This window comes from Amycolatopsis sp. NPDC114484 (genome assembly GCF_055633755.1).
This window is the reverse complement of sequence record NZ_JBVKDQ010000012.1, coordinates 155,292-209,899: the sequence shown is the minus strand read 5'-3', so window position 1 is coordinate 209,899 and position 54,608 is coordinate 155,292. Positions and strand designations below refer to the sequence as shown.

Here is a 54,608-nt window from a genome sequence, read left to right as displayed (position 1 = left end):
TCGGGCTCGTCGAGGCCGTCACGAGCGCCGGGCCGCTCGAACAGTCAGGTGCGCTTCCCCAGCCCCGGGTGTCCGCCGCTGACGATCCTCACCTGGCGTACCGGGTGCATCGGTCCGCTGATCCGGTTCTTCGTCCTGCCCCTGTCCGGGGCGAATGGTGTCGGCTTCGTGCCGCGCAGGCGGTGGATTGTTGCCCAGGCGCGAGCGCGGACGCCATTTTGCCGGACGGAATGGGACGGGTTCCGTTCGAAAACGCGGATGACGGCCTGAAGGGCCGCTTCGAGATCGCGTTCGTGGTGCCGAGCCTCGGCCGCGGGCTGCGTTGATCGCCTTTCCCGCCATTTGGCCCAGCCGTATCAGATAAATCGGATGGAACACCGAGGCTGTTGCAACAGCGGCTGCCTGTTCCTGGTCGGCCGTTAACCGTCCGCTGGGGTCGCTCGATCAGGACGCGGGCTTGTGCTGCCGATCATGCCGCCTCTGCGCCTTCACCACATCCACCGTCCGCACGCGGACCCAATCCAGCAGCCCCTGCAGCGGTGTCGTCAACTCCTGCCCAAGCTCGGTCAGCGAGTACGTCACCTTGGGTGGCGTAGCGGGCTCCACCTCGCGGCTGATCAAGCCGTCCCGCGTCAGGGTGCGGAGGTTTTGCGAGAGCATCTTCTCGCTGATTCCGCCGATCGTGTCGCGCAGTTCGTAGAAGCGCGCCGGTCGTTCGCGCAGCGAGAGCAGGATCAGCGTGCCCCAGCGGCTGCACACGTGGTTGAGCACGCCCCGGCCGGGGCAGTCGCTGTCGAACGCGTCACCCGGGTCCGCGGCGGCACGGCGTCCTGCCTCGATGCCTACTCCCATGTCGGGAGCTTACCTCGCGGTTCGTACTTACGAAAGGAAAGCTCAAAACCTACGGTGAGCCTCACTGCCACACAAGGAGGTAATCCCCGTGACCATGAGTCTGGTGCTCGGCGCCACCGGCAACGTCGGCCGTCAGGTGGTTGTTCAGCTGACCGAACGCGGCCTTCCGGTGCGCGCGCTGGCTCGGCGGCCCGGACAGGCCGACCTGCCCGGCGGGGTCGAAGTCGTCCCTGGCGATCTGTCTGATTTGGACAGTCTGCGTGCCGCGTTGCGTGGCGTGGACTCGGTTTTCTTGATGTGGCCGTTGATTTCCGGCGATCCGGCTCAGGGAATCGCGGAGACGATCGCTGGCAGTGCCCGTCGGCTGGTTCTTCTCTCTTCGGCCGCGGCGCGCAGTGAGTCGGACGACGCGATCAGCCAGGTCCATCGCGCGGTGGAGAAGGCGATCGAGCGCACGAGTCTGGAGTGGACGTTCCTGCAACCGCACGGCTTCGCGACCAACACGCTCGGCTGGGCGTCGCAGATTCGCGAGGACGGCGTCGTTCGAGGGGCTTACGGCTCGGTGTGCTCGACGCGCATCCACGAGGCCGACATGGCGGCGGTCGCGGTGGCTGCGCTGACCTCCGACGGGCACGTCGGCGCGAAGTACGACCTGACCGGTGCTGCCGCGCTCACGCAGGTCGAGCAGGTCCGGGTGATCGGGGAGGTGATCGGCCGCGAGACCCGCTGGGAGGAGGTGTCCCGGGAGGCCGCGCGCGAACTCCTCCTCGAGCGGATCCCGGCGAAGTACGCGGACGCCATGCTCGACGCGTTCGCCCGCTTGGCCGACCGCGAACCTGACCGGCCGACGACGACGGTGGAAGACGTCACCGGGGTTCCGGCGCGGACTTTCGCCCAGTGGGTGGCCGATCACGCGGGCGAGTTCAGGCCGGTGGAGCGCTGAGGAGGTCTCTCGCCTAACCTCTTCAGCAATTGCTAATATTCGCAATTGCCGAACCCTTAGGGCGCAGAGGGCAGGAACCGGAGGCGGCACCGTGAGCAGACCGCTCTACCAGCTGAAAGCCGAGTTCTTCAAGACGCTCGGCCATCCGGCCCGGATCCGGGTGCTGGAGCTGCTGTCGCAGCGCGAGCACGCCGTCGCGGAGATGCTGCCGGAGGTCGGGATCGAGCCGGCGAACCTGTCGCAGCAGCTCGCGGTGCTGCGGCGGATGGGGCTGGTCACCACGCGCAAGGAAGGGTCGAGCGTCTACTACTCGCTGACCAGCCCGCAGGTCGCGGAGCTGCTGGCGGTCGCGCGCGAGATCCTGACCGGCGTGCTGTCGGGCCAGGTCGAACTGCTCGACGACCTGCGCACCGCGCACGCGGGCGGCCCGCGTTCCCCGGAGAGCTGAGACGAACGATCCGACCGGAGGCGATGTGACGAGTGAATTCGTGCGGGAACTGAAGCGGGGCATCGCGGCGGCGCAGCGGGCGCTGGAGCACGCCGGCGAGGACGAGGCGGAAGGCCATCGCGAGCGGCTGGCCGAATTGCGGGAAATCGCGCAGCAGAACGGTATTGACCTCGGCGAGTCAGGCCGATGAGCTGGGCGCGCCCTGAGCTGGCGATAGTCGGGGACGGCGCGTCGGCCAGGGCGTCGCGGGTACCGGAGGACGCGCGGGCGATCCGGGAGCACACCGGCGTGCCGACGTCGGCGTTCACAGTGCGGTCGAGGGACGCGGCGGAGCTGGCAGCTGCCTTGCGCTCGCTGCCGGACGAGGTCGCGGCGGTGTACCTGACCGGGGCGGAACCGGCGAAAGCCCGTGCGGTGCAACGAGAACTCGCCGGGAGTGTTCCGGTGATCACCGAAGAGGAAACCGCCGGGATCGTGCTGACCGCAGCGGTGCTGATCCGGTCGCGACGGCTGCACGTCGCGCCGTTCGACGCGAAAGTGGTGGTAGCCGGTTCGGACACGATGCCGTTGCTGGTACCGCTGCTGGTGGCGTCCGGGGTGGGCGAGGTGGTGGCCTGGCGCCGCGACGACGCGGCCGGGTTCCCGCTGCCGGAGATCGCCCGGAACGCGACTGTGGTGGTCGATGCGGTGGGGGAGTTCGGGGGCGCCGCGCTGGTGCCGCCCGAGCGGAGCGCGGGATTGCTGCCGCTGCCGGGCCTGTTCGCGGCGCTGCCGCGGGGGTTGGTCGGGCGGGCGGTGTCTGATCCGTTGGCGAAACTGGAGGTGCACCGCGCCTGCGCGCACGCGCTGACGACGCTCGCGCCGGTGGATCGGCCGTTGCCGGAGTTGTCGGATCCGGATGTGGCCACCCGGGTGCTGGACGCGATCACAGAGGCGGTGCAGCCGCCTCGGAGGCGTTAGACGGTGTCCTCGAGACTCAGCCGATCGGACTGTAGTTGCGGGGTCGGTAGGGAGCGCCGTTGAGGGTGGTGCCTTCGAAACCGATGTGGCCTCCGAAGGCGGCGTTGTCGAAGTTTGCACTCTGCGTAGTGGCCTCGTGTTCGAAGACCGGGGCGGCCTCGAAGTCTGCGTCGCTGAATTTCGTGTTCCGCTTGAATTCTGTGCGGCTGAAGTAGACCACGCCGCGGAGGACGACTCGGTTGAACGATGCGTCGTTCTCGAAGACAGCGTCGTCGAAGCGAGTCGTGCCGGTGAACGTCACCTCGTGAAACCACGCGTCGCCGATGAACCGGGCACCGGTGAAGCGGGCGTTGTGCAGCGCGGCGCTGTTCAAAGTGAAGTCGAACAGCACCGCGCCCGAAAGGTCGAGTTCCACCCCGCTCCAGAACAGTTCCCGCGGGGTATCGGGAATGAGGTGCTGGAGCAGCAGCCGTTGCGCGGTGAGCCGGACTTCGCGTTCCTGCCGCGGTTCCCGGTCGGAGCTGCTGGCGGGAAGGTCGTACGGCATGCGGAGGCAGGCACTCAGCACATTGGCGATCGTCGGGCGCAACCGCGGGTTTTCCTGGGCAAGGCGGTCGAGCGCGTACAGACCGGCCAGCCGCACCGGAGCCTGTCCGGCTCCGAGTTGCTCGACGGCCTTGAGGTAGAGCTCGTTGATCCGCCGTTCGGTCGCGTCGTGGCGGGCGTCGTCGTTCGCCCGCTCGCGCAAGCGCAATTCCGCGCGTTTCGTCGCGAGATCCCGTTCGGCGGTTTGCTGGCGGCGAGCGGCCAGCAGGAGCGCCAGCGCGCCGCCGGTGCCCACCACGATCGCGCCCACTGTCCGGATGCCCTCCAGCCGGACGCGGTCCGCTTCGATGCCGTGCCCGTACCAGGCGAAGAGAATCCAGCACGCGCCTGACGCGAGCGCGGCCACCGCTACCGCACAGACGAGGATCGTCCGGCTGGAAAGGACACCGTCGGTCCGGGAATCGTCCCGGTCGTTCAGGGCGGGCCCGGCCATTCCTCCATGATCAGCCTTCCGCCAAGGGAAGAAAGCGGCAATCGGGGTGGAACCCGCTCCGCCATCCGGATGGTTCGCAAAAACCCGGAACGGTTCAGCGGTCGTAATACGTGGTCGGCCCCTCCGGCCATTGCCGCGTAGGCGGAGGAGGCGGCGGCTGCTCCGCCCGGCTGCTCCGCTTCCTCCGATGCAACGTCCGCGCGCTGGCCGCCATGCTGCTCACCAGCGAAGCGATCACCAGCCCGATCACCAGGTTGATCGCCGCCGTCGCGATCTTCGCCTCCCAGCCCACCGTGAGGGTGAGCGGCAGGACCACCGCGATGGCCGTGACCAGCACCATGATCCACCCGAAGAACTGGCCCGGCGCGGGCGTGGCCACGCTCAGCAGGTGCATCAAGCCGGTCGCCAGCAGGGCGACAGCCGCGGCGGAGATCGCGTACGTCGGCGTGCTCGCCTTGCCCCACAGTCCGTCGCCTTTAGGGGCGAGGACTGGCACGTCGAAGATGCCTCGCGCGATCAGCAGGCCCACCACCGCCACGAGCGCCGCGACTACCGCGGTGGCCACACCGCCCGCCCACAGCCTCCCCGCGTCGATGCCCGGCCGGGTGTCTTCCCCGTAATCGCCGGGGTAGTGCTGCGCCATCGGCTGTCCCTCCGTCGCAAACCGGTCGCTTCGATTGTCGCGCTAGTTCGGCTGCTCCGCCGGGTCGGCGGTTTTCGCCAGCGAACGCAGCCGGAACGACAAGACGACCAGGGTCACCCCGTAAATCACCGCGTAGATCCCGATCAGCAGCGCGACGCCGAACGCGCCCGCGATCGGGTGGAACAGCACGAGCACCCCGGCGATCACCGAAAGCGCGCCCGCGACGATGAGGAACGCCTCGCCGGTGATCTGCTTGCGCAGCCGGATCGCGGCGACGATTTCCATGATCCCGGTGACCACCGCCCACGCCCCGACGAGCGTCGCCAGCACCAGCACGGTCGCCCCGGGCCACACCAGCGTCAGCACCCCGGCGACGAGCCCCAGCACGCCGAGCAGCGCGTACGAGACCCGGAGCGCGCCGTCGCCCGGCCGGAACGCCTGCATGATCGCGCCGACCGCGTCGATCAGCACGTAGATCCCGAACAGGAAAGCCAGCGCCAGCACGGTGATCCCCGGCCACACCAGCGCCAGCACGCCGAACAGGATGCCCAGGATCCCGCGCGTGAGCACGAGCGGCCAGGCGCGGCGCGGATCGAGCACCGCGAAGCCGAGGACGGGCGGAATGGGCGTGGACATGGATTGCCTCCCGGGGGGTGTCGTGCTGACCTGGCGAAACGGTAGCCGGACCGGGACGCCGCCGCCGGGACCTCACCCGATCGAGGGCGCTACCAAACCACCGTCAGCCCGGCGAGCCGCCACGTTCCGGGGTCGGGTACCCGCTTCGCCTCGAGGACACGCATTCCGGGGAACCGGTCGAGCAGCGCGGTCAGCGCCACCTCCGCCTGCACCCGCGCGAACGACGCGCCGAGGCAGAAATGCGGTCCGTGCGCGAATCCGAGGTGCGCGCCGGCCGAGCGGCGGATGTCGAACCGGTCCGGATCGGCGAACACGCGAGGGTCCCGGTTCGCCGCCGCGATCGACACGGTCACCGGCTCGCCCTGGCGGATCTGCACGCCGTGCAATTCCAGGTCCTCGGTGGCCCGCCGGGGAATCGTCAGCAGCTGCGAGCCGCACCAGCGCATCAATTCCTCGACCGCGCCCGGCCACAGTTCCGGTTCCGCGCGCAGCAGTTCGAGCTGATCGGGATGCGCCAGCAGGGTTTCCACGGAATTGGCGATGAAATTCGCCGGAGTCTGCCCGGCCAGCACGAGCTGCCAGACGAGCGCGACGGCTTCCGTTTCCGTCAGGCCCGCATTGGTCAGACGCGCCAGCATCGCGCTGTCCGGATGCGCGACCAGAGTCCGCGAGCTGTCGATGATCCCGGGCACGGCGGTGGCGAACTCGTCGCCGGACACCTGGACGACCGCCGCGCCGTATTCGTGCCAGCGCGGCCGTTCGGCTTCCGGCACGCCGACGAGCGCGCAGACGACCTCCATCGGCAGCGGCTGGGCGAACTCGGCCAGCAGGTCGACCGGGCCTTCCGCGGGCAGCGCGTCCAGGTACCGGGCGACGATTTTCTCGATCTCCGCCCGGAAATCCAGCGCGCGGCGGGCGGCGAACGCGGGCGTGGCGAGACGGCGGAGCCGGGCGTGCTCGGCCCCCTCCATCTCCTGCATGGTCCGCAGATAAGGACGGCAGTGCTCGGGCACCTCCGGCCGCTGGTAGCTGGCCTCGCTCAAGGCGAACCTCCGGTCAGTGAGCATCGCGCGGGCTTCGGCGTGCCGCGTCAGCACCCACATCGGCGGGAAGCCGGTGCCGGTCAGCTTGGCGAGCGGGCCCTGCTCGCGGGCGGCGCCGTAGGTCGTGAACGGGTCGCTCGTGACGGCCGGATCGGCCAGGTCGAGTTCGGGAACGGGGGACAAGGGGGACACCGGGGAACCTCCAGATGGGCAATTCAGATGATCTCATCATATGAATGGTGGCGGTATCTTGGCAAGGAAGCGGACCGGGAGGACTCACGATGGCGCGGCTGACCAGGGCGCAGACGCAGGAGCGCAACCGGGCGAAGGTGCTGGCCGCCGCTCGCGACGAGTTCACCGAGCGTGGGTTCCGCGACGCCAAGATCGACGTGATCGCCGAGCGCGCCGAGCTGACCCGCGGCGCGGTCTACTCCAACTTCCCCGGCAAACGCGCGCTCTACTTCGCCGTGCTCGCCGCGGAAGCGGAGCGCTTCGCCGCCCAGCCGCCCGAGCCGGACCCCGGCCTCACGCCCGCGGAAGCGCTTGGCGCGTTCGCCCGTGCCTGGGTCGCCCGGCTGCCGCTGGCCACTGACCCGGACGCGCGCCTCGGGGTCGACTTGCTGCCGGAAATCCTCGCCGACGAACTCACCCACCGGCCGTACGCGCAGTTGCTGCGCTTCGACGCGATCGTGCTCGGCCTTGCGCTGGAACGGCTTTCGCCGTCGTCCGGACGGTTGGTACGGGTGGCGGAAGCGGCGTTGACGACGTTGCACGGGGCGAGCCAGCTCGCGGCCGCGGCACCCGGTTTCGGCGAGCCGTTCAACGTTGTGCGCGCGTGCGAAGCGTTGCCCGCGCTAGGACTGGTGGACACTTGGCCGGAGCCGCCGATCGTGCCGCAAGCGAGGGTGGCTGGGGAAATCTGGTCTCCGCCAGAGGTTTTCGACGCCCTGCGAGAGCGTCCGGCGCGGATCGACGGCGACGGAGTGGTCGCGGTGATCGGGTTGCACCGACTGTCCGCGGTGGAGGAGGCCCTGCGCGCGGCGGGAGCGGTCACACTCGTCGTAGTGACCGGTCAGCCGGGGGAGCTGGTGCCGTTGACCAATCTGGTTTTGGCGGACCTGCGCGGATTGCTGAAGCGGTCGTGCCCGGAATCGGCGTGGCCGGACGTGCGCGTGATCGTGGACGAGACCGGCGCGGTGGCTTCCGCGGCGGGGGTTTCGGCGGTGAGCGACGCGACCGAGACCGCGATTCGGGTCCACAATGGACACATTCTGCTGCGCGCCGAAGGCTACGGCGCCTGCCACGCCGCCGCGACCGGCACCGTGCCCGCCGAGTCCGGGGAGAAGCGGTAGCTGCGGCTCGGCGGGGCGAACCGGCCGGATTTCACCGGCGCGGAAGCACGCGGCCGGAAAGGAAAACCGGCACGGCCATCAGCGCGACGGCCGCCCAGGGCAACGCGCCGGGCGCGGCGCCGAGCACGATCCCGCCGATCAGCGCGCCGCCGGCGACGGCGCCGTTCCAGCTCGCGATGGTCAGCGACTGCGCGACGTCGGCCCGGCGTCCGGCCAATACCGCGGTGACCGCTTGGAAGGAAGTCGGCGCACCGCCGAAAGCCAAGCCCCACAACGCACTCGCGGCGAGCAGCAGCACCGGCTCGCGGCCGCCGAGGACCAGGATCGCGAAACAGCAGGCGGCGGCGCCGGCGCAGCACGTCAGCACGGCGCGGGGATGCCGGTCGAGGGCGATCCCGACCAGCCACAGCCCGGCCACCGTGGCGACGCCGAACAGCAACAGGCCGGTGCTCAACAGCGCGAGATGGCCGCGACCGGCGTAGAACGGCCCTAGGTAGGTGTAGAACATGTTGTGCGCCAAGGAAAAGGCGATGACCAGAAGCAGCAGCGGGCGCAGCCCCGGCGTGCGCAGCACCGTGCGGAGACTCGTCCGGGTGCCCGGTTCTTCGCCCGGCAGCGGCGGAACCACCGCCACGATCCACCACAGCAGCGGAGCCGCGACGAGCGCCATCCCGGCGAACACCCAGCGCCAGCCGACGAGAACGCCGAGCGCGGAGCCTGCCGGGACGCCGAGCGCGAACCCGATCGGCGTGCCCGCCATCGCGACGGCGAGCGCGCGGCCGGCCTGCGGTGCGGGCACGAGGCGCATGGCGTAGTTCGCCACCAGCGACCACAGAATCCCGGTGAGCGCTCCGGAAACCACCCGTGCCCCGAGCACGAGCGCGAACCACGGGGACAGCGCGACCGCCAGGTTGGCCGCCACGAACCCGGCGACCAGCAGGAGCAGGAGTTTCCGGCGGGGCATCCGGGCCGACGCGGCGGTCAACGGCAGCGCGGTGATCGCGGTGGTGATCGCGTACACCGTCACCAGCTGTCCCGCGGCGGCCGGGGACACCCCGAGGTCGGCGGCGGCGGGGAGCAGGATCCCGGCCGGGACGACCTCGGTCAGGCAGCCGAGGAACACCGAGGTGGCCAGTGCCAGCAGAGCGGACAGGGGCAGGGTGGTGCGGCCGGGCGGCGCCGTGATGTCCATGGTGGGGGTCCCTGGGTTCATGGCGGCCGGCCCGGCCGCACCGGTCACGCGGTGTGCAGCAGCAGGTTGTGCGATCCCTCGCCGGGATCGCCGACCTTGTCCTTCGCGGCCGCGTCGGTCAGGCCCTTGAGCACCGCGTCCGGGGCGGCGTCCGGGTGCGCGGACAGGTACATCGCGGCGACCCCGGCCGCTTCCGCCGAAGCGATCGACGTCCCGGAAACCACGCCGGACGCGCAGTCCCCGGCGCTGCTCGCGGTCCGGATGTCCTCGCCGGGCGCGTAAAGGTCCACGCAGCTGCCGAAATTCGACGACGGCACCCGCTGGTCGGCCGGATCGGTCGCCCCTACGGTGATCCCGGTGGTCTGCCGGGCAGGCGTGATGTCGCAGGCGCTCACCCCGGCGCCGCCGGAGCCGTTGCCCGCGGCGACGGTGTAGGCGAGACCGTTCTGGGTCATCTTGTAGAGCTGGATGTCGAGGACTGTGCCGCTCGGGCCGGCGAAGCTCAGGTTCAGCAGGGCCGGGCGCTGCGCGTTGAGGTTCACCCAGTCCAAAGCGGACAGGATCTGCTCGGACGTGCCGGTGCCGTCGCAGCCGAGAGTCCGCACCGATTCGACCGAAGCCTCTTTCGCGACCCCGTAGTGGCGGCCCGCGATGGCGGCCGCGACCTGGGTGCCGTGTCCGTTGCAGTCCGATCCGCTCTGGTCCCCGCCGAGATCGACCGCGTCGTACGCGGCGTGCGCGCGCCCGCCGAAGTCGTGGTGGCTCGTGCGCACTCCGGTGTCGAGCACGTACACGTGCACGTTCGCCGCGGTGTTCGGATAGGTGTAGCTGCCGTCGAGCGGAAGGTCGGTCTGGTCGATCCGGTCCTGTCCCCACGAAGGCGGGTCCTCCTGGGTTCCGGCCGCGGTGTAGACCTGGTTGTCCCCGACCGTGGTGACCGTGGCGTCGGTCAGGTACTTGTCGTGTTGCTCCCGGGTCAGCGAGATGGAAAACGCTTGCGAGACCGAGTAGTAGACCCGGCGCAACGTGCCGCCGTACTTGGCGATCAGCGCGTTCGCGGCGGCGGTGACCTTGTCCTTGTCTTTGTCCATCGGCTTGAGCCGCACGATGTACACCGCGTCGGCGCCCGCGTCCGGCGAAGCCGCCGCCGCGGGCAGCACCGGCAGCACGCCGGCCGCGGCGGTGAGCAGCGCCGCCAGCACGACGGCTTTCGGGGTGCGTTTCATGGTCGTCCCTAAGGTTGATGTTGTTCGGGGTGAGTGCCTCGGATGCCCAGGGCGATGGGGTGTGGCTGATGTGTCGTTTGCCGCACGGTGGCTCCGAAGGAATGGCCGCCCCGTCGGTCTGGCCGCCCTGGCCACTGATTCAGATCTGATGCGGACCGTCGCTGTTCAGGGACCTGTTGGCGGGGTTGACCTGCGACACCAGGAGAGCAAGCGTGACGGATCGCCCGCTGGTGCGGGTCGGTGTCGGCGTGGGCAAGGCGATGGACGCGGCGGGAATGGCGGTGTTCTCGCCGAAGGTCGCCAACGGCCAGGCCGCGACCTCACGGCCTTCGCCACCTCCGGACGGCTGGCCTCCTGCGCGGGACTCGTTCCCGTGCCTCAGGATTCCGGACGGATCACGGGAAACCCGCGGCGTCCCAAGCGATACAACCGCAGGCTGCGACGTGTGTTCTGCCTGGCCGCGCTGTCCAGCATCCGCGTCAGCGGACCGTCGCGGACCTTCTGCGACCGCAAGCGCGGCGAACGACTCATCCACGCCCAGGCTCTGCTGACACTGGCCCGTCGCCTGGTCGACGCCCTCTGGGCGCTGCTGCGCGACGGCCGAACATTCACTCCGACCGCGCCACAACCCACTGTCACGGCGGCTTGACACGATCATTCGGATTCCTTCGAGGGGCCTCCGCCGGGACCTCGGGGAATCCCGGCGGAGGCGGGCGGGGTCAGAGGTTGTTCAGCCAGGTGCGCAGGTCGTCCGGGCCGCTGCCCTCGTCGAAGCCGACCACCCGGCTGCCCTTCTCCTGGCCGCTGGAGACGTCGATCAGCGTGGGGATGTACTCGATGCCGTACTTGTCGGCGACGTCCTTGTTCTGGCCCTGTTCGCTCAGGTCCACCTTCGCCCAGATCCACTTGCCGTTGTCGGCCGCGTGGTATTTCTCCAGGTAGGGAGCCATCTTCTGACAGGGGCCGCACCAGCTGGCGTAGAAGTCCAGCACCACCGGCTTGGTCTTGGACATCTCCATCACCTGGTCGTAGTTGGCCGAGGTCACGTCGATGACGGTCTCGTCCCGCGGGGCCAGCGAGGCGTAGGACCCCGGGGCGGGGGCCTGCGCGGCGCTCGCCGGCGCCGCCGCGACGCCGCCGAGGACCCCTGCCGTCATCGCCGCGACGGCCGCGAACATCCGGATTCTGGTTCCCATGTTCTCTCCTCTATTCGGGGTGGTTGACCGGCACCGGCGCGGGGCGCGCCGGGGCTTCGGGGGGCGGGGCCGGTTTCGGTGGGATGGCCGGCTCCGACCCAGTCTTCGATTCCTTCGCGGTACTTGCGGACGTCGCGGTAGCCGAGCTCGAGCAGCCGGGCGCCGACGAATTCGCTGTTGCGGCAAGGGGTGTTGGCGCAGTAGACGACGATCGCCGCGGTCTTGTCCGGGACCACCCGCGGGGCGTGCTCGTCGGTGAACCGCGCGGCCTGCTCGTAGGGGAAGCCCGGGATGTTCCGGGCGCCGGGCAGGTGTTCGCGGGCGTAGTAGTCGGCGGGCATGGTGTCGACGACGATCACCTCGCCCCCGTCCATCGCGGCTTTCAGGTCTTCACGGCCGATCAGCGGCAGCACGGCGGTCCCTCCCTGGTTCCGGCGGCGGGTCAGCAGGCCCGCCGCGAGGTAACTGGCGAACGCCACGACCACCGAGTTGATCGTGGGAATCCCGAAATCGAAGACGAGCGCGAACGCCGTCCCGAGCGCCCAGCTGACCAGCGCGGCCGGCGCCCAGTCGCGGCCCGCGACCGCCTGGCCCCGGCGCAGGGCGGCGAAAACGGGACGGCACCGGCGAAGCACGAAGTACTCCGCGATCAGCACCCCGGCCACCGGCGGGGTGAGCACCCCGACCGCGGTCAGGAACCCGGCGAAGTGGTCGGCGATGCCGAGCGCTGACGCGGCCGTGCCGAAGACCCCGAGCACCAGCACCACGTGCACCCGGCGGACCTTCCGGTCGAACAGCACGTCCACGACGTTGACCAGGCCGAGCGAGGAGGAGTACAGGTTCCAGTCGTTGATCTTGAGGATCGCGGTGGCCAGCACCAGCGTGCCGAGCACCCCGGAGGAGGAGGTGACGATGCCGACGACGTCCGAGGTCGCGGCGGCGTGCGCGAGCAGCACGCCGATCAGCCCGATCAGGTACTCCCCGAGCGTCACGCTGAGCACGGTCTGCTTGACCACGTCGCCGCGGGTGCGGTTGAACCTCGTCATGTCCGGGGTCATCAGCGCGCCGAGGATGAACGCCCCGGACACCAGCGTGGTCGCCGCGCCGAGCGACAGCGGCGGTCCGGGCGGGGGAGCGGAAACCAGGGCCGCGAGCGAATGCGCGTGCAGCGCGTCCAGCACCGAATACCCCGCCAGCACCAGGAAAGCGGGCACGGTCAGGTAGGCGGTCCAGGCCATCAGGCGGAAGCCGTAGACGGTGATCACGGTGATCACCAGTCCGCCGAGCAGCGCCCAGCCCCATTCCGGCAGCACGCCGCCGAGGGCGCGCATGCCGTGCGCGAACACCCCGTTCTGCACGCCGAACCAGCCCGCGAGGCTGATCGCCACCAGCAGGCCGACCAGCGCGGAACCCTTCCGGCCGAACCCCGCCCAGCGGGCCAGCACCGAGGTGGACAGTCCCTCCCGCACCCCGGCGATGCCGAGCAGCACGGTGATGACCTCCAGCAGCACCGAACCGATCGTGATGGCCAGCACCGCGTTCCAGAACGTCATGCCGTAGCCCAGCAGCGCGCCGACGATGAACTGCTGGAACGAGGAGACCTGCCCGAACCGCTGCACCGCGACCGAGGGCCAGGACCGGCGGGCGGCGTCCGGGACCCGGGTCAGCGAATAGTCGTCGTGGCGATCGCTCATCGGCCGGTCGCTTCCAGCGCGGCTTCGGCGACCACCAGGAAACCCTGGCCGGCCCTGGGCCGGAACGCGAATTCCCGGTCGAAGAACTTCCGCAGAAACGGCACCCGCTGGTGGTAGACGAACATCGACCGCGGATTTCCGGTGACGATCCCGGAACCGGCGAACAACGGGAGTTCGGCGAGGAAGTAGCGGACCGCGAGCCGCAGTGCCCGCTCGTCCGGCACGTTTCCGGTCCGGCCCTGAAGCACCCAGGTGGAAGCGCCGTAGCAGGCGGAACGGAATGCGCGGTCGGTTTCGAAGTGGTTTTCCGCCTCGGCCAGCAGCCGCCGATAGGCGGGCAGTTCGCGCAGCCGGGCCATGCCGAGGATCCGGCTCTCCGGATCGGGCACGTCCAGCGCGCGCAGCGCGGCGGCGATCTTGTTGTGCACGTGGCAGGACTGCCGGTGCGCCTTCTGTTTCGCCCTGGCCGGCGGGTATCCGAGCGCTTCGAGTGTGTAGGCGGTGACCTCGTCCGGCACGAAAAAGCAGAACTCGGCGAAGTGTTCCGCGGTCCACGCGGCGAGCCGGGTCAGCCGTTCCGCGGTGAAATAGCCGTTGAACGGGCTCACCCCGACACAGGCGTGCCGGACTTCCGGATACAGGCGGGCGCAGCCGGAAGACAGCGGAGTCGCGTCGAACATGGGAGCCATCCACCTTTTCTCGTCTCGATTCCGCGTTTTTCCCGGCGGGGCGGGACTGGTGCGGCTCACTGTGCCGGGATCGGAGCGGCTCGGGTAATGCCTGCCGGTTATGCCGTCGCGGGACGGCGACGGCCGCGGTTCGGAAAGAGGTTTTCCTACTTTGGTCGGGCGATCGCCACACTTTCGCCGGTGCACTCGCCTCCGCGCGAGTCATATCGTGGACTTTCGTGGAGTTGGAACTGAAGCATTTGCGCCACCTCCAGGCGATCGCGAAAGCGGGCAGCCTCAACCGCGCCGCGGTCGAACTGGTGCTGCCGCAGCCCGCGCTCAGCCGCGAACTGCGCAGGATCGAGGAGCTGCTCGGCCGGTCGCTGTTCGAGCGCGCCCGCGCCGGGGTGCGGCCCACGCCGTTCGGGCGGCTGATCCTCGACTACGCGGACGGGATCCTCGCGCGCACCGCCCGGATCGGGCCCGCTCTCGCGCAGCAGGGCGCCCAGCGGGCGGGCGCGCTGCGGGTCGGCTGGTCGGAAACCCCGCTGTCCGGCCCGTTGCTCCGCGCGCTGGAGACGGCCGGGCTCGGCGACCGGGCGGAGATCCGGACCGCCGAGTCGACCGCGGAGATGATCGGCTGGTTCGGCCGCGGCGAACTCGACCTCGCCGTGCTGTCCGAGCAGTGCGAGGTGCCGCTGCCGGCCAACACCGGCCGGATCGACCTCGCCGAGGACCCGCTGCTGATGATGCTCCCGGACTGGCATCCGCTCGCCGCCCGGCACGCGGTGGACCTGGCCGAACTGGAACACGAGCGGTGGATCTCCTCGACCGGGCCGGACCGCTGCCGCGAGTTCCTGGCCCGGGTCTGCGGCCCGTACGGGTTCGCCCCGGTGATCGCCCACCACGTGCCGGTTTCCGGCCCCCGCGACGAGATCGTCCGCTACCAGGGCGACGTGACGCTCATCCAGGCCTCCCGCCCGCTGGCCGAGGGGGTGGTGCACCGGCCGGTCCCCGAGCTGCGGATGCGGACCAGCCATTTCCTGCTGTACCGCGAGGACGGCCCGGCCGCCTCGCGGGCGGGCCTGCTGGCCGGCCTGGTCCTCGACGCCTATCACGACGACCGCGGCGCCTGCGACGGCCCGCGCGCGATTCCGAAAGAACTGCCGTGGCTGACCGCCCGGACGAGCTGATCCGCCCGGACATCGAACTGCGGCAGCTGAAACTGGTGGTCGCGATCGCCGAGGCGGGCAGCGTGGCCGCCGCGGCGGCCGTGCTCGGCAGCACCCCGGCCAAGCTCGCGCTGCGGATCAGGCGGCTGGAGCGGATGATCGGCGCCGAACTGCTGGCCGCCGGACCGGCCGGGAAGCTGTTCACCGAAACCGGCGAACTCCTGCTCGAACACGCTTCGGCCGTGGTGCCGCAGTTCGACCGGATGCTGACCGCCGCTCGCGCCCGCCTTCAGCGCTCCGCCGCGCAGATCCGGATCGGCTCGGTGCCGACGCCCGTGCTGCCGAGGCTGATCCGCGAGGTGGGCGGCCGCAATCCCGGAGCCGAACTGGCGGTCCGGACCGGCGAATCGGCCGAGGAGCTGGCCGGAGCGCTGCTTCGCGACGAGCTGGACCTCGGCGTGCTGCGGCAGGACGCCGTGCGGGAACACAGTGCCCTCGAATGGGTATCGGTAGCCACGGAACCGCTTGTGGTCGGCATTCCTCCCGGACACCCGCTGGGCGTTCCGGATTCGCTCACTCCGGCCGCGCTGTCCGGCCAGCGATGCGTTCTTCTCGACCAGGCGGTTCAGCCCCGGACGCGCGCGCTGCTCGCCGCCTTCGCCGACGCCGGCGCCGATCCGCGGCTCTGCTACGCCGAGAGCGACTGGGCGGCGTTGTGTCTCGGTTACGGCACCGGAATCCTGACCGTGACAGCTCCGCCGACGGCACCGATGCCGGACACCGCATATCGGCCGCTGCACTGCGCGGCCACGAATTCGACTCTTGTGCTCGCCTGGGCGCGGGACGGGCCGTTCGTCGGCTGCATCCCCCAATTCCGCGCGGCGGTGACGCGCGCGCACGCCGAGTACCTCCGCGCGCTCGTGACCCTGCCGTAAACGCGTAAGGGCCGTTGGGGAGAAACGGATTCTCCCCAACGGCCCTCACTCAGCGCGTCAGCCGATGCGGTAGCTGTACGGCAGAGTCGCCAGCACCTCACCGGTTCCGACCTGCGGCAGACCGGTCACGCCGGTCGGCAGCGAAGGCACGGTCACGATGTTCAAGTGCCCGGCCACCTTGTCGCCGCGGTTGCCCGACGGCGTGATCGTCACCAGGACGGTCGCGGTCTCGCCCGGCTTCACCAGCTGCGGCGTGCCGCCGGTGCCGTTCGGGTCCACCGACTGGCCGTACGGGTCGCCGGTCGACGACGTCACCGAGCCGTCGAAGCCCGCGGTCTGGATCGACGCCGTGTAGCTGGAATGCCCGGCGGGCGCGCCTTCCGGACCGAACGGGCCGATCTCCTGCACGTCGGCGAACCAGACGCCCTTGGTGACGTACCCGGTCTTCTCGCCGATCGTCGCGACCGACACCGTGCTTCCGTTCTGCGCGGACTTCAGGTCCCCGAGCACGTCGACGCCCGCCGCCGAGCCCTGGATCTCCGCCTGCGCGGGCACGGTCGAGGACGTCGCGACGGTGAACTTGCTCGTCTCCGGCGGAATCGAGTACACCGGCGCGTTCGCGTTCAGCTCCGGCAGATCGACCTCCGTCGAGCCCTGGATCGGCTGCGGCTGCAGCGTTTGCCGGGCGTTCGTGCGCGCGTCGACGCCGATGGCGATCGGCTCGACTCCGGTGTTGCGCACCGTCACCGGCACGGTCACCGCCTTGCCCGCGGCGAGCGACGCGGACTGCGGCAGTGCGGGCGCACTGGCCGAGACCTGGTCGAAGCCGACGGTTCCGGTGAACGGCTGGTCGATCTGCTTGCCTGTCACCGGGTTCTGCACGACGAGCACCAGGTGCCAGCGGCCCGGCAGCGGATTCGCGTCGACGAGCTGCAATCCGGTGCCCTGCCCCAGCGTCGTGGCCGAGGTGAGGAAGGCGTTGCTGTTCACGTCGGCGAGTTCGCCGTTCGGGTCGACCAGGACGCCGTCGAGCAGCGTGCCCGGATCCTGCAGCTTCACCGCGACGTCGAGGTCCCGCTTGCCGCGCGGCACATCGAATTCGTAGGAGAAGGTCTGCGCGGGCGACACGGCGCGGGCGTTGCCGCCGGTGATCGTGCCGCTGAAGGCTCCGGGGCCGTTCTTCGTCGGGATCAGCGCGCGCAGCACGGCCGACACGGAGGTCTGGTGGCCGTCGGAGCTGCCGAAGGTGATCGAGTAGTCCGCGTCGCCGCCGCTGCCCGGGGTCTGCAGCGAGACGTGCACCGGCTTCGTCTGGCCCGGCTTGAGCTCCAGGATCTGCGGCGACACCTGGCCGTACGGAACGGTCCGCTGCGCGGTGGTCGCCAGCTGGACGTCACCGGTGTAACCGGCCGGTCCGGACGCCGAGTACAGCACCGCGGTCCACGTGCCCGCGACCGGCCGCGTGACGTCGACGTTGGCGTAGTTCGCCGTCGCGGCCCCGCCCTGCGGACGGCTGTTGGCGACGAAAGTGCCGTCCGGTGCGAGCAGCGTCAGCCGGACCACCGGGGTGACCGACTGGCCGTTGACCGTCTTCGGGCTGCCCTGCCACGCCATCCGCGCCAGCAGCCGCTGCGCGCCGTTCGGCACGGAGAACGTGACCTTCTTGTACGCCCAGTTGGTGCCGTTGAAATACGGGAAGGTCGGCAGCTTCGCGGAGTCGAACGCGGTGGTCTGCGTCTGCGTGCCGATCGGGGCGAACGTCCGCGTGCCGGTGCTGACCGTCAGCGGCTTGGTGCCCGAGTTGGTGACGTTCACCGACGCCTGCTGCGTGCTGCCCGGCGCGCCTTCCAGTGTCAGCTGGTCAGCCGACAGCGAGATGTTCGACGCGACTCCCGCCGGTGCCCCAGTCGAACCCGGGGCGGTGAGCGCCGCTTCGACCGCCGCGCGGGCGTCGAGAAGGCCAGCGCCCTGTTCGTCGGCCGGGAGGTTGAGGTCGCGCGCGGTGCTGGTGATGATCTGCTTCACCTGCGCGGGCGTCGGCGACGCGCCGTGGTGCGCGTTGCGGTAACTCTGGATCACCAGCGCGGCGACCCCCGCGGTCAGCGGGGCGGATTCACTGGTGCCGCCGAACGATTCGAGGTCGGTCGGCTGCGGGACGGTGTTGAAGTTGCGGCATTCCGAGTACGCCGGAGCGCAGTCGGCCCAGTTGCCCTCGCCGGGCGCGACGAGGTCGATGGTGCGGCCGTTCTGCGTGATGCCGGACGAGGACAGCGCGGAGATGTTGTCGCTCACCCATTTCCCGTTGGAGAACGGGAAAGCCGCGTAGCCGGTCTGCGCGTACAGCCGGTTGTCGGTGGTCGCGCCGGTGGAGATCACCAGCGGGTCGGTGGCCGGGCTGCCGATCGTGGACGTGGTGCCCGCGTCGCCGCTGGAGGCGGTCACCGTCACGCCCGCGGCCACTGCCTGGTCGTTGAAGACCTGGAACAGGTTGCGGGAGCTGGAATCCGGGTACTGGTTGAGGCCGAGCGACTCGTTGATCACGTCGACGTGGTCGACGGTCACCGCGTAGTCGATCGCCTGCAGCACCGCGGAGTTCGTCGCGGTCTTGCCGAAAACGTTCAGGCCGACCAGGCTCGCGCCCGGCGCGACGCCCTTGACGACGATGGTGCAACCCGCCGGGAGCGGGTGCTTCTCGTTCACGAACTTCGACAGGTCGTGCACCACGACGCCCTGCGCGGCGATCGAGGAGGCGTCGCCGAAGGCCTCGGCGCCCGCGTCGGTCGTGTTCGGACCGTCCCCGGAGAAGTCCTGGTAGTCCGAGAACACGTGGCTGCCGTCGGGACGGATGAAGTCCGCGTAGTTCGGGTCCATGTTGTCGGCGAGGAACGCGACCTTCACGCCGGCTCCGTTGGCCAGGTCGGACGCGCTCTTCCCGCCGTTGGTGCTGTACGCGCGGATCGACGTCAGCGCTTCGGGCTCCAGCAACGGTTTCGCCGGGTCGGCCGGGCAGGTCGCGTTCGGCATGGCCTGCGCGGCGGCCGGTCCGCCTGCCTTCGGCGCGGCGGCCGGCGCGCTCGGTTTGGCGTCCGGCAGCGTCACTTTGCTGTCCGGCAGCACCTGTGCGACAGCTGGGTCGTGCGCGAGCTGTGCGGCCTGCGCGGGCGTGACGGTCGCGGAGAAGGCGTTGCCCAGAGCGAAGTGCTTGACCTTGGCCGGTGCCGCGCCGGCGAGCTTGCTCAGCACCGAGTCCTGTTCTTGGGTCGCTTTGGCGCGGCGAGTGTCCGAGGCCGCCTTCGTGGGCGGCGCGCTCGGCAACTGGTCGGAGAGGACGACGATCACCGATTGCGGCGTCGTGTCGGCCGTCGTCGCGGCTGGCGCGGCAGCCTGCGCCGGCTGGGTGACCCCGGCCAGCACCAGACTGCCGGTCGCGGCTATGACCAGGGCGCGAACGGATCGCGAGGAACGCCCCATGTGCAGTTCCCACTTCCTGCTAGAAGGGTTCGTGAGTTACCGGCCCCGACGAAATCGGGCGCACTCGTGCCGCGCTCGATTTCCCGATGACAGAACTCTTTCCGACTCCCGCACGATCCACAAGAGACAATAGTGGGAAACAAATCCGGCAAACGGGACCGAATTTCCGCGCGGTCGCGCATTCGGTCCCGTTTGCCGGAATCGGGGTCAGGGCTGGGGCAGGTGCCGGCGCGAGTGTCGGGTCACCACAAGGGTTCCCGTGATGGCGACCAGTGCCACGCAGGCGAGCAGCACCGGGTAGCCCGCTACTCCGTTCAGGGCGGCTAAAATTGACGGCAGGAGGAATCCGACGTACGCCAGCGCGTAGTACACGCCGGTGATTTCCGCGATTTCGCCCGGCCGCGCGAGGCGTTGCAATTCCAGCAGTCCGGACACGACGACGATGCCGTAAGCGGTTCCCAGCACGACCGCCGCGCCGAGTGCGATCCACGGCGATTCCTGTGCCGCGGCGAACACGCTCAGGACAAGTCCGGCGCACAGCACCGTCATTCCGGTGACCAGGGCCCGCGCGCTGGTCGCGCGGTCGACCCGCTTGGCGATCGGCTGAATCCCGACGCCCGCGCCGATCGCGCACACGGTGAGCAAGGTGGAGTAGGCCAGCGCCCACGATCCCGTCTGGTGCTCGACGAGCTGCGGCAGGATCGCGTACGCCACCCCGCACGAACCGAAAATCCACGGCGCCGCGGGCAGGATCACGCGGCGGAACCGCGGATGCCGGGCGGTAGCGGGAAGTGCGGCACGGACCGAAGCCGTCCGGACAGTAAGCGTTTCCGGACTGCGCGTGACCGCGGCCAGCGAGATCAGCGCGAGTCCCATGTGGACCAGGTAGGGGAGGACCATCGGCCACGGCCCCCATTGCGCGAGTACTCCGGCGACACCGGGGCCGATGCCGAGCCCGAGCGTGAGACACAGCGCCGCGCGGCGGGTACCGAGGTCGGCCGCGCTGTACGGGTCGGCGTCGGCGAGTTCCTTGATCCAGGTGGACCCCACGGCCATCGCGACCGCGACCGCGACGCCGGCGAGGAACCGGCCGGCGGCGATCCACGCCACGCCGAGCGGTCCGAGTGCCAGCAGCAGGCTCGCCAGCAGCGACAGCACGGTGCCGGCGAACATCACCGGACGGCGACCGTACCGATTGGACAGTCCGCCGGACAGCAGCAGCCCGGGCACGAGGCCGACGACGTACGCGCCAAGCAAGGCGTCGACGGTGAACGCGGAGTAGCCCGCGGCGTGGTACATCACTAGCAGCGGGGTGAACTGATTGCCGCCCCAGCCGCACGCGAACACCGCGGCGGCGGCTGGGAACCAGGCCGGGCGGGTGGTCGTTTCGGGCAGGGGAGCGCGGTCAGCGGTAGTGGTCATCGACGGTGCACCGAATCCAGGTGTGCTCGCAGGGCCGGGGCGAAGGTGTCGGCCTTCGTCTCGGCCTCCGCGATGATGTTCAGGAGCTCTTCGTGCTCGCCGACGACCTGCGGCAGACGGGCCGGGATCGGCGCGAGCGCGTGGACGTTCATCCGGCGCTGCCGGTCGGCGAGTGTGGTGTAGAAGCTGAGCAGCAACGTATTGCCGCCCGCCGCGACGATCGTGCGGTGAAACAGCTCGTCGGCTTCGGCGAACGCGGGTACGTCACCTGCTTCCGCGTGCCCGCGCTGGGTTTCCAGCACCGTACGCAGCTGCTCGAGCGCGTCCGGGATCAGCTCCGGACGGCGGCCCAGCCGGTGTACTGCGGCGCTTTCCACGGCTTCTCGGGCTTCGAGTACGTCTTCGGCTTCGCCGGGGGTGATCGGCACGACGATCGCGCCGCGCTTCGGGATGAGGTTGAGCAGTCCTTCGACCTGCAGCCGCAGGAACGCCTCGCGCACCGGAGTCCGGCTCACCCCGAGACGCTCGGCGATCTCGCCCTCGCTGAACAGGTGGCCGCCGGGCAGTTCGCCGGTGAGGATCAGCTCCTTGGTGAGCTGGTAGGCGCGGTCGGCGGCGGGTTTCACGGCGTTCACGGCTGCGACGCTAACATGCATCCCAGCTTGTATCTAAGGTGTTGTGACCTGCGGCTCAGTGTTCTGTCGGGGCTCTGTGCCATGCTCCGGGGGTGCGATTGCTCCTCGATGCCCGGCCCACTGTCCAGCAAGCCGTCGACGCGGTCCGCGCCGCTCTCGCCGGCGGCCTCGACCCGGACCAGGACCCGCCGCGGTCCGTCGTCCCCGTGCCCACCGGGCAGTTTCTGCTCATGCCCGCGTTCTGGGACCGCTACGCCGGGGTCAAGGTCGCGTCCGTCGCGCCGGGCAACCCCGCGCGGGGCTTGCCGCGGATCCAAGGCCACTACCTGCTGATGGACGGCCCGACGCTCACCCCGATGGCACTCCTGGACGGCGTCGCGCTCACGTCGGTGCGCACCGCGGCCGTCTCCGCGGTGGCGGCGGACCTGCTCGCGGTGCCGGACGCGGAACGCCTGGTGGTGTTCGGGACCGGCCCGCAGGCGGAGAGTCACATCGAGGCTTTCCGGGCGGTCCGGCCGGTGCGCGAGGTGGTCGTGGTCGGCCGGAATCCGGAGCGTACGCAAGCCTTTGCCGCGCAGTACCCGTTCGCACGAGTGGGGACGCCGGACGACGTGGCCTCGGCTGATCTGATCGTGTGCTGCACCTCGTCGCGGACTCCGGTGTTCGACTGCGCGAAAGTTCCCGAACACGCCACCGTGGTGGCTGTCGGTTCGCACGAGCCAGAAGCGCGAGAAGTCGACGATGTCCTGATTGGACGGTCCACAGTGGTCGTTGAGGCGATCAGCGCGGCGACCCGCGAGGCGGGGGATGTAATGCTGGCACTGGAATCCGGTGCCCTCGCGGCGGATGATCTTGTCTCGCTCGCAGCGTTGGCTCGGGGGCATTCGGTGCCTTCGGGGCCCCGGGTGTTCAAGAGCGTCGGGATGGCTTGGGAGGACCTGGTGGTCGCTGCGGCCGCGTACGAAGCTGCCGAGTGACCGGAATTGTCGGTGGGGGCGGATAGCCTGGACTCCTTCGACGGCGAGGGGAGACTGGGATGTCCGAGGAGCTGACCACCGCGGAACTGTTCGACGCGATCGGCGCCAGATACGAGGAGGCGTTCGGCCACCGGCCGGTGGTGGACGCGGCAGTGCGGGAGTTGATCGAGGTGCTGCCGCCGTCCGCGCGGGTGCTCGACATCGGCAGCGGAACCGGCCGCCCCGCCGCGGCGGACCTCGCCGCCGCCGGACACCGGGTGACCGGGATCGACGTGTCGGCGGAGATGGTGCGGATCGCCCGCGAACAGGTGCCCGGAGCCGAGTTCCGGCAGGCTGACGTGCGGGAATGGGAGACGGCGCCGGGGACGTGGGACGCGGTGTGCGCGTTCTTCTCGTTCGTGCAGCTTTCCCGGGCCGAAACCGAGCAGGTCCTCGGCCGGATCGCGGGCTGGCTGGTGCCGGGCGGAAGGTTCGCACTGGTGACAGTGCCCGCCGACATCGAGGATCTGCCGATCGAGTTCCTCGGTCACTCGATCCGGGTCACGAGCTTCTCCGCGGACGCCCTGACCGACCGGATCCGCGCGGCCGGGTTCGAGGTGACCGGCACCCGGACGGAGACGTTCGCCCCGGACAAACCCGGCGCGGAGCCGGAGGAACACCTGCTGATCTCGGCCCGCAAGCCCGCTTGAGAGGGGTGGGAAAAGCGCGGCGGACCACCGGATCGTGAAATAAGTTCGGCGGCGCACAGGAAAGCGGGGCGGCATTTCCGCGCTGCCGGGTGAACACGCCGGAAACTGCGCGGAAAATACCGCCCCGCCCACTCGATGCGGCTGGTTCTCTGGCCGACCGAATGAATCCCCGCCGCGACGGGCCGATCACCGGATCAACGCGGTTCGCTCACCGCAGCCGATTCGCACTGCCCGCGGCGGACGATTCGTGCGTTGCCGGGGTCAGCCGCGTGCTCGTCTGCGGTGGACGGTTGGCGCGTTGTCCGGGTGAGCCGATTCGTGCTGCCCGCGGCGGCCGGTCCGTGCGTTGCCCGGGGCAGCCGATTCGCGCTGCCCGCGGCGGCAGGTTCGTGCGCTGTCCGAGTCAGCCGATTCGCGCTCGTTTGCTGCGGCCGATCGAGGCTCCTGACTCGCGATGTTCGTTCGCCACGCCCGGTTCGCGCATCTGCCAGCCAAGCAGCTGGGGTGCGGTTTGCTTGCCGCACCGCCTGCCTGGCTGCCTCTGCGCGACTGATCTGCGCAGTCGGCCGCAGTTGCCTACGTGCACGGTTTGCTTGCCGCGCCGCCTGCTTGGCTGCCCCTGCGCGACCGATCTCCGCGGCTGGCCGCGGTTGTCGACGTGCACGGTGTGCTCGCCGGGCCGCCTGCTTGGCTGCCTCTCCGCGACCGATCTCCACGGCTGGCCGCGGTTGCCTACGTGCACGGTTTGCTTGCCGCAGCTGACCTGTGGACTGCTCATGGCAGCTGATGCGCGCGATTCGCTTGCCGTGGCTGTTTCTCGCGGCTCCTGACTTGCGCAGTTCGCTTGCCACAGAAGGTTTCCACAGCTCACCGCGGCGGCCGATGTGCACGGCTCGTTGGCCGCAGTTGATTCGCGAGGCCGCTCGCGGAGGCGTTCGGCGCGGGGGCTCAGGCCGGAACAGCCCTCGCTACTGCTGGTTGCCCCACTGCTGCTCGCCCTGCTGGCCGCCCTGCTCGAAACCCTGCTGCTGACCGCCTTGCTGCTCGCCCTGGCCGAACCCGCCCTGCTGGCCGCCTTGGTCGAAGCCGCCCTGACCGCCCTGGCCGAAGCCGCCTTGCTGGCCGCCTTGGTCGAAGCCGCCCTGACCGCCCTGGCCGAAGCCGCCTTGCTGGCCGCCTTGGTCGAAACCGCCTTGCTGGCCGCCCTGGCCGCCCTGACCGAAATCGCCCTGCTGGCCGCCCTGGTCAAAACCGCCCTGCTGCTGCCCGCCGCCCTGTTCCTGGCCGCCCTGGCCGCCGCCGAAGTGTTCCTTCACCTTGTCCGCGCCTTGGCGGATCTGGTCGCCGTGCTTGCCGCCGGTTTTCTCGTCGGCGAATTCGGCGACCTTGTCGATACCCTCGCCGACCTTGTCCTGGTTGTTGCCCGCGAATTCCTGGATCTTGTCCTTGGCCTGGTCGAAAAAGCTCATCGAAAATCCCTCCTTGATCTATTCGTGACACATGGATACCAGCCGGGTACCCGGCTGACGCGGCGGCGAGACGCCAGTCCCCGGTTCGGGTGAGGTGCGGCGCCGGTTCTGCCCGGGTCGGGGCACGGGTGGGTTACCCCACACGCCGGGATGCGGCCCGCACCGGCCGGTAGGGTCGCCGCGGCAGGGGCACCGGAGCCGAGGAGGACATGTGGCGGGACCGTTGAGCGGGCTGAAAGTCGTCGAACTGGCCGGGATCGGGCCGGGGCCGCACGCTTGCATGGTGCTCGCCGACCTGGGCGCGGACGTCGTCCGGGTGGAACGGCCCTCCGGCTCGCTCGACCTCAGCGGCGGCAAACCGGACCCGCTGCTGCGCGGCCGCCGCTCGGTCGCGGCGGACCTCAAGACCCCCGAAGGCCGCGAACTCGTGCTGCGGCTCGCGGCGAAGGCGGACGTGCTGATCGAAGGCCTGCGCCCGGGCGTCACCGAACGGCTCGGCGTCGGCCCGGACGACTGTTTCGCGTGCAATCCCCGCCTGGTCTACGGCCGGATGACCGGCTGGGGGCAAGACGGCCCCCTCGCCCAGCGCGCCGGCCACGACATCAACTACCTCGGCCTCACCGGCGTGCTGCACGCGATCGGCCGCGCGGGCGAACGTCCGGTGCCGCCGCTCAACCTGGTCGGCGACTTCGGCGGCGGGTCGATGTTCCTGATCGCGGGCGTGCTCGCGGCGCTGTGGGAATGCGGCCGGACCGGCCGCGGCCAGGTCGTGGACGCGGCGATGGTCGACGGCGCGAACGTGCTGTCCCAGATGATGTGGGCCTTGCGCGGCCTGGGTTCGTGGTCCGACGAACGCGGCACGAACCTCCTGGACGGCGGCGCGCCGTTCTACGACACGTACGTCTGCGCGGACGGCCGTTACGTCGCGGTGGGTTCTCTCGAACCGCAGTTCTACGCGGCTCTCCTGAACGGCCTCGGCCTCGCCGCGGAAGACCTGCCGCCGCAACTGGACCGCGACGGCTGGCCCACGCTCCGCGCCACCTTCACGCGCGCCTTCCTCAGCCGCACCCGCGACGAATGGGCCGAGGTATTCGACGGCACCGACGCGTGCGTCACGCCGGTCCTCGCTCCCGACGAGGCGCCCAAGCACCCGCACATCGCCGCGCGGTCAGGCCTGATCACGGTGGACGGCATCATCCAGCCCGCTCCGGCGCCGCGGTTTTCGCGCAGCACAACGGATGTGCCGTCGCCGCCGCCGGTCCCCGGCGCGGACACGGAGAAGGTCCTCGCCGATTGGGGCGCTTAGTTCCGCGGTCGGCCCCACGTCCCGGTTCCGACTGGCATCCCGACAGCCACGCGTCCCGGTTCCGGCTGGCATCCGGACGGTGCCCGCGCGAGGAGCAGCTTGTGCGGCGGCGATGCCGGGGTGCCTAGCCCCGCAGCCGCACCGGCAAGCTCACGTGCCCGTTCGTGATGAACGACGGCACCGGCTCCAGCTGGTCCCCGGGCAGCGCCAGCGCCAAATCCGGGAACCGCTCGAACAGCGCGGGCAGCCCGAGTTCCGCTTCCATCCGGGCGAGCTGCGCGCCGAGGCAATAGTGCACGCCATGCCCGAACGCGAGGGCTGATTTGTCCTTCCGGGACAGGTCGAACTCGTTCGCGTCCGGCCCGTGGTGGTTCTCGTCGCGACCGGCGGGGCCGAAGGACGCGAGAATCGGGTCGCCCGCGTGGATGGTCGCGCCCTCGACCTCGATGTCCTCCCGCGCGAATCGCAGCGGCAGGTGCGAAAGCGGGGCTTGCCAGCGCAAAGTCTCGTCCACGACGTCAGACCAGGTGCGCGTTCCCTCCAGCACCGCCCGCAGCTGCGCGGGATGCGTCAGCAGCGCGGTCACGGCCTGGTCGAGCAGGTTGACCGTCGTCTCGTGACCGGCGGTGATCACCAGGATCAGCGTGTCCACCAGTTCCGCTTCGCTGAGCCGGGAGCCGTCCGCGTCGCGGGCGGTGATGAGCGCGGTGGCGAGGTCGTCGCCCGGCTCGGCGCGCCGTTGTTCGACGAGGTCGGCGAGAATTCCGTACAGCAGTTCGACGTTCGCGGTCGCTTCTTCCGAAGTCGCCGACGTCGCGAAGATCCCGGCCACCGCGGTGCGCAGGCCAAGCCGCGCTTGTTCGGGGACGCCGACCAGCCGGCAGATCACCTCGATCGGCAGCCGGTAGCAGTACCGGTCGCGCAGGTCGGTTTCCGCCGGTCCCGCTTCGAGACCGGCGAGCAGGCCGTCGACGATTTCGGCGACCACCGGGCGCAGCGCGGCGATCCTGCCGGGCGCGAAAGCCTTCGACACCAACGAACGCAGCCGGCGGTGTTCGTCGCCGTAGGCGGTGAACATGTTCCGCACCGAAACCCAGATGTTCAGCGACCAGTCGGAGGTGATCTCGCCGTCCCGGTAGGCGGGCCAGTGCCGCCGGGCGTCCTTCGATACCCGAGGGTCGGCGAGCAGGCTGCGCAGCAGCGGCAGGCTGGTGACCGACCAGGCGAGCACGCCGCCGGGCAGTTCGACCACGGTCAGCGGTCCGCGGGCGCGAAGCCGGGCGCCCTCGCCGTGCACGTCCGGTGCCGCCGGGTCCAGCACGAAGGGGGTGACGGCATGGTCCATGGGGCGCTCCTCGCGGCCCGATGGTCCACAATGGACTGACGATGGGGGAGGTGTCCGTTGCGGCCACCGGGTCCGCGGCAAGGGTAGCGCGGGCAAGGATCGTTCTGTCCGGCTTGAGGGGTGGTCCGGACCAGGCCGGAGAAGGGGTTGACGTCAGCCGTCGGCGCGCTTGCGGTGCAGCGAGAACCGTTCGAACACCGACAGCTCGCCGGTCGGCTTGTTCACGTTGTAATAGGTCACGTGCATGGTCGTCGTGCCGCCCGGACGGTGCCCGGGGTCCACCGTGAACGCGGCGAATCCGTAAGGGTGGTCGAGGTCGCGCACCGCGCTCCACACCGCTTTTTCGCGCACGTAGGTAGGTTTCCGCTTGCCGGTGGCCGGATCCCGCTTGTCCGCCACGGCGGTCAGCACCTTTCCGGTGCCGTCCTTGAAGAAACTGCCGTTGGTGGTGCCGGAGACGCCGCCGCCGCCGAGAATCATGTGCACGGTGCCGTGCGTGGCGTCGATGTTGTCGGTCGCGTCGGACACCGGGTTCGGCGTGAGCGTCTCGCTTTCCGCGACGACGCCGTGCACGGCGAGGGAGCGTTCGTAGTCGTGCTCGTGCCCGCACAGCACCAGGTCGACGCCGTAGCGGTCGAACAGCGGGCCGTACTTCTCCCGAAGGCCCAGGTCGGCGCCGTTCGCGTCGGACGTGCTGATCATGACCTGATGCATCGCGACGACGATCCAGTCCACGTCGCGCGACGCCCGCGCCGCGGCCAGTTCCTTCTCCAGCCAGGCGAGCTGCCGTCCGCCGGAGTAGCCGTTGACGTAGACGTCGCCGCCGTCCTGCAGACAGTTGTCGTCGTTCTGCAGCACAATCACCCGGACCGAACCGACGGTGAAGCCGTACCAGAGACCGGCGAGTTCCGGGTCGGTTTCGGTGGAGGGCAGCTGGAAGTACGCCTGGTAGGCGTCCATCCCGATCGCCCCGTTGCGCTTCTCGATCTCGTGGTTGCCCGCGGCGGGCATCCACGGCCGGTACCGCGCCGAACGGGTGTTGTTGGTGAAGAAGTTGTTCCAGGTGCGCACACGGTCGACGTCGAGGTTGGCGTAGCAGAGGTCGCCGTTGAGCAGGTGAAACAGCGGAGCGACGGTCTCGATGCCGGTGACGATGTCCTTCGTGGCCGGAGTGGAGAAGAAGTCGAGCGCGGGCGCGCCTTTGAGATCCCAGGTGACCTGCGGCGCGGACTGGTCGCCAAAGCTGGTGAAGGTGAACGCGGACCTCCCGCCGGGTGCGGTGCGGAACGTGCCCGCGTCGGGCGTCGCGCCGTCGTGCTGGGCGACGTAGAGGTACTCGGTGTTCGGGCACAGGCGGTTGATCTCGGCGTGGTGCACCCAGACTGTGCGGTTGGAAGCGCCGTCGAGGTAGGTGCGGGTGACCGCGGGCGCATACGAGCCGAAGCCGTCGTCGAGCGTGCCGTAGAGGACGCGCGGACGGCGGACCGGGCCGTCGGTGAGCCACGAGACCACCATCTGCCGCGCGGGATCGCGGCCGAACGTGAGATGCAGACCCTGCACCGGTGTCGCGCCGCCGCCCGGGGCCGGAGCGAGCGGAGCGGCACTTGCCGTACCAGTGCCGAGCAGTGGTACGGCAGCGCTCGCGCCCATGATGCCCAATGCTCCTCGACGGCTGACGGCGTTCGACATGGCGGTCTCCTTCGGCTCCCGGCGGAAGCCGAAGCTATGCTCGCCGCGCGGCCCGCCGATGAACGCGAGCTGTCCGGGGCGTGAAGTGTCCTTCCCAGCGGATCCGGTTCGTTCCCTTTGCCGGGAAACGGTTTCCGGACTGTCCGAAGTGGATTCTCCCGGCTCAGCCTGATCGATTCAGAACTCTTCTGCTAGCCTCCGCTGTGACGTGCGGCTCGCCGTGGTGCCGCGTTGCTGCCGGAGCGCTTCACGGAGCGTGCGCGAGTGCTTCGGCTCGAACCTCCGAGGAGCGTTATGACAGGCATCGTCCGGGTCCGGGGCCGTGAGGTGCTCGACAGCCGGGGCAACCCGACGGTCGAGGTCGACGTGGTGCTGGCGGACGGGTCGGCGGGCAGGGCGGCGGTGCCGTCCGGGGCCTCCACCGGCACGCGCGAGGCCGTCGAACTGCGGGACGGCGACGCGAAGCGGTTCCACGGCAAGGGCGTGCGCAAGGCGGTCGACGCGGTGAACGGCGAGATCGCCGACGCCGTGGTCGGGATGGAGGCCGAAGCGCAGGCTGACGTCGACCGCGCCCTGATCGCCCTCGACGGCACCGAGAACAAGGCTCGCCTCGGCGCGAACGCGACGCTCGGGGTCTCGCTGGCGGTGGCGAAGGCGGCCGCCGCGGCGAACACGCTGCCGCTGTACCGGTATGTCGGCGGGGTGTACGCGCACCTGCTGCCAATGCCGATGATGAACATCATCAACGGCGGCGCGCACGCGGACAACCCGATCGACTTCCAGGAGTTCATGATCGGCCCGGTCGGCGCCTCGACCTTCGCCGAGGCCGTCCGGATGGGCTCGGAGGTGTTCCACACGCTGCGGAAATCGCTGCACGAGGCGGGACACAACACGAACGTCGGCGACGAGGGCGGGTTCGCCCCGCAGCTGGGGTCGGCCGACGAGGCGCTCGAGTTCGTGGTCCGCGCGATCGAGAAGACCGGGTACGAGCCGGGCAAGGACATCGCGCTGCTGCTGGACCCGGCGGCGTCGGAGTTCTACCGCGACGGTGTTTACGACTACACCGGCGAGGGCCGCAAGCGCAGCATCGAGGAACACGTCGCGTACCTGACCGAGCTGACCGAGCGCTTCCCGATCGTCTCGATCGAGGACGGCCTGGCCCAGGACGACTACGCCGGCTGGAAGCAGCTGACCGACGGCATCGGCGACCGCGTCCAGCTCGTCGGCGACGACCTGTTCTGCACGAACGTCGAGATCCTGCGCGACGGCATCAAGCGCGGCATCGCCAACTCGATCCTCATCAAGGTCAACCAGATCGGCACCCTGACCGAGACGCTGTCCGCGGTCGACACCGCGCACAAGGCGGGCTACTCGGCGGTCATGTCGCACCGTTCGGGCGAAACCGAAGACACCACCATCGCCGACCTCGCGGTGGCGACCGGATGCGGCCAGATCAAGACGGGTTCGCTGTCGCGGTCCGACCGCACGGCCAAGTACAACCAGCTGATCCGCATCGAGGAGGAGCTGGGCACCGAGGCTCGCTACGCGGGCTGGGACACGCTCCGCTGAGCTTGGCGGCCCGGGCTTTTTCTTGCCCGGGCCGCCTTTCTTTACTTCTTCGCCCTGAGGAACATCGCCGCGGCGGTGAAGGCCGCGCTGACCCAGAACGCCGCGCGCGCATGCGTCGCGTCCACGACCACGGCCCCCGCCACCGCGGGCCCGACCACCGCGCCGAGGTTGAACGCCGTGGTCGCGATCGCGCCAGCCACCCGGGGCGCGTCATCGCTCGCGGCAGTGACGATCGCGGCGATCAACGCGGACCCGACGCCGAACGCCATCGCCCCGGTGAGCAATGCGGCTGTCAGGAGCCCCGGAAGGCTCTGCGCCGCGAAGAACGCCGCCACCCACACGGCGGTCAGCACCGCCGCGCCCGCTTTGAGGATCTTCGGCCCCGCCTTGCCGGCGACCGTGACGCCGACGAACGACCCCACCCCGAACACCGCCAGCACGACGGGAACCCACGCCGTCAGCGGGGTCATCGTGCCGAGGTAGGTGAACGCGGCGAACGTCCCGCCGTTGACGAGAATCCCCTTGACCACAGTCGTTGCCACGCGGGGCTGGGTCAGGACCCGCCACTCGCGATACACCGGGCTGGTCGCCGGCGGATCGTCGAACGAGGTCGTGGAGAGTGCCGCGGCGGCCACCGCGGTGATCGCGGCGATGGCCCAGAACGCGGCCTGCCACCCGGCGTACTGCCCGAGCACCGTCCCGGCCGGGACGCCGACGATGCACGCGAGCGTGACGCCGGACAGCAGCACGGAAGTCGCCCGCCCGACGGTTTCCGGCGGGACGAGCGAGGGCAAAGAGGCGAGTGCCACCGCGAGGAACCCGGCGTTGGAGAACGCCGCGAGAGCGCGGGTGACGAGCAGGAGAGGGAAGTCGGTGGTGAGGGCGGCCGTGACGTGTGCTGCGCAGAAAAGCCCGAGGAAGGCGAGGAGCGCCAGCTTGCGCGGCAACTTGCTGCCGAGCATCGCCAGGACGGGCGCCCCGAGGACCATTCCGGCGGCGAAGAGGGACGTCAGCAGCCCGGCGGTGCCAAGGGAAACGCCGGTGGCGGCGGCGATTTGGGGGAGCAGGCCGGAGAGGACGAATTCGGACGTGCCTTGCGTGAAGACCGCGCTGGCGAGGAGGAACAAGATGGGAGGCAAGACTCGACTCCGGATGGTTGGTGGCGTCGGTGGGACGCCCGGGATGGGACGGTTTTTGGGGGCGGAGTGGGTGCTTTGGGGGTGCGGGCGTGCGGCGGCGTGTGGCCTTGCGCCTGCCTGCCTGCGGCACCTGCGCCTGCGTGATTCTGTGGCGGGTGCCGTCAGCGCACGTGCGTCGGCAGCGCGGTGGCGTGTGCCTGCTTGCGGCACTTCCGCCTGCGTGCGGCGGCGGCCGGTCGCTTTCGGCGGGCGTGCGTTGGCAACGCGTTGGCGTGTGCCCGCCTGCGGTACTTGTGCCTGCGTGCGTCGGTGGTGGGTTGCCTTAGGCGCGCGTGCGTCGGCAGCGCGGTGGCGTGTGCATGCCTGTGGCACTTGCGCCTGCGTGCGTCAGCGGTGGGTTGCCTTGTGCCTGCGGCAGTCGCGCGTTGCCTGCCTGCGGCAGCGCGTGGCCATGCCCCTCCGCGCGTTGGCTGTGGGTCGCCTTCGGCGCGTGCGTCGGCAGCGCGTTGGCGTGTGCCTGCGTGCGTCGGCCGTGGGTTGGCTTGGGCGCTTGCGCCGGGCGGGCGTGGCTGCCGTGGACGGACTTAGTCCGAACACGGCGGAGCCAAGCACGCTTTGCCCGCAGTCCTGCGGCGGCGCTGAGGCTTTGCTCCGGTGCGGCTGCGCCGAAAAAGCCGTGTTGCTGGCTCCGCTGCGGTGACTACACCGGTCGCTGGCGTTGTCGTGACGCGGATGGGCAGCCCAGCGACACCACGGCGGTGAGCATGCTTTGCCAATGACGCTGCAGGCTTCGCCGTGGCGTGTCGGCTAACGGCTGCCTGTGGCGTCAGGCTTCACCACGACGTGCCCTTGCCCAGGCTTCGCGTTGTCTGGCCAAACCTTGCCGTTGGCGCGGTCCCTTGTGCACGGTGGCTGATCGGCTGTGCGCGAAGCTGCCCGAGGCGCAGTTGATAACTCAACCGCGCATTTCTGAAGCTTCCGCCGGTCAGCCCGGCCCGAGAGCACACTCCCGGCACCCGTCACTCCGCCGCCCAGCTTGCGGCCGGGCGGCTACCGTCTGTTGGCCTCCGGCGACGTCATATCCCGGACTTTACCTTGCCGCGCTCAGGGAGTCGCGTGCGATATGTCCGGCTGGTCGTTCCGCGCGGGTGTCGGAACCCGGATCGGCTGAGCCCGGGTGTGGCAGGGCGGTGCGGTTTTCATCGGCCGCTGGAGGATTCCGATCGGTTGGCTCCCAGAGCGCACGTCCCGTCCAGCGGCGGGAGCTGTTGAGTCAGGTACAGGGCGGCGGGCTCGTCGCTGAAGATGTTTCCTGCGTGCGGCGGAGCGCGCGTTCGGTTCTGCGGCGGGATCAGTTGAGTGCGGCACTAGGCGGCGGGTTCGTCGGCGAGGGATGTTCTCCTGCGGTGTCGGAGTGCGCGTTCGGCTCTGCAGCGGGGTTAGCCGAGTTCGGCACTGGGCGGCGGGTTCGTCGGTGAAGGATGGTTTCCTGCGGGTGCCGGGGCGGCGCATTCGGCCCGGTGCCGGGATCAGGCGTGTGCGGTGATCTCGTCGGCGAAGGACGTCACCCTCGTGTACATCCCGGGTTTGCCTGGCTTTCCGCATCCGTCGCCGTAGGAGACGATGCCGACCACTGTGTCGCCGACTATCAAGGGGCCTCCGGAGTCTCCTTTGCAGGCGTCGATGCCGCCGTTGGGGTGACCGGCGCAGAGCATGCTCGTTGCTGAGTATTCCGGGTAGGCGGTGCGGCAGGTGGCGTCGTCGGCTAGGGGGACAGTGGCTTGACGCAGGTAGTCCGAGCGGTCGCCGCCGTCGGCGATTCGGCCCCAGCCCAGGACTGTGGCGCTGGTGCCGGCGGGGTAGCGGCTTGGGTCGCGGGCCAGGTCGGCGGTGCGGTAGGGGAGCGAGCCGCGGACGGTCAGGACGGCGATGTCCGAACCTTGTTGCGGCGTGTGGAAATCCGGGTGTTGCCAGGCGGCGGACACTGCTCGGACGACACCGTCTCGGGTGCGTTTGTCTTCTCGGCCGGCTACGACGCTGAGCTCGCCGGTCGGGACGGTGGCGGCGCAGTGTGCGGCGGTCGCGACCGCGGTGCGGCTGACGATGACGCCGCCGCAGAACTGGGTTCCGTGACTGTCCACTAAGTACACTGCGTACGGATGTTTTTCCAGGGAAGCTTTTTCGTCGCCGATGATGGCTGGAGCGGCTTGGGCGGATGTGCTCAGGGTGATGGCGAGCAAGACGATGGTGGCGATGAGTGCGAATCGGCGTGGCATGGCGGACCCCCTCGGCTGCGGTAGCGCACGTTAACCACTTTAACCGGCGGTTGAGCGGAAAACCGTCGCTGAACCGGGTGGAAACCGCGGGGGTCCGGATCCGGACCCCCGCGGCGGATGAGGGGGAGAAGCTGGGGAAAGTCTTTTCGTGCAAGGGGTTCGCGAGCAGAGTCGCGGAAGAAGGCCTGCGGTGGACGGGGGAGTGGGCGACTCGCATTCGGAACGGCCGGGCGAGGGGGCGGAGAAGGCTCAGGGAAGCGGAATTCGGAGGTGCGGCCCGCGGGAGAAGAGGACTACGGTGGAAAACTAGGCGGGGGAAGAGGTTTTCGAGCGGAATCTCGGGGGCTGGGTGGGGAACGTGGTTTTCGAGCGGAACCCCCGGGGTGAAACTTGGCGGCGGGGAACTGCTCCAGAGCAGAGTTCCCGATCAGAACCTGTGGGAAGTCGGACCAGTCGCATCAGCCGGACCCGTCGCATCGGCCGGACTGGCCGGATCAGCCGGGCTAGCCGGACCAGTCGCATCAGCTGCATCAGCCGGATTTCGCGGCCAAACCGCAGGGGTTGCCGATGAGAACCCCCACCGGCAACCCCGAACGCCTCAGCAGAGCGGTGCGACAGGACCGTCCGAACCGGTCTTCACGTACGTGTCCGAAATGTAGTGCCCGGGCCCGATCCGGTCCCAGATCTTGCTGGTCCCGAACTTCCCGGTCACGCTGTCCCCGTTGACGTAGCACTCGATGTTCACCTTGGCGTAGTTCGCCGCCAGGCCCTTCACCGGCGAGGACGTGTGCGCGCCCGACCGCACGTTCACCGGGTCGCCCGCTGTCTGCACGAGGCCGGTGGCCGCGGCGGAACCCGTCCAGAGGAACGTCACCTTCACGTTCCCGTTGTCGCCCAGCCCGACCCCCGAGCCGAAAGTGCCGTCGGCCAGGTCGATGCCGGCGGGGTTGCCGACTTTGTACCCCAGGTCGTCCCGGCCGCCGTTGTAGCCGTTGTGGTAGGCGGCGTAGGCCTCGGGCTGGCCCTGCGGCAGGTCCTTGTACTCCGCGCGCACCGAGGACGGGTTCCAGTAGTCGTCCTTGGTGTTCCACGGGCCGACGTCCCAGACCGGCGCGTATTCGCAGCGGCTGTTGTCCGTCTTGCACACTCGCACGCTGTAGTTGCCGGTTCCCTTGGGCGACAAGGCTTTACCGGACGGCAGCGCGACGAAGTGGTCGTTGCTCGCGATGACGTGGCCGTTCGCGGTGGTGTGGCCGGCGAGGCCTTCGCGGGTGGCGTAAACGGTGTAGGTGAGCGGGGTGGCGGCGGCGGCGTTCGCCTGCGGGGCCAGCGAGCCGGTCAGTTCGACGTCGCGCACGGTGGGGCGGGCGATGGTGGTGCTGGACAGTGCGATTCTGGTCTGCACGACGCTCACCGCGCGGGGGAGTGCGGTTCCGGCGGGGGTCCATTCCGTCCAGTCGTCGGCGCCGGAGCGGCCGCGGACGTCGACTTCCACAGAGGTGCCCTGTGGTGCGTCGGCGGAGATTTCGGCGGCCACCCGGTTCACCGGCGCGGGCAGGCGGCGTTCGGCGGAGAGCAGGTAGCCCTCGCTGCCCGCGGCCTGGTCGGCGGGTCTCCACGCGGGATCCCGCAGCGTGAGCGTGCCGCTCGACGTGGCGACGTTGACGTCGTCACCGTCCACTGAGGACAGATCGGCGCGCCAGGCGCCGGAAGCCTCGGCGGCGCTCACGGGTGCCGCGACCGCGGTGACCGCCCCCGCGGCGAGCAGCGCGGCGACCGTGCGCCGGACCATCACATTCCCGACCACGACGGATCTCCCTTCACTCGTCCGAATCGAACTGCCAAAGTGTCGGAGGGATCCGTACACGATCCATACAACGATCTCGCCCGGTCGTGTACCGGGAGCGCGAGGTTGACAGCGGCGAGTGACGCAAGTTAGCTTTAGATACAAAGTTAATTTAAAAGCAAAGGAAGTGTGGGATGACCATCCTGGTGACGGGGGCGCGCGGGAACGTCGGGAGCGAGGTCGTCCGGGTGCTCCGCGAGGGCGGGCGCGAGGTGCGCGGGTCGGCGCGCGACGCGACTGCGCTGGATCTGCCGGACGCCGTGTCGCTGGACCTCACGGCCGAGGGCGGGTTCGAGGACGCGTTACGCGGGGTCGAGGCGGTTTTCTTGTATCCGACCCGAGCGAAAGGCGCGGCGGATTTCCTTGTGGCGGCTCGCAAAGCAGGCGTGTCCTACGTCGTCCTGCTGTCGTCGCCCGACGTCTATGAGGGTCCCGCGGACAATCCGATCCGGCGGGCGCATCTCCCCGCGGAGGCGGCGGTGGCGGAGTCCGGACTGCCGTTCACCGTGCTGTACCCGGGCTGGCTGGCGGGCAACACCCGGCGCGACTGGGGTGCGGCGATCCGGGCCGGGGAACCGGTGCGGCTCTTCTCGCCGGAGTCGCAGTGCACGCCGACGGCGGAGGCGGACGTGGCCGCAGTTGCCGCGAAGTTGCTCACGGAGCGTAGTTATCCGGGGCGGATGCTGGCGCTGACTGGGCCGGAGTCGATGACGCAGCGTGCGGTGGTGGAAACCCTTGCGGAGGAATTGGGTCGCTCGATCGAAGTGGCGACCGAAACGCGGAGCGAGGCACTGGCGCGGCGTCCGGAGTGGATGCCGAAGGCGGTGCTGGAGCATCTGATGGACGTGGAGGCGGCGGCGGTGGGCCGAGCAGCGCCGGTGAACAACACGGTGGAACGGTTCGCGGGAAGGGCGACGTCATTCCGCGAGTGGGCGCGGGCGAACAAAGACGATTTCGCGGAGCACCGACTGTCCGATGTGGACAAAGGCTAGGCGGGTTTCCAGCGAACTCCGGCGGGCCGCGACTGGGACTCGCACAGTTCCCGCACCGCGCGCAGCACCTCTTCGGCGGAAACCTCGCTCCCGGACGGCTGCGGGAAGTGCGCGCCCTGAAGGCTGAAGTAGTCGACCGGCTCCTCGCCCGCGCCGTCCGCGGGGAGGAAAGCCTCGCCGTTTTCGTGCCACACCAGGCTTCCCCGCGTGCCGCGCAGACCGGCGACCAGGTACGGCGTCCGCGGTTTCCGGCCCGCGTACAGCCACCAGACGACCCCGGCGTCCGGCATCGGCGGTCCGGCCGCGCGCAGGGCGGAGAGCACCTCGTCGGCAGCCGTCTCGGTGACGTCGTACCCGGTCCGGCGACGGGCGTTTTCGATGCTCGCCATGGTGCGCTCCGCTCGTGAAGTGTGCTGATACTACTCGGTGCCGATCGGCGAGCGACTTGTGGAACGGCTGGCGCGGAGCCGGGCCGCGCGCAGCGTCAGATAGCGCTGTTCGGCGGTGTTTCCGGTGCGGGCGGCGGCCGCGGTGTAGTGGCGGATGGCTTCCTCTCGCTCGCCGGCCAGCTCCAGCAGGTGCGCGCGGGCGGCGGCGAGGCGGTGGTGGCCGGGCAGCTGGTCGTCGAGCCCGGCCAGCATCGCGAGCCCGGCGTCCGGCCCGTGCACCATCGCAGTCGCGATCGCGCGGTTGAGCGTTACGACAGGGTTGCCGGTCAACGCTTCGAGCCGCGTGTACAGCGTGAGCACGCGCGGCCAATCGGTGTCTTCGGCCCGCAACGCGATGTCGTGCGTCGCCGCGATCGCGGCCTGCAGCCGGTATTCGCAGATTCCGTCGCGCGTCAACGCGGCGGTGATCAGCGCGACGCCTTCCCGGATCAGCGAACGGTCCCACCGCGCCCGGTCCTGGTCGGCGAGCGGGACGAGGTCGCCCTCCGGGCCGGTGCGGGCCGGACGGCGGGCGTCGGTGAGCAGCATCAGCGCGAGCAATCCGGCCGCTTCGCCGTCGTCCGGCAGCGCGGCGTGCAGCAGCCGGGCGAGCCGGATCGCCTCGGCGGACAGTTCGGTGCGGTGCAGGCGACGGGCCCCGCTGCTCGTGTATCCCTCGTTGAACACGAGGTACAGCACGTGCAGCACGGATCGCAGCCGCGCCTGCCGCTCGTCCGCGGCGGGCATCCGGAACGGCAGGCCGGACTTCTTGATTTTCGCCTTGGCCCGGCTGATCCGTTGCGCCATCGTGGTTTCCGGCACGAGGAACGCGCTGGCGATCTCCGCGGTCGTCAGCCCGCCGACGGCCCGCAAGGTCAGCGCGATCGCCGACGCCGAGGTCAGCGACGCGTGCGCGCACAGAAACAGCAGCGTCAGCGTGTCGTCCCGATCCGGCACGTCGGCGGCCAGCGGCTCGGCCGCGACGGTGTCCTCGCGCCGCCGCCGGGCCTGGTCGCTGCGGAAGCTGTCGATGATCCGGCGGCTGGCGGTCTGCAGCAGCCAGCCGCGCGGATTCTCCGGGATGCCCTCGGCAGGCCAATGCCGCACCGCGGCGAGGAGAGCCTCCTGCGTCGCGTCCTCGGCCGCGCCGAAATCGCCGGACCGGCGCACGAGGACGGCCAGGACCTGGGGCGCGAGCGTGCGCACCAGGTCCTCGACCTCGGTCTCCGGCATCAGACGACCGGCGCGCTCATCACCTGGCGCACCTCGATCGGCACCCGCAGCGGCGCGCCTTCCGGGCCCGGCGCGGCCGAAACGCGGGTGGCGATCTCCAGCGCCCGCGCCTCCGATTCGACGTCCACCACCCGGTATCCGGCCAGCAGCTCCTTGCCCTCCGGGAACGGGCCGTCGGTGACGACCGCCCCGCCCTTGCCGTCCGCGACCACGGTCTTCGCCGCTTCCGGACCGGCCAGTCCCTCCGCCTCGACGAGCTCCCCGGCGTCGGTCAGCTCGGCGTTGAGCACCTGCTGGAACCGGATGTGCGCGCGGATGTCCTCCGGAGCCCACTCCGGCAGCGGAATGTCGCAGTCTTCGCCCTGGGCGTAGGTCTGCAGCAGCATGTACTTCGGCATAGCGTTTCCTCCAGTGTCCGGCTCGCCGCTTCCGGGCGGGCTCACCAAGGGAACGGAACCCGCGCGCCGTCCTCGACACGCACCGCGGACATCTTGCCGGGAAAATCTCCGGAAGGCGGGCGGAACGGGTGGCGTGAGTCTCAGTGGCCGGGACGCCCGGATGGCCTAGCCGGTAAGTTGCGGGAAGCAACTCACCTGGAGGGAACCGTGAGCACGACGACCTTCGCCGCGGTGTCCGCGGTCAAGCAGCGTTCGGACACCGAGTTCAGCGTCGATCTCAGCCCGGCGTGGACCATCGGCGGCCGCCCGAACGGCGGCTACCTGCTGGCCACCATCGCCCGCGCGGCGACCGTCGTGGCCGGGCATCCGGACGTGCTGGCCGCCAGCGCGCACTACCTGCGCTCACCCGAACCGGGCCCGGCGGAGATCGAGGTCGAGCTGCTGCGCACCGGCCGGACCGCGAGCCAGCTGCGCGGACGGCTGCTCAAGGACGGCGTGCCGCAGGTCGAGGCCCTGCTGACGCTGGGCCTCCTCGGCGAGGCCGAGCCGTTCTGGCAGGACGGCGTGCCGCGGCCGGAGTTCGGGACGTTTTCGGACGAGCCGTGGGGCCCGGCCGAGCTGACGCCCGGCATCGCGATCCGCGACGAGATCGACGTGCGTTTCGACCGCCCGATGCTCGACGGGCCCAGCGGCCGCGGCGAGCTGCGCGCCCTGCTCTCCCTGCCCGGAGACGAGCCGTTCGACCCGGTCAGCCTGCTGTTCGCGGTCGACGCCCTGCCGCCGGCGACCTTCGACATCGCGCCGTCCGGCTGGGTCCCGACGCTCGAACTGACCGCCTACGTGCGGGCGCGTCCGGCTCCCGGTCCGGTGCGCGTGCTGCACCGCGCCCACCTCATCGGCGACGGGCGGGTCGACGAGTCCTGCCACGTGTGGGACAGCGCCGGGACGCTGGTCGCGCAGGGCACGCAGCTGGCCGGGATCCGGCTCGGCTGAGCCACTTGAGTCACTGCCCCGGGTACGGCTGCTGCTGCGGGTAGCCGGGGTACGGAGCGGGCGGCAGCGCACCGGGGGCGGGCGGCAGCGAGCTGGGGAACATCGGCGAGGTCGCTGGTGAACTCATCGACCTCAGCAGGTTTTCGACGGTCCTGCGGCGTGCGCCCGCGACGACCGCGACGGCTATGATTTCGAGCGCGAGGCCGAGCACGAACCAGAACAGGTGGTAGCTGGTCGAGTGCCTCGAGGTCGTGCTCGTAGCACCAGGTGGTCGCCTCCCCGTTGCGGGAAACCTCGCAGTACCAATGCGGTTTGGCGATCAGCACCATGATCAGCCCGACCCCGATGCCGGCCAGCCCGAGGACCATGAAGAAGACCTGCAGCATCCGCGCGAAGATCGACATGCGCGGAGCGGAGCGACCCGGTGCCCGCCGGGTCAGCGGGTTCCGGCAAGCGCCCCCGTCGTGACCAAGCGGTACCCGGTGCGCCCGGAGAACTCCGCCGTCAGCGCGAACCGGTCGCCGCGCACGAGCGTGTGCCGCCATTCGATCCGTTTGCCCGCGCTGGTGCCCAGGCGCCCGATGGAGAACGCGCCGACGGTTTCGCCGCAGCCCAGCAGGGTGCGTTCGGCCCGCGTCGGCACGACCGCGCGGATCTGCTCCTCGCCGTGGTCGAGCCGGACGCCGGTGCGGCGGTGGAGTTCTCCGTACAGGCTGGTGTGCTGGAAATCCGCGTCCAGCAGCGGCCGGGCGAGGTCGGCGGGCAGCCACACCCGGTCGACGGCCAGCGGGTCGTTTCCGGCCAGCCGCACGCGTTCCAGGTACAGCAGGGGAGTGGAGCCCTCCAGCGACAAGCGTTCGGCGACCACCGCGTCCGCGCGGATGTCGAGCCGGCGCACGACGCTGTGCTGGTCGAGCCCGGCCTCCTCGACCGCGGCGAACAGGCTGTAGAGCGCGCCGAGCGGCTGCTGGATCTCGGCGGCCGCGGCGACGCGGGGCTGGCGTCCGCGTTCGGCGATGAGCGTGCCGTCCGCGCGCAGTTCCCGCAGTGCCTGCCGGACCGTCTGCCTGCTGACGCTGTATTCGTCGGCGAGCGCCAGTTCCCCGGGGAACGCGCCGTCGAACTCCCCGGCGCGGATGCGCACCAGCAGCCGCTGCTGCAACTGCCGCCACAGGGGCTCCCCGCCGGTGCGCACCAGCTCTGCCTCGCCCATGCCGGGAACAGTACCGCTTGCCAAATGTACGGACAGCTCTTAGATTAAATGTACGTACATTACCGAGGAGGCTGGCAGTGCGCACAGGAGTGAACCGGTGACCGGCGCGGCGCTGGGAGCGACGCGCGCGACGGTGCAGTGGCGGGCCAAGCTCGCCCGCCCGGTGCCGGGGCTCGCGGTCGCGCTGCTGGTCGCGGCGGTGGCGACGGCGGGCGGGAAGCTCGTTCCGGTGGTCGGCGGGCCGGTGCTCGCGATCCTGCTCGGCGCGGTCGCCGGCGCGGTCGTGCCGGGACTGCGCGGCTGGCGGTTCAGCCCGGGGTACGCCGTCGCGTCGCGTCCGGTGCTGCAGCTGTCGATCGTCGTGCTGGGCACGGGGTTGTCGATCCAGCAGGTGGTGCACGTCGGCGGGCAGTCGCTGCCGGTGATGCTCGGCACGCTCGCGGTCGCGCTCGGCGGCGCGTGGGTGCTCGGCAGGCTGCTCGGCGTCCGCGGGGACACGCAGACGCTGATCGGCGTCGGCACCGGCATCTGCGGTGCGTCCGCGATCGCGGCGACCAGCGCGGTGCTGAAGCCGAAGGAAGCCGATATCGCTTACGCGCTCGGCACGATCTTCACCTTCAACGTCGCCGCGGTCCTGCTGTTCCCGCCGCTCGGGCACGCACTCGGGATGTCGCCGCACGCCTTCGGCCTGTGGGCCGGAACCGCGGTGAACGACACGTCCTCCGTCGTCGCGGCTTCCTACGCCTACGGCGGCGACGCCGGCTCGTACGGCCTCGTCGTGAAGCTCACCCGCACGCTCACGCTGATTCCGATCGTGCTGTTCCTCGCCGTGCTCGTCGCGCGCAAACAGGCGGGCGGCGGCCGGGTTTCCTTGCGCGCCATGCCTTGGCACCGGCTGGTGCCGCCGTTCCTGATCGGCTTCCTCGCCGCCGCCACCGTGGAGAGCGCGGGCTGGATCCCGGAATCGTGGCACGCGCCGCTGTCGACGCTCGGCACCTTCCTGATCACCATGGCGCTCGCCGGGATCGGCCTCGCGCTCAAGCCGTCCGACCTGCGCAAAGCGGGACACAAGCCGCTGCTGATGGGGGCCATCCTGTGGATCGCGGTCGCCGCGTCCAGCCTCGGGCTGCAGGCGCTGACCGGCGGGATGTGACGCGCTAGCGCACGCGCGGATTCCGCTTCCGCCGCCTGCGCGCGGCAATCACCGCGAAGAGCCGGGACACCCCTCGTCTCCGGCGCACGAACACCACGGATTCGCCGCGTGGGCCCGATTCGGCCCGCGCGGCGGTTTCGGTTCGCGGGCCGAATCGCCGGAGCCCGGCGGCGAACTCGGCCGGGTCGCCGCCGACGTCCGGGTGGTGGGTGCGCACGAACCGGCGGTAGGCCGCCTTGTCGGCTTCGGACCACGCCATCCGCTCGTCCTTCCCCGGTTGAGGGTTTTGCCCGCCGTTCCTGCCGGAAGCCGGCACGGAGTGCCAACCGGCAGTTCAACGATACTGTTCAAGCACATGACCGAGCAGATCGCACTCGACCTCTCCGAGCTTCGAGCCGTCACCGCGTACGCGGTGGCCTGTGCCGAGCCCGCGCTGCCGATCTTCGAACAAGCCCGTCCGGCCGATCGCCGCCCGCACGACGCGATCGAGGCGGCGCGGGCGTTCGCTGAGGGAGCCAAGCGCAGCAAGGCGATCCGGGACAGCGCGTGGGCGGCGCAACGGGCGTATCAGGAAACCCGCGACGCTGGCCAGGTCGCGGCGAGCGAGGCCGCGCGGGCTGCTGTCGCCGCTGCCGGGGCGGCGTTTCTGCACCCGCTGGCGAAGGCGACGCAGGTGTGGCACATCCTCGGCTCAGCTGGCCATGCGGCGTACGCGTTCGAGTTGGCCGGGATGCGGGTTCAGCACCCGGCGGCCGATCCGGTGGTCGTCCGGGTGCTGTCGCGGTATCCGAAGGCCCCGGGCGGTCGCGGGCGGGCGGGGGAGTTGGTGCGCGAGCTGGATGCGTTGCTGCGCAAGGACTAGCGAGCCCGCTCCACCCGGCGTTCGTCCCAGACCGGTTCCGGGGTTTCGCGCACCACGCCGTCCGAGCCGAAGACCAGGTAGCGGTCGAACGAGCGCGCGAACCAGCGGTCGTGGGTGACCGCGAGCACCGTGCCCTCGTAGGACTCCAGCCCCTCCTGCAACGCCTCGGCCGATTCCAGGTCGAGGTTGTCCGTCGGCTCGTCCAGCAGCAGCGCGGTGGTCCCGGCCAGTTCCAGCAACAGGATCTGGAACCGCGCCTGCTGCCCGCCGGACAGCCGGTCGAACACCTGCTCGCCCTGGCGGTGCAGTTCGTACCGGCGCAGCGCGGCCATCGCCGCGCCGCGATCGGCCGCGTGTTCCGTCCACAGCACGTCGACCAGCGTGCGGCCGGTGAGCTCCGGGCGGGCGTGCGTCTGCGCGAAATGGCCGGGCACGACGCGCGCGCCGGTCTTCCAGCCGCCGGTGTGCGCGACCTCGCCGCCCGCGAGCAGGCGCAGGAAGTGCGACTTCCCGGATCCGTTCGAACCGAGCACCGCCACGCGCTCGCCGAAGAAAATCTCCAGCGAGAACGGCTTCATCAGGCCGGTGAGCTCCAGGTTCGCGCAGGTCACCGCGCGCACGCCGGTGCGGCCGCCGCGCAGCCGCATCCGGATGTCCTGCGGCCGCGGCGGTTCCGGCGGGGGACCGGCCTCCTCGAATTTCCGGAGCCGGGTCTGCGCCGCCTTGTACCGCGACGCCATCTCGTCGCTGCGCGCGGCGTACTGCTGCATGTCCCGGACGAGCCGTTTGAGCTGGGCGTGTTTCTCGTCCCAGCGCCGGCGCAACTCGTCGTAGCGGGCGAAGCGTTCCTGCCGCGCCTCGTGATACGTGGCGAAACCGCCTCCGTGCACCCAGGCGTCCGCGCCGTCGCCGCCCGGCTCGACGCTCACGATCTTGTCCGCCGCCCGCGCGAGCAGTTCGCGGTCGTGCGACACGAACAGGACGGTTTTGCGGGTTTCCTTCAGCCGGGCTTCGAGCCAGCGTTTGCCGGGCACGTCGAGATAGTTGTCCGGCTCGTCCAGCAGCAGCACCTCGTCCGTCCCGCGCAGTAAAGCTTCCAGCACGAGCCGTTTCTGCTCGCCGCCGCTGAGCGTGCGCACGAGCCGCCACCGCGCGCGGTCGAACGGCACGCCGAGCGCCTCGGTCGTGCACATGTCCCAGGTGGTCTCGAACTCGTATCCGCGGGCTTCGGCCCAGTCGCTGAGCGCCTGCGCGTACTGCATTTGCGCGGCCTCGTCGTCGACCTCCAGCATCCGCTCCTCGGCCGCGTCGACCGCCCTGGCAGCGTCGCGAACCCGTTGCGGGGCAACCGAAACCAGCAGATCCCGCACCGTTCGCTCGTCGCGCACCGACCCGACGAACTGCGCCATCACGCCCAGCCCGCCGGACACCGTGACCGCGCCCTCGTCCGCCTTCAGCTCTCCCGACAACATGCGCAGCAAGGTGGTCTTGCCCGCGCCGTTGGGGCCGACCAGCGCGACGACCGCGCCCTCGCCGACCCGGAACGAGACGTCGCCGAGCAGCGGACGCCCGTCGGGCAGCACGTAGCGCAGGTGCGCGGCCTCCAAATGCCCCATGTCCCGGCACTCTACCCAGGCCGCCGCGAATCGCCGCACGGTTTTTGAGCCGTCCACAGAGGACAGTGGCGGCCCCGGCCGGAACCGGAGCCGCCACTCGCGAAAGCCGCGCTTACGCCTTGCGCTGCATGCTCTCCCGTGCCGGGTTGGCCTGCTCGCCCGCCTTCGGGTCCTTCTCGTTCTGCTTCGCGCGCACGCCGGACTCGACGCGGTCGCCGAGATCCTTGTCGACGTTGTGCCAGTACTCGAAGGCCCGCTTCAGCACCGGCTCGGACACGCCGTTCAGCAGATGCCCGACGATGTTGTCCACCAGCCGCTCGCGCTCGGCGTCGTTGAGGACGTCGCGAACCATGGTGCCTGCCTGGCCCCAGTCGTCGTCCTCGGCGTGGTCGACGTAGGCCGACCGGACCATCTCGCCGTCGGAATGCCAGCCCGCGGGCGTGCCGTAGCGTTCCGTGTCGGCGCGCGGGCCGCCCTTGGAGTTCGGCGCGTACACCGGGTCCGAGACCTTGGTGTAGCGCATCGCGCCGTCCTTGCTGTAGCTGTGCACCGGCGCGGTCGGCGCGTTCACCGGCAGCTGCTTGTAGTTCGCGCCGATCCGGTACCGGTGTGCGTCGGCGTAGGCGAACAGCCTGCCCAGCAGCATCCGGTCCGGGCTCGGGCCGATGCCGGGCACCAGGTTGTTCGGTTCGAACGCGGCCTGTTCGATCTCGGTGTGGTGGTCGGTCGGGTTCCGGTCGAGGGTCATCTTCCCGACCTCGATCAGCGGGTAGTCGCCGTGCGGCCACACCTTCGTCAGGTCGAACGGGTTGAACCGGTAGTTCTTCGCGTCCTCGAACGGCATCACCTGGACGTGCAGCGTCCAGCTCGGGTAGTCGCCGCGCTCGATCGCCTCGAACAGGTCGCGGGTGTGGTAGTCGGTGTCCGCCGACGCCATCTGGTCGGCCTCGTGCTGGGTGAAGTGCTCGACGCCCTGGTCGGTCTTGAAGTGGTACTTGACCCAGAACTTCTCGCCCGCGGCGTTGACCCACATGTAGGTGTGCGAGCTGTAGCCGTTCATGTGCCGCCACGTGCGCGGGATCCCCCGGTCGCCCATCAGCCAGGTGACCTGGTGAGCCGATTCGGGGGAGAGCGTCCAGAAGTCCCACTGCATGTCGTGGTCGCGCAGGTTGTTGTCGGCACGGCGTTTCTGCGACCGGATGAAGTGCTGGAACTTCAGCGGGTCCTTGATGAAGAACACCGGGGTGTTGTTGCCGACGAGGTCGTAGTTGCCCTCGGCGGTGTAGAACTTCAGCGCGAACCCGCGCGGGTCGCGCCAGGTGTCCGGGCTGCCGCGTTCGCCCGCCACGGTGGAGAACCGGGCGGCCATCTCGGTCTTCGCGCCCGGCTGGAACACCGCCGCCTTGGTGAAGCGGCTGACGTCGTTGGTCACCTCGAAGTGCCCGAACGCGCCGCTGCCCTTCGCGTGCGGCTGCCGCTCCGGCACCCGCTCCCGGTTGAACTGCGCCATCTGCTCGATCAGGTAGTGGTCCTGCAGCAGGATCGGGCCGCCCGGGCCGACGGTGAGCGAATGCTCGTCGCTCTCGGCCGGGATCCCGGCGTCCGTCGTGGTCGCCGGGGGTTTCGGTTCTTCGGTCATCTCGCGAGCTCCTCGTGGTGGTCGGAAACGGCGGAGCAGTCCGGGCACAGACCCCAGAAGACGATCTCGGCCTCGTCCACGGCGAACCCGTGCCGGTCGTGCGGCGTGAGGCAGGGGGCCTCGCCGCGGACGCAGTCGACGTCCTCGGCCCGGCCGCAGCGGCGGCACACCAGGTGGTGGTGGTTGTCGCCGGTCCGCCGTTCGAACCGCGCCGGATGCCCGGACAGCTCGATCCGGCGGACGAGTCCCGCGTCGCCGCACGCGGCGAGCACGTCGTAGACCGCCTGGATCGACACGCTGCCCAGGCTTTCGCGCACTCCCGCCGCGATCGCCTCGACGGTCGCGTGCGGGTGCTCGCCGAGCCAGCCGAGCACGGCTAGCCGAGGCTTGGTGACGCGCAGGCCCGCTGCCCGCAGCGTCGCCGCCGAGTCCGGCATCGGAGTCCTCCCCGGGATCTGGAACCGCTCCAGTTCCGCCGGTTACCCCGTCTCCGCGGCGCTCACACCTGGGTGTCACCCACCGGTCGGACGAGCTCGGCGAGATGCGTGCGAAGGACGGCGACGCATTCGCCGGCCGTGGTGAGGTCCGGCTGCAGCACGGCCCGGAACGCGATCCCGTCGATGAGCGCGGCCAGCCGGGGCGCTTCGACTTCGGGGTCCTTCGGCTCGAACCGGCCGCTGCGGGCTTGCGCGTCGAGGATGCGGCGGGCCAGCGTCACAGTGCCTTGAACCGCTTCCCTGGCCAGGTCGTCCAGGCCCGGATCGGCGCGCGCGGCTATCAGGAATTCCACCAGCACGGTGACTTCGGTGCGCCGGCGCTCGTCCAGCGGCAGCAGCTCGGACAGGAACTCGGTGAGCTGGTCGACAGCCTCCTCCGGCGACAGTTCCGACAGCGAACCCGTCTTCTCGCGGCGTTCGACGAGCCGGGCGGTCGTCCGGTCGATGGTGGTGCGCATCGCGAACCGCATCAGCGCGTGCTGGCTGTCGAAGTAATGCCGCACCGAGCCGATGTTCAGCCCCGATTCCGCGGCGACCGCGCGCAGCGAGACCGCGTGCAGCCCGCCTTTCGCGGCCAGCCGCAGCACCGCGTCGGCGATGTGCGCGCGCCGCTCTTCCCCGTCCACCACTCTAGGCACTGGACTTTTATATCACATGCGTGATAGAAACGTTTTGTATCACAGGTGTGACAGAAAAGGGGTGCGCTGTGGAGACGGTGCTGAACATCCTGCTGATCCGGTTCGGCATCATCGCCGGGATCGTCGTGGTCGTCGGGCTGGGCGCGTTCGCGCTGATCGTGTCCCTGCGGCGGCGCGGCAAGGGGGAGCGCGTGCGGGAGGGCGCGGCGACGCTGGCGAAATCCGCCGCTGCGGCGATGGACCGGCGCGGGGCGCGGGGCGTGCGCGGACGCGTCGGCGGCGAGGTCGTGCGGCAGGCCGCGCGGTGGCTGGACGAGGACCCGGGCCGGAAACGGTCCGGCCGGTGACCGCGGTGCTGCTCGCCGGCGGGGACGAGATGCTCCAGCACCTCGTGCACGATCTGCTCGTGAAGGGGCTGATCGTGCTGGGCGCGGTGCTGGTGGCGGTCATCGGAGCGGTGGTGATCTGGAAGAAGGTGGGGCGCTGAGGCTTGGGTCCCGCGGATTCCGCCGCGCCGTTCGGCGGGTTGACCCCGCGCGGTACGCGACACGTGGCGGTGCCTGCCCGCGCCGGAATTTCGGCAGGATGGAGTCTTCACCTGGAAGACGGAGGACGTTGATGAGTTATCCGTTCGATCCCGAAATCGCCGCCGCGATCCCGATGCTGCCCGAGACCGACTTCCGCGACGTGGCCGCTTCGCGGGCGGGCATGGCCGAGCTGATCGCCTCGATGCAGGGCGAGTTCGACGCCACCGGCGTGACCACGCGCGACGAGGCCGTGCCCGGTCCCGAGGGCGCGCCGGACGTCCCGGTCCGTATTTACACTCCCGATCGCGTCGCGACGAAGGCGCTGCTGTTCGACATCCACGGCGGCGGTTTCGCGCTCGGCGACTTGGAGGTCGACCACGCGACCAATGTCGAATTGGCGCGGGAACTCGGCGTCGTGATCGTGTCGGTCGAGTACCGGCTCGCGCCGGAGAATCCGTACCCGGCCGGGCTGGAGGACTGCTACGCGGCGCTCGAGTGGTCGGTCAAGCACGCCGGCGAACTGGGCGTCGACCCGGAAAAGGTGGTCGTCCACGGCGTGAGCGCGGGCGGCGGGCTGGCCGCGGCGCTGGCGTTGCTGGCGCGCGACCGCGGCGGCCCGGCGATCGCTTTCCAGTTCCTCTCCGTGCCCGAACTGGACGACCGCCTCGAGACCGGCAGCATGCGCCGGTTCTCCGATACGCCGATCTGGCACCGGGGGGCCGCCGAGTCGAGCTGGGACTACTACCTCGGCGGGCCGGGCGAACGCGGCGGCCCGGACGTCTCGGCCTATGCGGCACCGGCTCGGGCGGCCGATCTCTCGGGATTGCCGCCCGCGTACGTGTCGGTGATGGAGTTCGATCCGCTGCGGGACGAGGGAATCGCTTACGCACAGGGCCTTTTGGCGGCTGGAGTGTCCACGGAACTGCATTTGTTCCCGGGGACTTTCCACGGCTCGGCGGTGCTCCGGCACGCGACGGTGAGCCGCCGGGAGACCGCGGAACGCCGGGCGGTGCTGGCCCGGGTGCTGGGGGTCGAGCCGGGCTGAGGCCGGGCGCGCTGGGCAGGGGGTGGCTGGAATCGCCTGTCTCAGGCTGATTCCAGCCGCCTCTGCCGAGGTCGGCTGGGCGTGCATCCCCAAGTCGCGTTCGCGGTGGACAAACTTGGCTGAAGGCGTCGGGATCGTCGGTGGCGGGCGATAGACTGGAAAACGGGGGGCGCGGGCGTCGGTTTTCGCTTTGCCGCGTGAGGAATCGGCATTGCCCCGACCGTCGCTAACCGGTCCGTCGCGTGGCGGAACACGCCGAAATCGCTGCTCATCCACCACGCCGCGGCCAAGGGACCAAGTCATGCACAGACCCTGGTCCAAAGGCCGCGAAAACGCTGACGGGGACCCCGCCGCCGTCCCTCAACCAGATTCCGCCAACCTCCGCGCCGCCAGCGCCAGCCGAGCCCGGAACCGTCCCGCCGGATCGTCCAGGGTCCACCCCAGCGCGTCCTCCACGTGCGCCAGCCGCGCCGCCACCGAGCTGTGGTGCCGGTGCAGCGCGATCGCCGCCTGGCGAAGAGAACCCGTGCGGCAGAAGGCTTCCAGCGTCTCCAGATCACCGTTCTCGGCGAGCGCGTTCAACGCCAGCACGTCCGGCTGCGCGCGCAACCGCTCCGCCGGGATCTCCGCCAGCAGCGTCACCGCGCCGAGGTCCTCGTGCACGATCAACGGCCGCGATTTCGCCGCGAATCGTTTGGCCAGACGGGCTTGCAGCCACGAACTCCGAGCCGCCAGACCGTCGACCGCGTCGCCGACGCCCACCCGGACGGTGTCCGGAAGCGTGCGGTCCTTGGCCCGCAACGCCAGCGTCTCGCGCAACGTCGGAACCACCGAATCCGGACCCTCGCGCGGCTGCAGCACCACCGCGGCCACCCCGCCGACCACAGCCACCCGCGCGCCGAGCGGACCGCCGCGGGCGACCAGTGCGACCGCGTCCGCGCCGGCATCGCGACCCGCGCCCGAGGCGACCGCCACCACTCGCAGCGGGCGCGTGGTGTCCAAGCCGAGCAGGGTCAGCGCCCGGGTCCGGTCCTCGTCCGCCGCCTGCTCGCCCAGCACCAGTTCGACCAGTGCCGGGTCGGCCAGACGCGGTGCGGCGGGCGGCGGTTCGACGGGATTGAGCACCTTCGCCGAGATCGCGAGCCGTTCGAGCACCAGGACGTCGAGCGGGCCCGGCTCGCCCGCGCGTTCCAGCCAGACCCGCCCGGCGCCGTCGAGGTCCACGACGACGGCGCCGGGCGGCACCGGACCGTCGCCGCCGGGTTCGCCGGTCGGCCGGAACCGCAGCACGGTTCCGTCGACACAGTGAATTCCGGCTACGCATTCGGCAAGAAAAGCCGTGGCGCGCAGCAAATCCGGCAACGTCGCCCGGCAGGCGATCAGCTCGTCGAAATACGCGATGACGCGCACCGCCGTCTCCGCGCCGGAATCGACCGCCGACAACCGCAGCAGCAAGCCCTTCACGGTTTCCAGCTTAGCGCGGGTCTCAAGTGGACAGTCCGGCCAGCGGATGCAGCTCCTCCCACCGCGGGACGCGCGGCGGGAACCGAAGCGTCAGACCGGCTTCCGCGGGCGTGCGGTCGGCCTTGCGCGCGTTGCAGCTGCGGGCCGAACCGCCGCACGCGGCGACGGTGTTGAGCCAGCTCGTGCGCGGACCGCCGCGCGAAACCGGCGTGATGTGGTCGACCGTGGTGGCGCGGCGCCCGCAGTAGGCGCACGTGTGCCGGTCTCGCCGCAGCACGCCGGAACGGGACCAGCGCGGCGGCCCGGAATACCGCCATTTCATCACGACGTAACGCAGCAGCCGCACCACCTTCGGGCGGGGGAAGACCCCGAGGTCGGGCCCGTCGCTTTCGTGGACGACCGCGACCTGGCGGACCAGCATCCGGATGGCATGGGGGAGCGAGACGGTGTGCAGGGGCTCGTAGCCGGCATTGAGGACCAGGACTCCCATGGCGACGGGCACCTCCTTTCCGGGTGAAACGGGCCGCGAACGCAAAAGCCGCCCGGCCGGTGGTCCGGCGGGCGGCTCCTCGCTCACGGCGTGGCGGGCCACGTCATGGCGCGGAGCCGGGAATGCCCGACAGGTGCATGCGTTCGTCGCGGTGCGGCATTCCGTGGATCCTTTCGTGGCTGGACGGGTTCATCATCGCCGCCCGGCGCCGCCGCGTCAACGGAAAATGATCGTCCCGGTTTTCAAGATCCACAATGGACTAACGCGGGCGCGCGGAGGCGTTTTTCCGTTTCGGAGGCGTGCGGTACAGCTCGCCGAGCAAGGCCACCGCGGCGTGCGTGGCCGGATGCGGATCGTGGGCGCGCCAAGCGAGCTGGACCGGCACCGGCGGGGCGTCGCGCACCCGGCGGTACACAATGCCGTCGCGGCGATACTGCGTCACCGTCGAATGCGGGGTGACGCCGACGCAACGGCCGGTGGTGATGGTGGCGAGCCAGTCGTCGACGTCGTGGGTCAGCTCGATCCGCGGGCGCGCTTCCGGCGGCCACAATTCGGCGGAAGTGGTGCCCGTGCGCGGATCGACCACCAGCAGCCGCGACGCGAGATCGGCGAGCGTGACGGTGCGGCGGCGGACGAGCGGGTCGTCGACCGCCATGGCGCAGTAGCGTTCTTCGTGGCCGACAGTCGCGTGCGCGAACTTGCCCGAGGGCAGCTGATGACGTACCACCGCGAGATCGGCCAGCCCTTCCGACAGCCCGGCCGTCACCGTGTTGGCGCGTACGAGCAGCAGTTCGACATCCGGATACCGGGCGGCCCAGCGGCGCTGGAACTCCGCGGTGTGCTTGCCGATCGCCGACCACGCGGGGCCGATGCGCAGCCGCGTGTGCCCGGTGGTCGCTTCGCGGACGAGATCGTCGGCCTCGGCGAGCAGGTGCCGGGCGCGGGCGAGCACCTGGACGCCCGCGGTCGTCGGTTCGAGGCTCCGGCTGGTGCGATGCAACAGCTGTACGCCGAGAACCCGTTCCAGCGAAGCCAGATTCCGGGATACGGCCGCCTGCGAGACGCCGAGTTCCAGCGCGGCGTCGGTGAACGTCCCGGCGTCCACGATCGTCACGAGGCAGCGCAGCTGACGCAGCTCCAGATCCATGCATCCAGCGTATCGCTGCTGCGGTCAATGCATTTTGCGCATGGATCCGCCGGGCTCATGCTCGACCGCATGGCGACTACGGAACTGGCTCCGCGAACGCGCGGCGACGCCCGGGCGACCGGTGCCGCGATGCTGCTCGGAAGCGCGCTGTCCAACCAGGTCGGCGCGGCGACGGCGGCGCTCGCGTTCCCGGTGCTCGGCCCGCCGGGCGTGGTCGCGGTCCGCCAGTGGGTGGCGGCGGTGGTGCTGCTGGCGGTCGGACGGCCGCGGCTGCGGACGTTCACCGCGCGGCAGTGGTGGCCGGTGCTCGGTCTCGCCGCGGTGTTCGCGACGATGAATCTGTCGCTGTACACGGCGATCGACCGGATCGGCCTCGGGCTGGCCGTGACGCTCGAATTCCTCGGCCCGCTGGCGATCGCGCTGGCCGGTTCCCGGCGTCGAACGGACCTGGCGTGCGCGGTGGCCGCCGCGGTCGCGGTCGGGGCGCTGATGCGGCCGCGGCCGAGCGCCGACTACCTCGGGATCGGGCTCGCGCTGGTCGCCGCGTTGTGCTGGGCCTGCTACATCCTGCTGAACCGGACGGTCGGCCGCCGCCTTCCCGGTGCGGCGGGTTCGGCTGCCGCGGCCGGGGTGTCCGGTCTGCTTTACCTGCCGATCGGGGTGTTCGCGATGCTGCACCACCCGCCGACGCCCGGTGCGCTCGCGGCGGCGCTCACCGCCGGGCTGCTGTCGTCGGCGCTGCCGTTTCTCGTCGATCTGGCGGCGCTGCGGCGGGTCCCGGCGCAGTTCTTCGGAGCGTTCATGAGCGTCCACCCGGTGCTGGCCGCGCTCGTCGGGCTCGTGGTGCTGGACCAGCGGCTCGACGTCGTCGCGTGGGCCTCGATCGGGGTGATCGTGGCGGTGAACACGGTGACGGTGCTGAGGCGGGCCGGGTAATTGTCGGTGCGGCGGGCTAACGTAGGCGGCGCTGGCTAGGGAGGTGTGGCGTGGTGCGGATCGCGGATCAGGAGTGGCCGGCGACGGTCGTGCCCGCCGACGCGCGCGAACGCGCACAGGCGACGGGCGTGCTCGTCCGCCGCATGGGCTGGGTGTCCGAGCGGCTGACGCGGGAGGAACGCGACGACGTCGAGCGGCAGCTGGAATTCTGGTACTCCAACGGATACTGCCCGGACGCGCTGCTGATCGCCATGAGCGCGCTGCCGGACGGGACGCGCCAGCGACCGCGCCGGTCCAGCGAAAAGCCGGGGGACTTCCTGCGCTCGCGGATGAAGGGCTGGTTCGTCGACGAGTCCGCCGCCGCGGACCTGACCGAGGTGCGCGAGCCGCCGCGGCGCGGGCAGACCTTCGAGGCTTGGCTCGCGAACCGGCGCAAGCAGGCGGCGGACGAGGGCACGTATCAACGGCGCTCCCGCCTGACCGGCGCGGGGGAGCGGGCCCGGGCCGAGGTCCGCTCGATCGCGGCGTCCCGGCGGAAGGATCCGCTCGCGCGCGTGCGCGAGAGCGAACGTCGGCGTGCCGCGGCTTTGGAGAGCCTGCGGGTGGTCGGCGAGGCGGTCGAGGTGCCACCGCCGCCGGCTGAGACGCGTGCGACGCCGAGGATGGTCGCGTCGTTCGCCGGACGGCAGTCGCTGGCCGCGCACTCGCCGCAGGTGCTCCGGATTGTGGAGCGGTTGCGGGCGGAGAAGCGGGGGCCGTCGGCGGCGGAGCTGGCGGTGCTGCGGAACGCGGTCCGCGATGCCCACCACAATGCCGGGCTGGGCACGCTGGAGGCGGCGAGCGCGGAGGTCAACGACGTCGATTCGCTGACGCCGGACGGGCAGCGGATCAAGGATTTCCTCGCCCGTGCCGCCGATGATCGGCTGCCGCTTGACGCGACTGTGCGGTTGCTTCACTCGATGCGGTGAGCCTTGCGTGTCGGGTCACCCGTCGCGGGGATGGTGCTTCCAGACTCGCCCGGTGATGAACACGTCGATGGACGATGCCGGGCGCTGTTTGCTTTCGGTGGCGTGGAATATCCGGACCGGCGGTCCTCGGGCGGATCCGCGGGCGGATGAGGTGCGGGAGCGGTTGCGGACGGTGTGCCGCGAGTTGGGGCACGCGGCTTGCCGGTTCGCGGTGGGGGAGGCTGGCGGGGATCCGGTGCCGTTGCTGCGGTTGGCTGATCGGGCTTATGAGATCGATACGCTGCTGTTGCTGGTGGGGACGTCGCTGATTCCGGATTCGGGGCGGGATTCGCGGTGGTGGGGGGAGATCGAGGGGTTGGTGGCCGAGGTGGACGGGATGGTGGGGGAGGCTTCGTCTGTGCTGGGCGGGGTTTGTGGGGTTTTTGTTTGAGGGGGTGGGGGTGGGCTCGTCGCCTGGCGGCGACATTGCGCCTCGTCCTCGTGGGTGGGCACCCCGAAGCTGATTGTGACTACGGCGCGGGGGTGCTTGTCAAGGCG

Annotated in this window: 53 protein-coding genes and 1 pseudogene (1 of these 54 only partly in view); 23 read left to right on the top strand and 31 right to left on the bottom strand. The window is 70.4% G+C overall.

Annotated elements, in window-relative coordinates; genetic code table 11:
* A protein-coding gene (locus tag ACZ7SW_RS27915) for a hypothetical protein (protein ID WP_470233321.1) crosses the window boundary here: on the top strand, positions 1-326 show its 3' portion. 28 nt of this gene lie to the left of the window's left edge; only the last 326 of its 354 coding nucleotides appear in the window; its start codon lies off the left edge, out of view; it ends in the stop codon at positions 324-326.
* 118 nt (positions 327-444) lie between these two features.
* Here the strand turns inward: ACZ7SW_RS27915 and ACZ7SW_RS27910 are convergent, their stop codons facing one another.
* Positions 445-852, bottom strand: coding sequence for a winged helix-turn-helix transcriptional regulator (locus ACZ7SW_RS27910; RefSeq protein ID WP_470233320.1), 408 nt, complete (start codon positions 850-852; stop codon positions 445-447).
* A gap of 94 nt (positions 853-946) precedes the next feature.
* Between ACZ7SW_RS27910 and ACZ7SW_RS27905 the strand changes: the two genes are divergently transcribed.
* The 4 genes from ACZ7SW_RS27905 to ACZ7SW_RS27890 all read left to right on the top strand — a co-directional run bounded on the left by ACZ7SW_RS27905 (position 947) and on the right by ACZ7SW_RS27890 (position 3,203).
* Positions 947-1,795 (top strand): NAD(P)H-binding protein, encoded by an 849-nt coding sequence (locus tag ACZ7SW_RS27905; RefSeq protein WP_470233392.1) that lies wholly within the window; start codon positions 947-949, stop codon positions 1,793-1,795.
* 91 nt (positions 1,796-1,886) lie between these two features.
* Complete coding sequence (locus tag ACZ7SW_RS27900) at positions 1,887-2,243, top strand: ArsR/SmtB family transcription factor (protein ID WP_354744562.1); 357 nt, start codon at positions 1,887-1,889, stop codon at positions 2,241-2,243.
* A 25-nt stretch (positions 2,244-2,268) separates the two neighbouring features.
* The gene (locus ACZ7SW_RS27895; protein WP_470233319.1) at positions 2,269-2,433 is read left to right on the top strand and encodes a hypothetical protein; all 165 of its coding nucleotides are present in this window, start codon (positions 2,269-2,271) and stop codon (positions 2,431-2,433) included.
* The gene (locus tag ACZ7SW_RS27890; RefSeq protein WP_470233318.1) at positions 2,430-3,203 is read left to right on the top strand and encodes a hypothetical protein; all 774 of its coding nucleotides are present in this window, start codon (positions 2,430-2,432) and stop codon (positions 3,201-3,203) included. The genes ACZ7SW_RS27895 and ACZ7SW_RS27890 overlap by 4 nt, the downstream gene beginning before the upstream one ends.
* 16 nt (positions 3,204-3,219) lie before the next feature.
* On the opposite strand, the gene ACZ7SW_RS27885 is transcribed toward ACZ7SW_RS27890, so the two are convergent.
* The 4 genes from ACZ7SW_RS27885 to ACZ7SW_RS27870 form a co-directional block, all read right to left on the bottom strand.
* Entirely contained in the window at positions 3,220-4,242 is a 1,023-nt protein-coding gene (locus ACZ7SW_RS27885) for a pentapeptide repeat-containing protein (protein ID WP_470233317.1), read from the bottom strand.
* Between the two features lie 94 nt (positions 4,243-4,336).
* A complete protein-coding gene (locus tag ACZ7SW_RS27880) occupies positions 4,337-4,885 on the bottom strand; it encodes a DUF6069 family protein (protein ID WP_470233316.1) in 549 nt (182 codons plus the stop codon).
* Positions 4,886-4,927: 42 nt separating this feature from the next.
* The gene (locus ACZ7SW_RS27875; protein WP_470233315.1) at positions 4,928-5,521 is read right to left on the bottom strand and encodes an HdeD family acid-resistance protein; all 594 of its coding nucleotides are present in this window, start codon (positions 5,519-5,521) and stop codon (positions 4,928-4,930) included.
* An 89-nt stretch (positions 5,522-5,610) separates the two neighbouring features.
* Positions 5,611-6,747, bottom strand: a complete 1,137-nt coding sequence (locus ACZ7SW_RS27870; RefSeq protein WP_470233391.1) for a cytochrome P450 — start codon at positions 6,745-6,747, stop codon at positions 5,611-5,613.
* Between the two features lie 98 nt (positions 6,748-6,845).
* On the opposite strand from ACZ7SW_RS27870, the gene ACZ7SW_RS27865 reads away from it, so the two are divergent.
* Complete coding sequence (locus ACZ7SW_RS27865) at positions 6,846-7,916, top strand: TetR/AcrR family transcriptional regulator (RefSeq protein ID WP_470233314.1); 1,071 nt, start codon at positions 6,846-6,848, stop codon at positions 7,914-7,916.
* Between the two features lie 31 nt (positions 7,917-7,947).
* Here the strand turns inward: ACZ7SW_RS27865 and ACZ7SW_RS27860 are convergent, their stop codons facing one another.
* Entirely contained in the window at positions 7,948-9,108 is a 1,161-nt protein-coding gene (locus ACZ7SW_RS27860; protein WP_470233313.1) for an MFS transporter, read from the bottom strand.
* 44 nt (positions 9,109-9,152) lie between these two features.
* Positions 9,153-10,334: a S8 family peptidase gene (locus ACZ7SW_RS27855; protein ID WP_470233312.1), complete on the bottom strand. Its 1,182-nt coding sequence runs from the start codon at positions 10,332-10,334 to the stop codon at positions 9,153-9,155.
* Between the two features lie 310 nt (positions 10,335-10,644).
* On the opposite strand from ACZ7SW_RS27855, the pseudogene ACZ7SW_RS27850 reads away from it, so the two are divergent.
* Positions 10,645-10,983: pseudogene (locus tag ACZ7SW_RS27850) on the top strand (transposase); the annotation flags it as partial.
* Between the two features lie 70 nt (positions 10,984-11,053).
* On the opposite strand, the gene ACZ7SW_RS27845 reads toward ACZ7SW_RS27850, so the two are convergent.
* From ACZ7SW_RS27845 to ACZ7SW_RS27835, 3 genes are read right to left on the bottom strand one after another with little or no spacing between them, the layout of a single operon-like run.
* Positions 11,054-11,530: a thioredoxin family protein gene (locus tag ACZ7SW_RS27845; protein WP_470233311.1), complete on the bottom strand. Its 477-nt coding sequence runs from the start codon at positions 11,528-11,530 to the stop codon at positions 11,054-11,056.
* The gene (locus ACZ7SW_RS27840) at positions 11,488-13,224 is read right to left on the bottom strand and encodes a cytosine permease (protein ID WP_470233310.1); all 1,737 of its coding nucleotides are present in this window, start codon (positions 13,222-13,224) and stop codon (positions 11,488-11,490) included. Before ACZ7SW_RS27840 ends, ACZ7SW_RS27845 begins: the two co-directional genes overlap by 43 nt.
* Positions 13,221-13,904 carry a tRNA-dependent cyclodipeptide synthase gene (locus ACZ7SW_RS27835; protein ID WP_470233309.1) on the bottom strand — a complete coding sequence of 228 codons (684 nt, stop codon included), beginning with the start codon at positions 13,902-13,904 and terminating at the stop codon, positions 13,221-13,223. Before ACZ7SW_RS27835 ends, ACZ7SW_RS27840 begins: the two co-directional genes overlap by 4 nt.
* A 227-nt stretch (positions 13,905-14,131) precedes the next feature.
* On the opposite strand from ACZ7SW_RS27835, the gene ACZ7SW_RS27830 reads away from it, so the two are divergent.
* Entirely contained in the window at positions 14,132-15,085 is a 954-nt protein-coding gene (locus tag ACZ7SW_RS27830) for a LysR family transcriptional regulator (RefSeq protein ID WP_470233308.1), read from the top strand.
* A complete protein-coding gene (locus tag ACZ7SW_RS27825; RefSeq protein ID WP_470233307.1) occupies positions 15,061-15,999 on the top strand; it encodes a LysR family substrate-binding domain-containing protein in 939 nt (312 codons plus the stop codon). The genes ACZ7SW_RS27830 and ACZ7SW_RS27825 overlap by 25 nt, the downstream gene beginning before the upstream one ends.
* Before the next feature lie 57 nt (positions 16,000-16,056).
* Here ACZ7SW_RS27825 and ACZ7SW_RS27820 read toward each other — a convergent pair whose 3' ends face one another.
* From ACZ7SW_RS27820 to ACZ7SW_RS27810, 3 genes are all read right to left on the bottom strand, one after another.
* Positions 16,057-19,470 (bottom strand): S8 family serine peptidase, encoded by a 3,414-nt coding sequence (locus tag ACZ7SW_RS27820; protein ID WP_470233306.1) that lies wholly within the window; start codon positions 19,468-19,470, stop codon positions 16,057-16,059.
* 207 nt (positions 19,471-19,677) lie between these two features.
* Complete coding sequence (locus ACZ7SW_RS27815) at positions 19,678-20,892, bottom strand: MFS transporter (protein WP_470233305.1); 1,215 nt, start codon at positions 20,890-20,892, stop codon at positions 19,678-19,680.
* Positions 20,889-21,527 carry a GntR family transcriptional regulator gene (locus ACZ7SW_RS27810; RefSeq protein WP_470233304.1) on the bottom strand — a complete coding sequence of 213 codons (639 nt, stop codon included), beginning with the start codon at positions 21,525-21,527 and terminating at the stop codon, positions 20,889-20,891. The genes ACZ7SW_RS27815 and ACZ7SW_RS27810 overlap by 4 nt, the downstream gene beginning before the upstream one ends.
* A gap of 92 nt (positions 21,528-21,619) precedes the next feature.
* Here ACZ7SW_RS27810 and ACZ7SW_RS27805 point away from each other — a divergent pair, with 92 nt between their 5' ends.
* The gene (locus ACZ7SW_RS27805; protein ID WP_470233303.1) at positions 21,620-22,504 is read left to right on the top strand and encodes an ornithine cyclodeaminase family protein; all 885 of its coding nucleotides are present in this window, start codon (positions 21,620-21,622) and stop codon (positions 22,502-22,504) included.
* A gap of 59 nt (positions 22,505-22,563) precedes the next feature.
* Positions 22,564-23,193, top strand: coding sequence for a class I SAM-dependent DNA methyltransferase (locus ACZ7SW_RS27800; RefSeq protein WP_470233302.1), 630 nt, complete (start codon positions 22,564-22,566; stop codon positions 23,191-23,193).
* Positions 23,194-24,161: 968 nt separating this feature from the next.
* On the opposite strand, the gene ACZ7SW_RS27795 is transcribed toward ACZ7SW_RS27800, so the two are convergent.
* Positions 24,162-24,662 (bottom strand): antitoxin, encoded by a 501-nt coding sequence (locus ACZ7SW_RS27795; RefSeq protein WP_470233301.1) that lies wholly within the window; start codon positions 24,660-24,662, stop codon positions 24,162-24,164.
* Positions 24,663-24,873: 211 nt separating this feature from the next.
* Between ACZ7SW_RS27795 and ACZ7SW_RS27790 the strand changes: the two genes are divergently transcribed.
* Positions 24,874-25,968 carry a CaiB/BaiF CoA transferase family protein gene (locus ACZ7SW_RS27790; RefSeq protein WP_470233300.1) on the top strand — a complete coding sequence of 365 codons (1,095 nt, stop codon included), beginning with the start codon at positions 24,874-24,876 and terminating at the stop codon, positions 25,966-25,968.
* Between the two features lie 124 nt (positions 25,969-26,092).
* On the opposite strand, the gene ACZ7SW_RS27785 is transcribed toward ACZ7SW_RS27790, so the two are convergent.
* Both ACZ7SW_RS27785 and ACZ7SW_RS27780 read right to left on the bottom strand, forming a co-directional pair.
* Positions 26,093-27,313, bottom strand: coding sequence for a cytochrome P450 family protein (locus ACZ7SW_RS27785; protein ID WP_470233299.1), 1,221 nt, complete (start codon positions 27,311-27,313; stop codon positions 26,093-26,095).
* 153 nt (positions 27,314-27,466) lie between these two features.
* Positions 27,467-29,002 (bottom strand): purple acid phosphatase family protein, encoded by a 1,536-nt coding sequence (locus ACZ7SW_RS27780; RefSeq protein ID WP_470233298.1) that lies wholly within the window; start codon positions 29,000-29,002, stop codon positions 27,467-27,469.
* A gap of 294 nt (positions 29,003-29,296) precedes the next feature.
* Between ACZ7SW_RS27780 and eno the strand changes: the two genes are divergently transcribed.
* Entirely contained in the window at positions 29,297-30,571 is a 1,275-nt protein-coding gene (eno, locus tag ACZ7SW_RS27775) for a phosphopyruvate hydratase (protein ID WP_470233297.1), read from the top strand.
* Between the two features lie 41 nt (positions 30,572-30,612).
* On the opposite strand, the gene ACZ7SW_RS27770 is transcribed toward eno, so the two are convergent.
* The 3 genes from ACZ7SW_RS27770 to ACZ7SW_RS27760 all read right to left on the bottom strand — a co-directional run bounded on the left by ACZ7SW_RS27770 (position 30,613) and on the right by ACZ7SW_RS27760 (position 35,793).
* Positions 30,613-31,710, bottom strand: coding sequence for an MFS transporter (locus tag ACZ7SW_RS27770; RefSeq protein WP_470233296.1), 1,098 nt, complete (start codon positions 31,708-31,710; stop codon positions 30,613-30,615).
* 1,529 nt (positions 31,711-33,239) lie between these two features.
* Complete coding sequence (locus ACZ7SW_RS27765) at positions 33,240-33,986, bottom strand: S1 family peptidase (RefSeq protein WP_470233295.1); 747 nt, start codon at positions 33,984-33,986, stop codon at positions 33,240-33,242.
* Positions 33,987-34,584: 598 nt separating this feature from the next.
* On the bottom strand, positions 34,585-35,793 hold the full coding sequence (locus ACZ7SW_RS27760) for a hypothetical protein (RefSeq protein ID WP_470233294.1): 1,209 nt from the start codon (positions 35,791-35,793) through the stop codon (positions 34,585-34,587).
* A gap of 173 nt (positions 35,794-35,966) precedes the next feature.
* On the opposite strand from ACZ7SW_RS27760, the gene ACZ7SW_RS27755 reads away from it, so the two are divergent.
* A complete protein-coding gene (locus ACZ7SW_RS27755) occupies positions 35,967-36,824 on the top strand; it encodes an SDR family oxidoreductase (protein ID WP_470233293.1) in 858 nt (285 codons plus the stop codon).
* Here ACZ7SW_RS27755 and ACZ7SW_RS27750 read toward each other — a convergent pair.
* Genes ACZ7SW_RS27750 through ACZ7SW_RS27740 form a run of 3 tightly spaced genes read right to left on the bottom strand, consistent with a single transcriptional unit; the run spans position 36,821 to position 38,883 of the window.
* Entirely contained in the window at positions 36,821-37,213 is a 393-nt protein-coding gene (locus ACZ7SW_RS27750) for an Imm1 family immunity protein (RefSeq protein ID WP_470233292.1), read from the bottom strand. The two genes, ACZ7SW_RS27755 and ACZ7SW_RS27750, sit on opposite strands and share 4 nt — an antisense overlap.
* Before the next feature lie 30 nt (positions 37,214-37,243).
* On the bottom strand, positions 37,244-38,485 hold the full coding sequence (locus ACZ7SW_RS27745; RefSeq protein ID WP_470233291.1) for an RNA polymerase sigma factor: 1,242 nt from the start codon (positions 38,483-38,485) through the stop codon (positions 37,244-37,246).
* A complete protein-coding gene (locus ACZ7SW_RS27740) occupies positions 38,485-38,883 on the bottom strand; it encodes a YciI family protein (RefSeq protein ID WP_470233290.1) in 399 nt (132 codons plus the stop codon). Before ACZ7SW_RS27740 ends, ACZ7SW_RS27745 begins: the two co-directional genes overlap by 1 nt.
* A gap of 207 nt (positions 38,884-39,090) precedes the next feature.
* Here ACZ7SW_RS27740 and ACZ7SW_RS27735 point away from each other — a divergent pair, with 207 nt between their 5' ends.
* Positions 39,091-39,876, top strand: coding sequence for a thioesterase family protein (locus ACZ7SW_RS27735; RefSeq protein ID WP_470233289.1), 786 nt, complete (start codon positions 39,091-39,093; stop codon positions 39,874-39,876).
* 436 nt (positions 39,877-40,312) lie between these two features.
* On the opposite strand, the gene ACZ7SW_RS27730 is transcribed toward ACZ7SW_RS27735, so the two are convergent.
* Positions 40,313-41,089, bottom strand: a complete 777-nt coding sequence (locus ACZ7SW_RS27730) for a GntR family transcriptional regulator (RefSeq protein ID WP_470233288.1) — start codon at positions 41,087-41,089, stop codon at positions 40,313-40,315.
* A gap of 97 nt (positions 41,090-41,186) precedes the next feature.
* On the opposite strand from ACZ7SW_RS27730, the gene ACZ7SW_RS27725 reads away from it, so the two are divergent.
* Positions 41,187-42,242, top strand: a complete 1,056-nt coding sequence (locus ACZ7SW_RS27725) for a YeiH family protein (protein ID WP_470233287.1) — start codon at positions 41,187-41,189, stop codon at positions 42,240-42,242.
* 4 nt (positions 42,243-42,246) lie between these two features.
* Here the strand turns inward: ACZ7SW_RS27725 and ACZ7SW_RS27720 are convergent, their stop codons facing one another.
* Entirely contained in the window at positions 42,247-42,501 is a 255-nt protein-coding gene (locus tag ACZ7SW_RS27720) for a hypothetical protein (RefSeq protein WP_470233286.1), read from the bottom strand.
* 96 nt (positions 42,502-42,597) lie between these two features.
* Here ACZ7SW_RS27720 and ACZ7SW_RS27715 point away from each other — a divergent pair, with 96 nt between their 5' ends.
* Positions 42,598-43,104, top strand: coding sequence for a putative immunity protein (locus ACZ7SW_RS27715; protein WP_470233285.1), 507 nt, complete (start codon positions 42,598-42,600; stop codon positions 43,102-43,104).
* On the opposite strand, the gene ACZ7SW_RS27710 is transcribed toward ACZ7SW_RS27715, so the two are convergent.
* From ACZ7SW_RS27710 to ACZ7SW_RS27695, 4 genes are all read right to left on the bottom strand, one after another.
* Positions 43,101-44,720, bottom strand: coding sequence for an ABC-F family ATP-binding cassette domain-containing protein (locus ACZ7SW_RS27710; RefSeq protein WP_470233284.1), 1,620 nt, complete (start codon positions 44,718-44,720; stop codon positions 43,101-43,103). The genes ACZ7SW_RS27715 and ACZ7SW_RS27710 overlap by 4 nt on opposite strands.
* 112 nt (positions 44,721-44,832) lie before the next feature.
* Positions 44,833-46,359 (bottom strand): catalase, encoded by a 1,527-nt coding sequence (locus tag ACZ7SW_RS27705; protein ID WP_470233283.1) that lies wholly within the window; start codon positions 46,357-46,359, stop codon positions 44,833-44,835.
* Positions 46,356-46,796, bottom strand: coding sequence for a Fur family transcriptional regulator (locus ACZ7SW_RS27700; RefSeq protein ID WP_470233282.1), 441 nt, complete (start codon positions 46,794-46,796; stop codon positions 46,356-46,358). The genes ACZ7SW_RS27705 and ACZ7SW_RS27700 overlap by 4 nt, the downstream gene beginning before the upstream one ends.
* A gap of 62 nt (positions 46,797-46,858) precedes the next feature.
* Positions 46,859-47,494, bottom strand: a complete 636-nt coding sequence (locus ACZ7SW_RS27695; protein WP_470233281.1) for a TetR/AcrR family transcriptional regulator — start codon at positions 47,492-47,494, stop codon at positions 46,859-46,861.
* 68 nt (positions 47,495-47,562) lie between these two features.
* Between ACZ7SW_RS27695 and ACZ7SW_RS27690 the strand changes: the two genes are divergently transcribed.
* The 3 genes from ACZ7SW_RS27690 (at position 47,563) to ACZ7SW_RS27680 (ending at position 49,066) form a co-directional block, all read left to right on the top strand.
* Positions 47,563-47,841 (top strand): hypothetical protein, encoded by a 279-nt coding sequence (locus tag ACZ7SW_RS27690; protein WP_470233280.1) that lies wholly within the window; start codon positions 47,563-47,565, stop codon positions 47,839-47,841.
* Positions 47,838-47,981, top strand: a complete 144-nt coding sequence (locus ACZ7SW_RS27685; RefSeq protein ID WP_470233279.1) for a hypothetical protein — start codon at positions 47,838-47,840, stop codon at positions 47,979-47,981. Before ACZ7SW_RS27690 ends, ACZ7SW_RS27685 begins: the two co-directional genes overlap by 4 nt.
* A gap of 131 nt (positions 47,982-48,112) precedes the next feature.
* Complete coding sequence (locus ACZ7SW_RS27680) at positions 48,113-49,066, top strand: alpha/beta hydrolase (RefSeq protein ID WP_470233278.1); 954 nt, start codon at positions 48,113-48,115, stop codon at positions 49,064-49,066.
* A 360-nt stretch (positions 49,067-49,426) separates the two neighbouring features.
* Here the strand turns inward: ACZ7SW_RS27680 and ACZ7SW_RS27675 are convergent, their stop codons facing one another.
* From ACZ7SW_RS27675 to ACZ7SW_RS27665, 3 genes are all read right to left on the bottom strand, one after another.
* The gene (locus ACZ7SW_RS27675; protein WP_470233277.1) at positions 49,427-50,530 is read right to left on the bottom strand and encodes a helix-turn-helix domain-containing protein; all 1,104 of its coding nucleotides are present in this window, start codon (positions 50,528-50,530) and stop codon (positions 49,427-49,429) included.
* A 22-nt stretch (positions 50,531-50,552) separates the two neighbouring features.
* Positions 50,553-51,020 carry an HNH endonuclease gene (locus ACZ7SW_RS27670; RefSeq protein WP_344279158.1) on the bottom strand — a complete coding sequence of 156 codons (468 nt, stop codon included), beginning with the start codon at positions 51,018-51,020 and terminating at the stop codon, positions 50,553-50,555.
* Between the two features lie 259 nt (positions 51,021-51,279).
* On the bottom strand, positions 51,280-52,167 hold the full coding sequence (locus tag ACZ7SW_RS27665; RefSeq protein ID WP_470233276.1) for a LysR family transcriptional regulator: 888 nt from the start codon (positions 52,165-52,167) through the stop codon (positions 51,280-51,282).
* Positions 52,168-52,236: 69 nt separating this feature from the next.
* On the opposite strand from ACZ7SW_RS27665, the gene ACZ7SW_RS27660 reads away from it, so the two are divergent.
* Genes ACZ7SW_RS27660 through ACZ7SW_RS27650 form a run of 3 tightly spaced genes read left to right on the top strand, consistent with a single transcriptional unit; the run spans position 52,237 to position 54,501 of the window.
* Positions 52,237-53,103: an EamA family transporter gene (locus ACZ7SW_RS27660; protein ID WP_470233275.1), complete on the top strand. Its 867-nt coding sequence runs from the start codon at positions 52,237-52,239 to the stop codon at positions 53,101-53,103.
* Positions 53,104-53,153: 50 nt separating this feature from the next.
* Complete coding sequence (locus tag ACZ7SW_RS27655) at positions 53,154-54,071, top strand: hypothetical protein (RefSeq protein WP_470233274.1); 918 nt, start codon at positions 53,154-53,156, stop codon at positions 54,069-54,071.
* Positions 54,072-54,126: 55 nt separating this feature from the next.
* Positions 54,127-54,501: a hypothetical protein gene (locus ACZ7SW_RS27650; protein ID WP_470233390.1), complete on the top strand. Its 375-nt coding sequence runs from the start codon at positions 54,127-54,129 to the stop codon at positions 54,499-54,501.
* Positions 54,502-54,608 lie beyond the last annotated feature (107 nt).

What these genes read in the sequence shown, in the direction of transcription:
- ACZ7SW_RS27910 (WP_470233320.1), bottom strand. Translation starts at nt 852, where the DNA reads ATGGGAGTAGGCATCGAGGCAGGACGCCGTGCCGCCGCGGACCCGGGT.
- ACZ7SW_RS27905 (WP_470233392.1), top strand. Translation starts at nt 947, where the DNA reads ATGAGTCTGGTGCTCGGCGCCACCGGCAACGTCGGCCGTCAGGTGGTT.
- ACZ7SW_RS27890 (WP_470233318.1), top strand. Translation starts at nt 2,430, where the DNA reads ATGAGCTGGGCGCGCCCTGAGCTGGCGATAGTCGGGGACGGCGCGTCG.
- ACZ7SW_RS27885 (WP_470233317.1), bottom strand. Translation starts at nt 4,242, where the DNA reads ATGGCCGGGCCCGCCCTGAACGACCGGGACGATTCCCGGACCGACGGT.
- ACZ7SW_RS27880 (WP_470233316.1), bottom strand. Translation starts at nt 4,885, where the DNA reads ATGGCGCAGCACTACCCCGGCGATTACGGGGAAGACACCCGGCCGGGC.
- ACZ7SW_RS27875 (WP_470233315.1), bottom strand. Translation starts at nt 5,521, where the DNA reads ATGTCCACGCCCATTCCGCCCGTCCTCGGCTTCGCGGTGCTCGATCCG.
- ACZ7SW_RS27865 (WP_470233314.1), top strand. Translation starts at nt 6,846, where the DNA reads ATGGCGCGGCTGACCAGGGCGCAGACGCAGGAGCGCAACCGGGCGAAG.
- ACZ7SW_RS27860 (WP_470233313.1), bottom strand. Translation starts at nt 9,108, where the DNA reads ATGGACATCACGGCGCCGCCCGGCCGCACCACCCTGCCCCTGTCCGCT.
- ACZ7SW_RS27855 (WP_470233312.1), bottom strand. Translation starts at nt 10,334, where the DNA reads ATGAAACGCACCCCGAAAGCCGTCGTGCTGGCGGCGCTGCTCACCGCC.
- ACZ7SW_RS27845 (WP_470233311.1), bottom strand. Translation starts at nt 11,530, where the DNA reads ATGGGAACCAGAATCCGGATGTTCGCGGCCGTCGCGGCGATGACGGCA.
- ACZ7SW_RS27840 (WP_470233310.1), bottom strand. Translation starts at nt 13,224, where the DNA reads ATGAGCGATCGCCACGACGACTATTCGCTGACCCGGGTCCCGGACGCC.
- ACZ7SW_RS27835 (WP_470233309.1), bottom strand. Translation starts at nt 13,904, where the DNA reads ATGTTCGACGCGACTCCGCTGTCTTCCGGCTGCGCCCGCCTGTATCCG.
- ACZ7SW_RS27820 (WP_470233306.1), bottom strand. Translation starts at nt 19,470, where the DNA reads ATGGGGCGTTCCTCGCGATCCGTTCGCGCCCTGGTCATAGCCGCGACC.
- ACZ7SW_RS27815 (WP_470233305.1), bottom strand. Translation starts at nt 20,892, where the DNA reads ATGACCACTACCGCTGACCGCGCTCCCCTGCCCGAAACGACCACCCGC.
- ACZ7SW_RS27800 (WP_470233302.1), top strand. Translation starts at nt 22,564, where the DNA reads ATGTCCGAGGAGCTGACCACCGCGGAACTGTTCGACGCGATCGGCGCC.
- ACZ7SW_RS27795 (WP_470233301.1), bottom strand. Translation starts at nt 24,662, where the DNA reads ATGAGCTTTTTCGACCAGGCCAAGGACAAGATCCAGGAATTCGCGGGC.
- ACZ7SW_RS27785 (WP_470233299.1), bottom strand. Translation starts at nt 27,313, where the DNA reads ATGGACCATGCCGTCACCCCCTTCGTGCTGGACCCGGCGGCACCGGAC.
- ACZ7SW_RS27780 (WP_470233298.1), bottom strand. Translation starts at nt 29,002, where the DNA reads ATGTCGAACGCCGTCAGCCGTCGAGGAGCATTGGGCATCATGGGCGCG.
- eno (WP_470233297.1), top strand. Translation starts at nt 29,297, where the DNA reads ATGACAGGCATCGTCCGGGTCCGGGGCCGTGAGGTGCTCGACAGCCGG.
- ACZ7SW_RS27765 (WP_470233295.1), bottom strand. Translation starts at nt 33,986, where the DNA reads ATGCCACGCCGATTCGCACTCATCGCCACCATCGTCTTGCTCGCCATC.
- ACZ7SW_RS27755 (WP_470233293.1), top strand. Translation starts at nt 35,967, where the DNA reads ATGACCATCCTGGTGACGGGGGCGCGCGGGAACGTCGGGAGCGAGGTC.
- ACZ7SW_RS27750 (WP_470233292.1), bottom strand. Translation starts at nt 37,213, where the DNA reads ATGGCGAGCATCGAAAACGCCCGTCGCCGGACCGGGTACGACGTCACC.
- ACZ7SW_RS27745 (WP_470233291.1), bottom strand. Translation starts at nt 38,485, where the DNA reads ATGCCGGAGACCGAGGTCGAGGACCTGGTGCGCACGCTCGCGCCCCAG.
- ACZ7SW_RS27740 (WP_470233290.1), bottom strand. Translation starts at nt 38,883, where the DNA reads ATGCCGAAGTACATGCTGCTGCAGACCTACGCCCAGGGCGAAGACTGC.
- ACZ7SW_RS27730 (WP_470233288.1), bottom strand. Translation starts at nt 41,089, where the DNA reads ATGGGCGAGGCAGAGCTGGTGCGCACCGGCGGGGAGCCCCTGTGGCGG.
- ACZ7SW_RS27720 (WP_470233286.1), bottom strand. Translation starts at nt 42,501, where the DNA reads ATGGCGTGGTCCGAAGCCGACAAGGCGGCCTACCGCCGGTTCGTGCGC.
- ACZ7SW_RS27715 (WP_470233285.1), top strand. Translation starts at nt 42,598, where the DNA reads ATGACCGAGCAGATCGCACTCGACCTCTCCGAGCTTCGAGCCGTCACC.
- ACZ7SW_RS27710 (WP_470233284.1), bottom strand. Translation starts at nt 44,720, where the DNA reads ATGGGGCATTTGGAGGCCGCGCACCTGCGCTACGTGCTGCCCGACGGG.
- ACZ7SW_RS27705 (WP_470233283.1), bottom strand. Translation starts at nt 46,359, where the DNA reads ATGACCGAAGAACCGAAACCCCCGGCGACCACGACGGACGCCGGGATC.
- ACZ7SW_RS27700 (WP_470233282.1), bottom strand. Translation starts at nt 46,796, where the DNA reads ATGCCGGACTCGGCGGCGACGCTGCGGGCAGCGGGCCTGCGCGTCACC.
- ACZ7SW_RS27680 (WP_470233278.1), top strand. Translation starts at nt 48,113, where the DNA reads ATGAGTTATCCGTTCGATCCCGAAATCGCCGCCGCGATCCCGATGCTG.
- ACZ7SW_RS27670 (WP_344279158.1), bottom strand. Translation starts at nt 51,020, where the DNA reads ATGGGAGTCCTGGTCCTCAATGCCGGCTACGAGCCCCTGCACACCGTC.
- ACZ7SW_RS27665 (WP_470233276.1), bottom strand. Translation starts at nt 52,167, where the DNA reads ATGGATCTGGAGCTGCGTCAGCTGCGCTGCCTCGTGACGATCGTGGAC.
- ACZ7SW_RS27660 (WP_470233275.1), top strand. Translation starts at nt 52,237, where the DNA reads ATGGCGACTACGGAACTGGCTCCGCGAACGCGCGGCGACGCCCGGGCG.
- ACZ7SW_RS27650 (WP_470233390.1), top strand. Translation starts at nt 54,127, where the DNA reads ATGAACACGTCGATGGACGATGCCGGGCGCTGTTTGCTTTCGGTGGCG.